Annotated in this window: 55 protein-coding genes (2 of these 55 only partly in view); 20 read left to right on the plus strand and 35 right to left on the minus strand. The window is 40.8% G+C overall.

Annotation, left to right across the window (positions count from 1 at the left end; genetic code table 11):
• The 6 genes from EHQ64_RS15725 to EHQ64_RS15750 all read right to left on the minus strand — a co-directional run.
• On the minus strand, nucleotides 1–181 hold the beginning of the coding sequence (locus EHQ64_RS15725; RefSeq protein ID WP_135650754.1) for a VWA containing CoxE family protein. Its footprint begins 1,007 nt before the window's first position; 181 of the gene's 1,188 nt are visible here — the first part of the coding sequence; it begins with the start codon at nucleotides 179–181; the stop codon falls past the left edge of the window.
• Between the two features lie 6 nt (nucleotides 182–187).
• The gene (locus EHQ64_RS15730; RefSeq protein ID WP_135650755.1) at nucleotides 188–991 is read right to left on the minus strand and encodes an AAA family ATPase; all 804 of its coding nucleotides are present in this window, start codon (nucleotides 989–991) and stop codon (nucleotides 188–190) included.
• Nucleotides 992–1,063: 72 nt separating this feature from the next.
• Nucleotides 1,064–2,401 (minus strand): TldD/PmbA family protein, encoded by a 1,338-nt coding sequence (locus tag EHQ64_RS15735; protein WP_135650756.1) that lies wholly within the window; start codon nucleotides 2,399–2,401, stop codon nucleotides 1,064–1,066.
• The gene (locus EHQ64_RS15740; RefSeq protein WP_135650757.1) at nucleotides 2,401–3,783 is read right to left on the minus strand and encodes a TldD/PmbA family protein; all 1,383 of its coding nucleotides are present in this window, start codon (nucleotides 3,781–3,783) and stop codon (nucleotides 2,401–2,403) included. Before EHQ64_RS15740 ends, EHQ64_RS15735 begins: the two co-directional genes overlap by 1 nt.
• Before the next feature lie 55 nt (nucleotides 3,784–3,838).
• Nucleotides 3,839–4,258: an HIT family protein gene (locus EHQ64_RS15745; protein ID WP_135650758.1), complete on the minus strand. Its 420-nt coding sequence runs from the start codon at nucleotides 4,256–4,258 to the stop codon at nucleotides 3,839–3,841.
• Nucleotide 4,259: 1 nt separating this feature from the next.
• Nucleotides 4,260–4,733, minus strand: a complete 474-nt coding sequence (locus EHQ64_RS15750; RefSeq protein ID WP_135650759.1) for a hypothetical protein — start codon at nucleotides 4,731–4,733, stop codon at nucleotides 4,260–4,262.
• Between the two features lie 66 nt (nucleotides 4,734–4,799).
• On the opposite strand from EHQ64_RS15750, the gene EHQ64_RS15755 reads away from it, so the two are divergent.
• The 5 genes from EHQ64_RS15755 to EHQ64_RS15775 all read left to right on the plus strand — a co-directional run bounded on the left by EHQ64_RS15755 (nucleotide 4,800) and on the right by EHQ64_RS15775 (nucleotide 10,699).
• Nucleotides 4,800–5,639, plus strand: a complete 840-nt coding sequence (locus tag EHQ64_RS15755; protein WP_135650760.1) for a hypothetical protein — start codon at nucleotides 4,800–4,802, stop codon at nucleotides 5,637–5,639.
• Nucleotides 5,640–5,911: 272 nt separating this feature from the next.
• Complete coding sequence (gene recA / locus EHQ64_RS15760; protein ID WP_135650761.1) at nucleotides 5,912–6,994, plus strand: recombinase RecA; 1,083 nt, start codon at nucleotides 5,912–5,914, stop codon at nucleotides 6,992–6,994.
• Nucleotides 6,995–7,118: 124 nt separating this feature from the next.
• Nucleotides 7,119–8,132: an N-acetyl-gamma-glutamyl-phosphate reductase gene (gene argC / locus EHQ64_RS15765; RefSeq protein WP_135650762.1), complete on the plus strand. Its 1,014-nt coding sequence runs from the start codon at nucleotides 7,119–7,121 to the stop codon at nucleotides 8,130–8,132.
• 5 nt (nucleotides 8,133–8,137) lie between these two features.
• Complete coding sequence (locus EHQ64_RS15770; protein WP_135650763.1) at nucleotides 8,138–10,066, plus strand: AMP-binding protein; 1,929 nt, start codon at nucleotides 8,138–8,140, stop codon at nucleotides 10,064–10,066.
• A gap of 3 nt (nucleotides 10,067–10,069) precedes the next feature.
• The gene (locus tag EHQ64_RS15775) at nucleotides 10,070–10,699 is read left to right on the plus strand and encodes a phosphorylase (RefSeq protein ID WP_135650764.1); all 630 of its coding nucleotides are present in this window, start codon (nucleotides 10,070–10,072) and stop codon (nucleotides 10,697–10,699) included.
• Here EHQ64_RS15775 and EHQ64_RS15780 read toward each other — a convergent pair whose 3' ends face one another.
• Nucleotides 10,700–12,454: a patatin-like phospholipase family protein gene (locus tag EHQ64_RS15780; protein ID WP_135650765.1), complete on the minus strand. Its 1,755-nt coding sequence runs from the start codon at nucleotides 12,452–12,454 to the stop codon at nucleotides 10,700–10,702. It lies immediately after the preceding gene.
• Between the two features lie 129 nt (nucleotides 12,455–12,583).
• Here EHQ64_RS15780 and EHQ64_RS15785 point away from each other — a divergent pair, with 129 nt between their 5' ends.
• Nucleotides 12,584–13,186, plus strand: a complete 603-nt coding sequence (locus EHQ64_RS15785) for a DUF4254 domain-containing protein (RefSeq protein ID WP_135650766.1) — start codon at nucleotides 12,584–12,586, stop codon at nucleotides 13,184–13,186.
• Nucleotides 13,183–14,241, plus strand: coding sequence for a glycosyltransferase family 9 protein (locus tag EHQ64_RS15790; RefSeq protein ID WP_135650767.1), 1,059 nt, complete (start codon nucleotides 13,183–13,185; stop codon nucleotides 14,239–14,241). Before EHQ64_RS15785 ends, EHQ64_RS15790 begins: the two co-directional genes overlap by 4 nt.
• Here EHQ64_RS15790 and EHQ64_RS15795 read toward each other — a convergent pair whose 3' ends face one another.
• Entirely contained in the window at nucleotides 14,242–15,537 is a 1,296-nt protein-coding gene (locus tag EHQ64_RS15795; protein ID WP_135650768.1) for a glycosyltransferase, read from the minus strand.
• 134 nt (nucleotides 15,538–15,671) lie between these two features.
• Between EHQ64_RS15795 and EHQ64_RS15800 the strand changes: the two genes are divergently transcribed.
• Entirely contained in the window at nucleotides 15,672–17,003 is a 1,332-nt protein-coding gene (locus EHQ64_RS15800; RefSeq protein ID WP_167882421.1) for an O-antigen ligase family protein, read from the plus strand.
• Here EHQ64_RS15800 and EHQ64_RS15805 read toward each other — a convergent pair.
• The 9 genes from EHQ64_RS15805 to EHQ64_RS15845 form a co-directional block, all read right to left on the minus strand.
• A complete protein-coding gene (locus EHQ64_RS15805) occupies nucleotides 16,983–18,743 on the minus strand; it encodes a phospholipase D-like domain-containing protein (protein WP_135650769.1) in 1,761 nt (586 codons plus the stop codon). The genes EHQ64_RS15800 and EHQ64_RS15805 overlap by 21 nt on opposite strands.
• Entirely contained in the window at nucleotides 18,740–20,131 is a 1,392-nt protein-coding gene (locus EHQ64_RS15810) for an LA_2168 family protein (protein WP_135650770.1), read from the minus strand. The genes EHQ64_RS15805 and EHQ64_RS15810 overlap by 4 nt, the downstream gene beginning before the upstream one ends.
• Nucleotides 20,132–20,141: 10 nt before the next feature.
• The gene (locus tag EHQ64_RS15815; protein WP_135650771.1) at nucleotides 20,142–22,241 is read right to left on the minus strand and encodes an LIC11755 family lipoprotein; all 2,100 of its coding nucleotides are present in this window, start codon (nucleotides 22,239–22,241) and stop codon (nucleotides 20,142–20,144) included.
• Between the two features lie 51 nt (nucleotides 22,242–22,292).
• Entirely contained in the window at nucleotides 22,293–24,152 is a 1,860-nt protein-coding gene (gene uvrC / locus EHQ64_RS15820) for an excinuclease ABC subunit UvrC (protein WP_135650772.1), read from the minus strand.
• Nucleotides 24,153–24,188: 36 nt separating this feature from the next.
• Nucleotides 24,189–24,611 carry a peptide chain release factor family protein gene (locus tag EHQ64_RS15825; protein WP_135650773.1) on the minus strand — a complete coding sequence of 141 codons (423 nt, stop codon included), beginning with the start codon at nucleotides 24,609–24,611 and terminating at the stop codon, nucleotides 24,189–24,191.
• Nucleotides 24,612–25,043, minus strand: a complete 432-nt coding sequence (locus EHQ64_RS15830) for an acyl-CoA thioesterase (protein WP_135650774.1) — start codon at nucleotides 25,041–25,043, stop codon at nucleotides 24,612–24,614.
• 10 nt (nucleotides 25,044–25,053) lie between these two features.
• Nucleotides 25,054–25,749, minus strand: coding sequence for an endonuclease III domain-containing protein (locus EHQ64_RS15835; RefSeq protein WP_135650775.1), 696 nt, complete (start codon nucleotides 25,747–25,749; stop codon nucleotides 25,054–25,056).
• Complete coding sequence (gene rpmB, locus EHQ64_RS15840) at nucleotides 25,700–25,981, minus strand: 50S ribosomal protein L28 (protein WP_135650776.1); 282 nt, start codon at nucleotides 25,979–25,981, stop codon at nucleotides 25,700–25,702. Before rpmB ends, EHQ64_RS15835 begins: the two co-directional genes overlap by 50 nt.
• 76 nt (nucleotides 25,982–26,057) lie before the next feature.
• Nucleotides 26,058–26,831 (minus strand): LOG family protein, encoded by a 774-nt coding sequence (locus tag EHQ64_RS15845; RefSeq protein ID WP_135650777.1) that lies wholly within the window; start codon nucleotides 26,829–26,831, stop codon nucleotides 26,058–26,060.
• A 140-nt stretch (nucleotides 26,832–26,971) separates the two neighbouring features.
• Here EHQ64_RS15845 and EHQ64_RS15850 point away from each other — a divergent pair, with 140 nt between their 5' ends.
• Nucleotides 26,972–28,081 (plus strand): hypothetical protein, encoded by a 1,110-nt coding sequence (locus EHQ64_RS15850; protein WP_135650778.1) that lies wholly within the window; start codon nucleotides 26,972–26,974, stop codon nucleotides 28,079–28,081.
• On the opposite strand, the gene EHQ64_RS15855 is transcribed toward EHQ64_RS15850, so the two are convergent.
• Nucleotides 27,979–29,115, minus strand: a complete 1,137-nt coding sequence (locus EHQ64_RS15855; RefSeq protein ID WP_135650779.1) for a pyridoxal phosphate-dependent aminotransferase — start codon at nucleotides 29,113–29,115, stop codon at nucleotides 27,979–27,981. The genes EHQ64_RS15850 and EHQ64_RS15855 overlap by 103 nt on opposite strands.
• 285 nt (nucleotides 29,116–29,400) lie before the next feature.
• Entirely contained in the window at nucleotides 29,401–29,766 is a 366-nt protein-coding gene (locus EHQ64_RS15860) for a hypothetical protein (protein WP_135650780.1), read from the minus strand.
• Between the two features lie 83 nt (nucleotides 29,767–29,849).
• On the opposite strand from EHQ64_RS15860, the gene EHQ64_RS15865 reads away from it, so the two are divergent.
• The 4 genes from EHQ64_RS15865 (at nucleotide 29,850) to EHQ64_RS15880 (ending at nucleotide 34,451) form a co-directional block, all read left to right on the plus strand.
• The gene (locus EHQ64_RS15865; RefSeq protein ID WP_135650781.1) at nucleotides 29,850–31,616 is read left to right on the plus strand and encodes a phospho-sugar mutase; all 1,767 of its coding nucleotides are present in this window, start codon (nucleotides 29,850–29,852) and stop codon (nucleotides 31,614–31,616) included.
• A complete protein-coding gene (locus tag EHQ64_RS15870) occupies nucleotides 31,613–32,836 on the plus strand; it encodes an aspartate aminotransferase family protein (RefSeq protein ID WP_135650782.1) in 1,224 nt (407 codons plus the stop codon). The genes EHQ64_RS15865 and EHQ64_RS15870 overlap by 4 nt, the downstream gene beginning before the upstream one ends.
• Nucleotides 32,837–32,855: 19 nt before the next feature.
• Nucleotides 32,856–33,932: a 3-isopropylmalate dehydrogenase gene (leuB, locus tag EHQ64_RS15875; protein ID WP_135650783.1), complete on the plus strand. Its 1,077-nt coding sequence runs from the start codon at nucleotides 32,856–32,858 to the stop codon at nucleotides 33,930–33,932.
• Between the two features lie 111 nt (nucleotides 33,933–34,043).
• Nucleotides 34,044–34,451, plus strand: coding sequence for a response regulator (locus EHQ64_RS15880; protein ID WP_135650784.1), 408 nt, complete (start codon nucleotides 34,044–34,046; stop codon nucleotides 34,449–34,451).
• Between the two features lie 18 nt (nucleotides 34,452–34,469).
• Here EHQ64_RS15880 and pgeF read toward each other — a convergent pair whose 3' ends face one another.
• Entirely contained in the window at nucleotides 34,470–35,168 is a 699-nt protein-coding gene (gene pgeF, locus EHQ64_RS15885) for a peptidoglycan editing factor PgeF (protein WP_135650785.1), read from the minus strand.
• A 96-nt stretch (nucleotides 35,169–35,264) separates the two neighbouring features.
• Between pgeF and EHQ64_RS15890 the strand changes: the two genes are divergently transcribed.
• A complete protein-coding gene (locus tag EHQ64_RS15890) occupies nucleotides 35,265–35,927 on the plus strand; it encodes a phosphoribosylanthranilate isomerase (RefSeq protein WP_135650786.1) in 663 nt (220 codons plus the stop codon).
• Nucleotides 35,896–38,454 carry a DNA mismatch repair protein MutS gene (mutS, locus tag EHQ64_RS15895; protein WP_135650787.1) on the plus strand — a complete coding sequence of 853 codons (2,559 nt, stop codon included), beginning with the start codon at nucleotides 35,896–35,898 and terminating at the stop codon, nucleotides 38,452–38,454. Before EHQ64_RS15890 ends, mutS begins: the two co-directional genes overlap by 32 nt.
• A gap of 2 nt (nucleotides 38,455–38,456) precedes the next feature.
• Here the strand turns inward: mutS and serB are convergent, their stop codons facing one another.
• From serB to EHQ64_RS15935, 9 genes are all read right to left on the minus strand, one after another.
• The gene (serB, locus tag EHQ64_RS15900; protein ID WP_246048804.1) at nucleotides 38,457–39,236 is read right to left on the minus strand and encodes a phosphoserine phosphatase SerB; all 780 of its coding nucleotides are present in this window, start codon (nucleotides 39,234–39,236) and stop codon (nucleotides 38,457–38,459) included.
• A 92-nt stretch (nucleotides 39,237–39,328) separates the two neighbouring features.
• Nucleotides 39,329–40,072 carry a GDSL-type esterase/lipase family protein gene (locus EHQ64_RS15905; RefSeq protein ID WP_135650789.1) on the minus strand — a complete coding sequence of 248 codons (744 nt, stop codon included), beginning with the start codon at nucleotides 40,070–40,072 and terminating at the stop codon, nucleotides 39,329–39,331.
• A 22-nt stretch (nucleotides 40,073–40,094) separates the two neighbouring features.
• Nucleotides 40,095–40,268 carry a hypothetical protein gene (locus EHQ64_RS20265; protein WP_008591702.1) on the minus strand — a complete coding sequence of 58 codons (174 nt, stop codon included), beginning with the start codon at nucleotides 40,266–40,268 and terminating at the stop codon, nucleotides 40,095–40,097.
• Nucleotides 40,269–40,414: 146 nt separating this feature from the next.
• The gene (gene bioB, locus EHQ64_RS15910) at nucleotides 40,415–41,509 is read right to left on the minus strand and encodes a biotin synthase BioB (protein ID WP_135650790.1); all 1,095 of its coding nucleotides are present in this window, start codon (nucleotides 41,507–41,509) and stop codon (nucleotides 40,415–40,417) included.
• 70 nt (nucleotides 41,510–41,579) lie between these two features.
• The gene (bioA, locus tag EHQ64_RS15915) at nucleotides 41,580–42,884 is read right to left on the minus strand and encodes an adenosylmethionine--8-amino-7-oxononanoate transaminase (protein ID WP_135650791.1); all 1,305 of its coding nucleotides are present in this window, start codon (nucleotides 42,882–42,884) and stop codon (nucleotides 41,580–41,582) included.
• Nucleotides 42,881–43,546: a dethiobiotin synthase gene (gene bioD, locus EHQ64_RS15920; protein WP_135650792.1), complete on the minus strand. Its 666-nt coding sequence runs from the start codon at nucleotides 43,544–43,546 to the stop codon at nucleotides 42,881–42,883. Before bioD ends, bioA begins: the two co-directional genes overlap by 4 nt.
• Nucleotide 43,547: 1 nt before the next feature.
• A complete protein-coding gene (locus EHQ64_RS15925) occupies nucleotides 43,548–44,687 on the minus strand; it encodes an aminotransferase class I/II-fold pyridoxal phosphate-dependent enzyme (RefSeq protein WP_135650793.1) in 1,140 nt (379 codons plus the stop codon).
• A 17-nt stretch (nucleotides 44,688–44,704) separates the two neighbouring features.
• A complete protein-coding gene (locus EHQ64_RS15930; RefSeq protein WP_135650794.1) occupies nucleotides 44,705–45,685 on the minus strand; it encodes a malate dehydrogenase in 981 nt (326 codons plus the stop codon).
• 29 nt (nucleotides 45,686–45,714) lie between these two features.
• Nucleotides 45,715–46,782: a DsbA family protein gene (locus EHQ64_RS15935; RefSeq protein WP_135650795.1), complete on the minus strand. Its 1,068-nt coding sequence runs from the start codon at nucleotides 46,780–46,782 to the stop codon at nucleotides 45,715–45,717.
• 315 nt (nucleotides 46,783–47,097) lie between these two features.
• On the opposite strand from EHQ64_RS15935, the gene EHQ64_RS15940 reads away from it, so the two are divergent.
• Nucleotides 47,098–47,415 (plus strand): hypothetical protein, encoded by a 318-nt coding sequence (locus EHQ64_RS15940; RefSeq protein ID WP_135650796.1) that lies wholly within the window; start codon nucleotides 47,098–47,100, stop codon nucleotides 47,413–47,415.
• Nucleotides 47,416–47,418: 3 nt separating this feature from the next.
• On the plus strand, nucleotides 47,419–48,063 hold the full coding sequence (locus EHQ64_RS15945) for a hypothetical protein (RefSeq protein ID WP_135650797.1): 645 nt from the start codon (nucleotides 47,419–47,421) through the stop codon (nucleotides 48,061–48,063).
• On the opposite strand, the gene thrB is transcribed toward EHQ64_RS15945, so the two are convergent.
• Nucleotides 48,060–49,043, minus strand: coding sequence for a homoserine kinase (gene thrB / locus EHQ64_RS15950; protein ID WP_135650858.1), 984 nt, complete (start codon nucleotides 49,041–49,043; stop codon nucleotides 48,060–48,062). The two genes, EHQ64_RS15945 and thrB, sit on opposite strands and share 4 nt — an antisense overlap.
• A 132-nt stretch (nucleotides 49,044–49,175) precedes the next feature.
• Between thrB and EHQ64_RS15955 the strand changes: the two genes are divergently transcribed.
• Nucleotides 49,176–50,639, plus strand: a complete 1,464-nt coding sequence (locus EHQ64_RS15955; protein WP_135650798.1) for a sodium:solute symporter family transporter — start codon at nucleotides 49,176–49,178, stop codon at nucleotides 50,637–50,639.
• Here EHQ64_RS15955 and EHQ64_RS15960 read toward each other — a convergent pair.
• The 5 genes from EHQ64_RS15960 to EHQ64_RS15980 all read right to left on the minus strand — a co-directional run bounded on the left by EHQ64_RS15960 (nucleotide 50,617) and on the right by EHQ64_RS15980 (nucleotide 56,281).
• Nucleotides 50,617–51,420, minus strand: coding sequence for an alpha/beta fold hydrolase (locus EHQ64_RS15960; protein ID WP_135650799.1), 804 nt, complete (start codon nucleotides 51,418–51,420; stop codon nucleotides 50,617–50,619). The genes EHQ64_RS15955 and EHQ64_RS15960 overlap by 23 nt on opposite strands.
• Nucleotides 51,405–52,394 carry an SH3 domain-containing protein gene (locus EHQ64_RS15965; protein WP_135650800.1) on the minus strand — a complete coding sequence of 330 codons (990 nt, stop codon included), beginning with the start codon at nucleotides 52,392–52,394 and terminating at the stop codon, nucleotides 51,405–51,407. Before EHQ64_RS15965 ends, EHQ64_RS15960 begins: the two co-directional genes overlap by 16 nt.
• A gap of 4 nt (nucleotides 52,395–52,398) precedes the next feature.
• On the minus strand, nucleotides 52,399–53,616 hold the full coding sequence (locus tag EHQ64_RS15970; RefSeq protein WP_135650801.1) for a pyridoxal phosphate-dependent aminotransferase: 1,218 nt from the start codon (nucleotides 53,614–53,616) through the stop codon (nucleotides 52,399–52,401).
• Between the two features lie 19 nt (nucleotides 53,617–53,635).
• Entirely contained in the window at nucleotides 53,636–55,330 is a 1,695-nt protein-coding gene (locus EHQ64_RS15975; RefSeq protein ID WP_135650802.1) for a DNA repair helicase XPB, read from the minus strand.
• Nucleotides 55,331–55,408: 78 nt separating this feature from the next.
• Entirely contained in the window at nucleotides 55,409–56,281 is an 873-nt protein-coding gene (locus tag EHQ64_RS15980; RefSeq protein ID WP_135650803.1) for an aldose epimerase family protein, read from the minus strand.
• Between the two features lie 170 nt (nucleotides 56,282–56,451).
• Between EHQ64_RS15980 and sppA the strand changes: the two genes are divergently transcribed.
• Together sppA and EHQ64_RS15990 are read left to right on the plus strand one after the other, a co-directional pair.
• Nucleotides 56,452–57,447 carry a signal peptide peptidase SppA gene (gene sppA / locus EHQ64_RS15985; RefSeq protein ID WP_135650804.1) on the plus strand — a complete coding sequence of 332 codons (996 nt, stop codon included), beginning with the start codon at nucleotides 56,452–56,454 and terminating at the stop codon, nucleotides 57,445–57,447.
• Between the two features lie 23 nt (nucleotides 57,448–57,470).
• Nucleotides 57,471–57,671 carry the 5' portion of an MBOAT family O-acyltransferase gene (locus EHQ64_RS15990; RefSeq protein WP_135650805.1) on the plus strand. 1,215 nt of this gene lie beyond the right edge of the window, so only the first 201 of its 1,416 coding nucleotides appear in the window; its start codon is at nucleotides 57,471–57,473; the stop codon falls past the right edge of the window.

Here is a 57,671-nt window from a genome sequence, read left to right on the forward strand (position 1 = left end):
ATGCGTCGTAGTATTTTACATCTTTTACAAGACAAAGCCTTGAAACTCTATAGAATTCGTTGACCGAAAGAAATGTTCTATCCTTGGTCAAAGAATCCGAGGCTTTCAAAAAATCCAATAGTTCCACAGTGGAGATCGGTAAACCTGCGGATTTCAGTCTGTAGAAGAACGGGAAAAACAATGGAATCTATCTGAATAATTTCAGATCCTCTTCATTCTTAACTAGAGCACCAATATATGGGATCCTTTCATCCTCAGGTAATTTCGCACCCATATGGATTAGAATTTGGATCCAATCCAGTAGTTCACTTGTACCCGGCTTTTTTTTCATATCATCCATAGTACGGATCACATAAAAAGATTCTAAGGCTCTTTTGAGAAGAGAAGATTCTATATTCGGAAAATGAGAAGAAACAATATCCGCCATAAAAGAAGGTTCTGGAAAATCAATATAATGGAAGATACATCTGCGAAGAAAGGCAGCTGGAAGTTCTTTTTCGTTATTAGATGTGATGAGTGTTAGTGGTCTATTAACTGCCTTGATCTTTTTACCGGTTTCTTGGATAATAAACTCCATCCGATCCAATTCTAAAAGTAGATCATTCGGGAATTCTATATCCGCTTTATCTATCTCATCTATTAGAACAACGGAATGTTCGGAAGAAGAGAAAGCCTCTCCCAGAGCCCCCAAACGAATATAATTCTCTATGTTCCTGACTTTTTCTTTGTCTTCTGTAAATCTAGAATCGTTTAGCCTGGATACTGCATCGTAAAAGTACAAACCTTCTTTCGCAAGCGAGGTGGATTTAACATGCCAGGAGTAAAGTTTCTTCTTTGTCTTAAAAGAAAGATAATCCGCTAAAAGTGATTTTCCGGTCCCTGGTTCCCCTTTTAATAATAAGGGTCTTGCAGTGATCTCCGCAACTTGGACCGCCTCTTCCAATTCCTTGGAAAGAAGATAAGTTTCCGGTTTGTTTCTCTCTTCCGACATGTAAACTCCTAATGCCTAGGTTTGCGGATCCAAATTCTCTTGAAAGAAAATTTCCGGAAAACGTAGAAAGGATCAACCAGCGATATGGATCTCGGAAACTAAAATATCCGGAACCTTGATGGATGAATAACTATCGGAATATTCATTTGAGATCCCTTGGATCTTATGAAGAAAATCAAAGTAGTTCGTATTCATAGTGATCCGATCCACAGCATGTTCCGGCTTCCCGTTCTTATAATAAATGCCTTGGATCCCAATAGAAATTTCACCGGAAACAGCACTACATCCGGCTCCGCCTTCTAGTTTGGTGACAAAAATACAATGTGAATCTTTCTCGAGTAGTTCCTGTCTAGTTTGATTTCCCAAAGGAACGATCATATTCGAAAAAGAAGTCCCGGCTCTACCTGAATAAGAACGGACTCCGTGACCTGTCGGAGAAACATTATCCTTCTTAGCGGATTCCAAATTATATAAATAAGATCTTAGAACGCCGTTTTCCAAAACTTTGGTATGAGCAGATGTAGGAATTCCTTCCGCGTCCACGAGCCTGGAACCTGGATAATCCGGGATATGAGCTTCACAAGAAATACTTAATATTGGAGAAGCCACTTGAGTGTTAATTTTCCCGACTAAACGAGAAGATCCTTTTTGGACCGCATCTGCGAAATAAGGAGAAGAGAACATCCCGAAAATTTGAGGACTGATACGATTTCCTAAAACGATCGTATACACCCCGCTCGGCAAGGGTTTTGCTCCTAAAAGTTCAGTTCCACGATGAGCCGCTTCTAATGCTATATATTTAGGATCGAATTGAGAAATGTCCCGACCGGAACGATAATAACTTCCCATCTTCTTAGCATCTGCTTCTGAAACAACGAGTCCGGTCCCGCAGTATGCCACGTTGGAATCTTTTTTAACGAATACACCTTTAGAGTTTGCGATCAAACTTTGGCTACTACTCTTTCCAACTCCAACATGTGGAACATTCTCCACTCTTTTATCAGAATCCCAAGAAGCCTGGTCTAAAGAAAGACCTAACTCTCTCATCCAAGCAAAATCCAATTTTTCTAATTCAGGATTATAATGTTTTAAGTCCACTTCTGCCAAGGACTTCGGACTTGGTAGTTCCATATCCAACGGATCCGTGATCTCGGTTTGATCCATTGCATCTCTAACCATTTGGGAAAGAGCTTCTTTGCTGAATCTTTCGCTATAAGAATAACCTGGACGAGAATTGTTCAGGACTCGGATCCCAACACCTCTAGAGCGTGAAGTTTCTGTAGAAGTAATCCTTCCTTTAAAAACTTCTATACCTATATCTTCAGAATCGGTTGCGATGAGATCGAACGAATCGATCCCATATCTTTTTCCCTCTTCAAGAACGAACCCGGCTGCTTGCTCTAAATTCATTATCTTCCCCCCACTAGGATCTCATCCACTTTCAGAGATGGTTGTCCTACTGTAACCGGGATAGATCCGGAAGAAGCACCGCAGGTTCCTGCAGCAAGTTCCAGATCCTTTCCTACCATGGAAATTTTTGGAAGGATCTCATGTCCTTTTCCGATGAGAGTTGCACCTCTAACAGGTTCAGCGATCTTTCCGTTTCGGATCACATACCCTTCTTCAACCGCGAAATTGAATTCGCCAGTTGCAGGATTTACGGAACCGCCACCCATTCTCTTCGCATACAATCCGAAATCCACAGAAGATAACATATCTTCTACAGAATCCTTACCTGCTGCAATGTAAGTGTTTCTCATTCTGGATACTGGTGCGTATTGATAAGACTCTCTTCTTCCGCTCGCAGTTCTTGGAGATCCGGTTTCCATCGACCCGATCCTGTCTGCTAAGTACGCCTTTAAGATTCCATTCTCGATCAATAATGTCTTTTGGGTCGGCATTCCTTCATCATCTATATTTAAGGAACCGTATTGCTCCTCGATAGTACCGTCGTCGTAAGCAGTCAAACAGGATTGAGCAATTGACTCTCCTAGTTTCCCAACAAAAGGAGAAGATTTTTTACGAATGGCTTCAGTCTCTAAAGGGTGACCGCAGGCTTCGTGGAAGATCACTCCACCAAAACCATTTCCCATGATCACAGGCATTTTTTTACCTTCTATATAGCCTGCATCCAACATGAATAACGCGCGCTCTCCCGCTTTTCTGGCCAGATCCTCTACGGAAAGACTTTCGAAAAATTCAAAACCTTTTAATGCTCCGGGTGATTCACTTGCTACGAATCTTTCTCCCTGATTTTCCGCCGTTACAGAAAGGAAAAATCTACTTCTGACACGTAAGTCTTCCACATACAAACCTTCCGAGTTTGCGATGAGAACATTCGTGACTATATCGGAAGCACTTACTCCTACTTGAATGATCTTAGAAGAAACTTTTCTGGCAACATGATCCGCTGTTTGTAGGAGCTCCAACCTTCTAAACGGAGGAACTTTCCTAGGGTCATGTATATTTTTGGAAAAAGAATATTTGGAAGAACTACTAGGAAGAGTAAATACGCCTGAATTTGCGGCAGCTTCTCCCCTTGAATCCGCTAAAAGATTGATGAGTGAAAGTAAATGTTCCTGATCATCATTACTTGTATACGCGTATAATACATCGGTTCCATAGATCAATCTGATCCCAATCCCGTAGTCCGTAGCTGCAAGGGACTGTTCGATCTTTTGATCTCTAAGCGAGATGGAAGAATTCCTGGATTCTTCTTCGTAAATCTCTACGAAGTCTGCCTTTCTTCTTTTACCGGCGTCTATCAGAGTTTCTATATTGGATTGATTCATAACCTTTTACTTTAGACAGAAATTTTTTGAAGAACAACGTATCCGAAAGAACGAATCATTCGAATTTCGGAAAAGGGATCCCGACCGGAGCCGTGGCAAGTCCTTCGAGTGCCAAACGAATATACTCAGGTCCTTTGATCTCTTCATATCTGGGCACCAAATGAAAATGCATATGAGCTACTTTCTCCGCAACCAGCACAGTATAGATCTTGGGAGGAGAATACTTCTTCTGGATCCAATCCGTCGCGAATTGAAGTGCATTTCCCAAATCTCTGAACTCTTTAGGGTCCCAGTCAGAATACTTTTCTCTATGGGAAATAGGTTCAATGTATAAATATCCCGGAATTTTTTTATCTTCCGGAGCATGACGTATGATGAATGAGGAGTTTTGATGAATGAGGCCAGGGATCTTTTTGCCTCTATGTACGGAACAGATCGGGCAATCTTCGGAAACGACTAAGGTCTTCTCCGCCAAATCAGACCCCACTTCCTTGAGAAAGATAGGATTTATACTTTTCGTATACTCGAAAGATATAATCCCGATCGGAGCAGAAACGGATAATACATCTATAAAAATGATATCTTTCCAAATCCTTTCTTTCTCCGTTCTCGTCGGATTTATGCTCTCTGAGTAAGGACTTTAACATTCCCAAAAATAAGGACCTTTCCTTACGATTATAGCCTTCTTGGGAATAACGCACCCCTTCCAGAATATTCACAAACTTGTCCGCAGAGGCAAGAAAGGAATCGGGAGAAGCTAAGAACTCAGACTTCTCCTCATCTGAGAATGTGGATAAATAATCATGGAATAAGGTAAGTTGGATCGCCTCCACGAGAGACTGTGTCTTTGCCTTTGTCTCGGTATAAAAAGGAGTTTGGATGCTATATTCCACAAAATCCTGCCAGGAAGATTTGGTGGTTTGGATCTTATGAAGTTCTAGGAGGCTCATATTTTTAAAGCTTTTCAGTTCGGGGTTTTCGATTATGGTTTGAGTAATACAGGATAAAAGCCGTTCATGTCAAAGGTTTTCCGCATATTCCTCTCGCTTTTCTTTCTTAGCTTTCCATTCCATTTGTACGCCTCCGAAAAATCTACGGACGAGTTTTGGAATTCATTCTTAGAATGGTCCGGACATCCGATTCTTGCTGAAGAAAGTACAATCCGTAGCCTAACCACGGAATACATCCAATCTCTTAGAAAAGAATCCGAACAAAGTATAGAATTCCTTCTAAAAAACGATCTAAACCCGAAGAACCAACAAAAGACTAAATTTGATAAACTAAAAAAAGATCTACAAAGTTTAGAACTTTTTGCAGGAGTCCAGATCCAATTCCCTGGAAAAAACTGGGAAACCGTATTTTTCGAAGGTGAAACCTTCCCAGATTCCTATTACGAATTCGAATCAAACTCGGTAAAGATCAGATACTTGTTTGCCAACCTTCCTTATCGGCCTCTTCCAGCCTGGGGAGAATTGAAACTCCAGGGAAACTTCTTACTTTATTCGGGATCCGGAGCACTTCTTCTTTATAAAACAAACCCGGGGTTTCCGCTCAAAGACCTGGACATCAGAGAGATCCGTACATTTTACGAAGAGAATAAGAAACACGGGGGAAATGTAAAAAACTTCTCCGAGAAAGGAACGGAACTATTCTATTTTCCGAATCATAACCTAACTCCATTCTATATATTACTTCTCTCTAAAATAGGATTGATATTCATCTCGTTCATTATATTAATCTTATATACAGGAAAATTTTGGAGCTTCCTTTCCGAACAGACTAGAAGGAGCCGTAAGGCTGAAGCTTCATTTTTAGAGGATAAGGAGAAGGTAGAGAACGAGTTTTTGACCGATTAGGCCTCGTTTTTCTCCCCCAAATCCACTTCAAGCATATTTACTATACAAATATTTGCATTTTTTTCATCCTCACTTCCATTTTTTGGGTGACATAAGAAGGATTTAGAAAGAAACTTTTCCCAGGGAATCGAAAGGTTTTTTAGATCCGACCTTAAATTTGTCCGGGACTAAATGTATCCTTCGTATTAGAAAAGATTGGATTCCCTAAAAAGTACGCGCAGTTTTATCAGAGGGGGAACCGGTTCTTGGCAAGAGAAGGAGCTAAAGAGTCCATGAAGAAGCAAAAAGAAGAAGCGTTGGACGATTCCAAACGCCAGGCTATTGATCAGGCAATGACCCAAATCGAAAAACAATTCGGTAAGGGATCCATTATGCGTTTAGGAGCGGCATCTGCAAGTGTAGTTGCACCTGTAATCCCAACCGGGTCCTTAGATCTGGATATCGCCCTTGGGATCGGTGGCTATCCTTTAGGAAGGATCGTGGAGATCTATGGTCCAGAGTCCTCTGGTAAAACGACACTCACCCTTTCCGCAATTGCCGAGTGCCAAAAGAAAGGCGGGGTTGCTGCATTCATCGATGCAGAGCATGCCTTAGATCCGGCTTACGCTAAAAAATTAGGCGTAAATCTAGAAGAGTTACTCGTATCCCAACCGGACAATGGAGAAGAAGCATTAGAAATTTGTGAATCTCTAGTCCGAAGCAATGCGATCGATATTGTGGTTGTGGATTCGGTTGCGGCCTTGGTCCCAAAAGCGGAGATCGAAGGAGATATGGGAGATTCTCATATGGGTTTGCAAGCGAGACTTATGTCCCAAGCGCTTCGAAAGCTGACTGGAACTATTTCTAAATCCAAAACCGTTGTAGTATTCATCAACCAGATCCGTATGAAGATCGGTGTGATGTTCGGTTCACCGGAAACGACTACCGGTGGAAACGCATTAAAGTTTTATAGTACTGTTCGTTTGGACATCCGTAAGATCGAAACTCTCAAAGAGAAGGAAGAAGCCACCGGAAACAGGGTTCGTGTAAAAGTTGTAAAAAACAAAATGGCACCACCTTTCCGTCAGGCGGAATTCGACATAATCTTTAACACAGGAATTAGTCGAGAAAGTTCTCTCGTTGACTTGGCGGTAAAACACGACATTATTAGCAAATCCGGGGCCTGGTATTCCTATAATACCGAGAAGATAGGCCAAGGAAAAGAAGCTGCTAAAGAATACTTAAAAGCAAATCCGGAAACCGCCTTCCAAATAGAAAATATGGTAAGGGATTTAAATGGATTACCTCCTTTAGCATCGGATGGAAAACCAATTCCTGCTCCGCCGTCCGAAGAAGCTCAAAAAGCAGCAGGTTAATTTTACTACTGGCTTTCTTTTTAGAAACCATTGACCGCCGGATGAGAACTCATCCGGCGTTTTTTTATTCCAAGCCTAATCCCGATTTTTAGGATTGTTTCAAGCACTAGTAAAAGGAAACCACATGTCAGAGATCAGCATCATCGGAGCAGGCGGATTTACAGGAAAAGAACTACTTAGCCTACTCTCCCGCCATCCAAAATACAAAGCGGTGCATGTAACTAGCGATAAACTAGCAGGCAAATCTCTATCCGAAGTTTTTCCGGATCTAGTTTCTCCAAAAGATTTAGTCTTCAAAAAACATGAGGATGAGGTGCCTAAGGGTTCACTCGTAGTTTTAGCTGTTCCAAACGACGCGTCCTTAGAACTCACTCCTAAATTTTTAGATAAAGGCCATAAGGTCATAGATCTTTCCGGAGTGTATCGTCTTCATAATCAGGAAAAATTCGAGACCAATTATAAACTCAAACATACGAGCTTCTCCCTAACAGATAAAGCGGTGTTTGGGATCCCCGAAATTTTCAGAGATAAATTGAAAGGTGCAGACTTTGTTTCTAACCCAGGTTGTTTTTCCACTTCCGTAATTCTTTCCCTATACTTTTTAGGGAACTTAAGAAAACAGATCAAACCTAGGATCGTTGCAGACTGTAAATCCGGGATCAGCGGTGCAGGCGGAAGGACAGAAGATAGCGGTTATTCTTTCAATAGTGTATACGAAAATTTTAGAGCGTACAAAATTCTAAGTCATCAGCATGAACCTGAGATCCAAGAATATTGTTTCGCAGGATCAGGGCTTCCAGAACCTGAAATTCTTTTTGTTCCTCACCTTCTTCCAGTATATAGAGGAATTTTATCTACGATCTACTTAGAGGCAGAATCTGAAAATCTTCCTCTTCTCGAGACATTGATTGAAAACACTAAGTCGGAACCCTTTATCCGGATCCGCAAATCTCCAGAAGAGATCGATCTGGCGAAAGTGAGCGGAACCAACTATCTGGACATCTCTCTCAAACAAAGAGGCAAAAATATTACAATGGTAGCTGCCTTGGATAATTTAATGAAAGGAGCTGCAAGCCAGGCTCTTCAAAATATCAACTTGATGTTGGGTGAACCAGAATCTCTTGGATTACTCCATTAATTCTTATGGAAAAAAGAAGCATCTATCATTTAGTCCGGGACTCTTGCATCCATTATAAGGATAGGCCTTTCCAATGGATCTGGGATGAAAAACTAAAAACATTTACAGGTGTTTCTTATTCAGATTGGTTTACGAACGTTGAAAACCTCTCCGGATTTTTTAGGACCAAAAATTTACAAAAAGGAGATAAGGTAGGTTTATTCTGCGATAATCGTACAGAATGGGCCTTATGCTCCTTTTCTGTCATGTGTTCCGGAGGAGCTGATGTTCCAAGGGGTTGTGATGCAAGTGAAGAAGAGATCTTCTATATTTTAGATCATACGGAAGCAAAGATCGTATTTATTGAAAAAGAGCAGGTACTCATAAAACTTACCAAAGTTTTAGATAGACTTAAATCCTTAGAGACAATTGTTCTTATTGAATCCGAGGAAAATTTTCCATCCTTAGAAAAGTTAAAAACCTCCAAACCAAAATTAGAATTTTTAGATTTGGAAACTGCAATCTCTCAAGGAAAACATTGGATCGATAAGAAAGGAAAAAACCAGCTCCATTCTATCGGAGATTCTTTAACCGAAAACGATTTAGCTACGATCATTTATACTTCCGGCACAACAGGCGTTCCGAAAGGTGTAGTATTAAAACATAGATCCTTCACTTGGACAATCGATCAGTTGCAACAATTCGTTCCCGCGAACTATTCGGACCGAGTCGTAGTATTTCTTCCTCCTTGGCATATCGCCGAAAGGATTTTAGAAACGGCACTTCTTTCTTGGGGAGCCTCACTCGCCTGCTCCAATGTTTCCGGGCTTACAAGGGATTTTGAGATCATCAAACCAACCGTTTTAGTTTCGGTTCCTAGAGTTTGGGAAGCCTTGTATAGAAGGATCTGGGATAAGGTATCCAAAGGTTCACCTGCAAAATATACGATCTTTAAAACGGCAGTTCAGATCGCAGAAACTTATAATTCATTACAAGATACGATTAGCGGAAATTACTCAGAAACTGGGGAAGAAAATAAGGAGGAGAAGCTGACTGATTTCTTAGTGGCTGGGCTTCTTCTTCCGGTCTTCTACACTCTTAATCTTTTAGCCCAGAAAATTTTAGAGCCTGTCCGTTCTCTTTTTGGCGGAAAACTAAGATACGCATTTTGTGGGGCTGGAGCAATGCCTCCTAAGATCCAATTCTTCTTTCGATCCATGGGGATTCCGATTATAGAAACGTATGGAATGACTGAGACCACTGGAATGGGAGCCTTGGGAAGTTTTCCAATCCCAAAAACAGGATCGATCGGCCCCGTGTTTCCTGGAGCTCATATTAAATTAGTAAATGAGCAAGGAGCGGTTGTAACCAAATCTGGAGAAAAAGGGATCGCTTGGCATAAGGGTCCTCATGTTACTGCTGGTTATTATAAGAACGAAGAATTAACCCGTTCCAATTTTTCGGACCATTGGTTTAATTCCGGGGACTTGTTCGTTTGGACAAAATCGGGAGAATTAAAATTTGCGGGAAGAGCAAAAGACACAATCGTCCTTTCTTCCGGAGAAAATGTAGAACCTGAACCTATCGAAGGTAAAATTTTAGAAACAGGCTGGGTGCTAACAGCCGTTGTACTTGGCCAGGACCAGAAGTTTTTGGCGGTATTACTTGTGCCTGACTTTTCCAAACTCAGGGAACATTTCTCTTCCCAAGGAATTTCTCTCCCAAACGATAATTCTGCTCTCGTCCAAGACCAAAATGTGATCCGGTTCTATAAAGATTTAATCAAAAGCACCGTTTCCGAAAAGAATGGATTCAAAAATTTCGAAAAAATTGCAGATTTCCGCCTACTCGACAAAGAATTCGAAAAAGGAAAAGAACTCACGGAAACTATGAAAGTGAAAAGAAATAAGGTTGCAGAACTCTATGCGGATCTGATAAAAACGATCTTCTTCTAGTCCATGAGCAACCTAAATATCCAGGATATTCTTTTCTGCGCTGCCTTTTCAGGAGAAATCGACAAACTTAAATCCGATCCCAGGATCAAAGTTTTTGAGGCGGGGATCGGGGAATTAGAAGCTGCAATCAATCTTCAAAAATATCTTTCCGACCCAAATACCTGGAAGCCAAAAGCGATTTTTGGGCTTGGTTCTGCGGGCGTTTATAGTTGGATCCCAAGAAAGGACTGGGAAGGTAAATTCGGGATCTCTAAAGTATTCGCAAATTACCAGATCGCATTCCTGGATAAAAAGATCCGCCTCCCGGAAACAATGACCTTCAGATATGAATTTCCGGAACTGAATTTTCCTTTCGAAGGAAATGATTTTGTGGAATCGGCTACCAATGGGACTGGATCAGTTACCTTAGAAGATTTAAGTCCACGCGCCTTAGAAAGGATCAAAGGGGAAGCATTAGGTTTTGAAAATATGGAGGCTTTCGGCCTTGCGAAGGTTGCTCATCTATTTCAAATTCCCTTCGGAACCATCTTTGCACTTACAAATAAGGTAGGTCCAAAGGGAAGTGAAGAATGGAAACAATCCTGGAGAAAACATTCAGATAGACTCCAGGAAAAGATCATAAGTTATCTTTGATCATTTTTCTGCGGGGAAAAATAATTTTCGGATATCTCCTATCGCGGCTTCCGCTTCTAATTCACCCTTCTTTATAATTTCTTTATATTTACCGAAATCCGTAAAAGCGAATTCCTCTATATGTAGGTTGATAAATAGATCCATTTTCTCTTTTCTGAGTTTTGTGATCTCTCTACCTTCTAAGGTAATCGCCCTCGCCATAATTTTTAGGATTGGAGGATAGGTAATATCTTCCCAAAGGTTTTTGAAAAAGGATTTTCCTGTTACCTTTCTATCCTCAAGTAAACGAACGATCCCTTCGTCTCGTAAAGGAGATACGTTTACGGATAAGATCACATCCGCTCCTTTTCTACGGATCAAATTTTCAGGCACATTATTAATTACACCACCATCTATCAGTAGATGATCTCCTTTGAATACGGGTGGGAACATTCCCGGCAAACTCATTGCGGCTGCGAGAGCTTCCCAGATAGGCCCTTGGTCCATTACATATTCTTGCCCACTATGTAAGTCTACTGCGGATGTAGCAAAAGGAATTTTCAGATCTTCTATCAACTGTGTCCCAAACGCATCTTTTAACATCCGCAACATTCTTTTTCCTTTGAAGAATGAGATGAGAGGGATCGTAGGATCGAAAGGTTTTTCTATTCCTCCGAAAAACTTGGCGATCATTTTAAAAATGGAATCCGCAGTTTCTCCTCTTGCATATAATGCGCCGATCACTGCTCCAAAGGAAGAACCGCTCACAAAATCAAATCGGATCCCTTCTCTTTCTAAAACTTTTAAAAGGCCTACATGTGCAAGTGCTCTTGCTCCTCCCCCACCTAAGGCAAGTCCTCTCGTGCGAGATACTAGGTATCTTGCGAAAGTTTCTCCCTTGTAGAATATCTTCTGATTTGCGGATTCTTCATGTTTTCTTAATCCGTTCTCTGAAATGATAATGCGAGAAGTCCTACCTGAAAAATTTCGGATCCTAGGTTCCCAATATCCCAAGATCTCTGATTTCCTTTTTAAATTTCTCTCCGGTTTCTCTTCCCAAAAAACGATCTGATCACACTGCTGCACGAGTTTATCTAGTTCTGGTTGTATTTCCGGATTTTTAAAATATAGATGAAGTATGGAGGATTTTTTTCTAAGTTGTGCGATTGTCCGGATCATTTCGGATACTGACTTACCTTTGAAAGTATCCATCCTTAAAAGGGAGACATGGCCTTCGTGGGACTTCCTACCGTTATCTACGATGGATTCCAAATGGACTTTAAAGTCCTCGACTTCCTCGATCGGGATATGGCATACGAGCCTTCTAGGAGAATGATTCTGGTTGGAAGTATCTTCCATCACTTCCCTCATCCTCATTCCCATGAGCCTCATCAAATTCTGAGAGAGAACTTTCTCTTTGGCTGCAAGTTTTAGAAAATAATCTCCATCTAAAACATAAAGTAGTGTATCTAAGATCGCAGTTGCAGAACCCGTATGAGCCGATCGAGTAAGAACGCTATTTTCCGCGAATACGTCCCCTTCTCCCAAATAGCGGACTGTTTTTCCGGCTTCTCCCAAAGAGATCATCACCTCTCCGTGTCGAATAAGGTATAACTCCTTGGAAATTTCACCCTTATAATAAATGACTGTATGATTATGAACGTTTCTTTCTTCGATATGTCCGAAAAGTAGGACTAATGTTTTTCTCGGGAGCCCTTTGAACAAGGGGATTGACGCTAAAAATTGCAACGCTTCCGGAGGAACTATTTTTTTCATGCGGGCAAAATCCTAACCTGGGAAATATATTTTGTAAAGCGGATATAGATCGTAATCTAGTATTAGCCGACGGATCAACAACCAGGAAATCCTCTTGATTTTTGGTCTATTGCCTAAATTCTAGCTCCGATGAAGTTAGAATCGGCTAAAGTGGTAGAGATTTTTAAAAATTCCGTCTCGGACTGGCATAAACAGGAAGCCAGCTCTCCCAGTCCCTTTCCAGAATCCTCCTTAGAGTCTCTTTTTTATCAAAAAAACCAAATAGATACCATTCAATGGCATGTGGAAGATGAGATCCGCCGCCCTGACCTACCGGATAGAGAACTAGTACAATTTAAAAGAAAGATAGATGCCTTAAATCAAGAAAGGACCGACCTAGTCGAGCAGATTGACGATCATATTTCTGCGATGTACAAAGACGTGGTTAAGAAGCCAAGTGCGAGAATGAATTCTGAAACTCCCGCTTGGCTTATAGATAGGATGAGTATCCTGGAACTGAAGATCTATCATATGCAGGAACAAACTGAAAGAAAGGACGTAAGTGCGGAACATATCCAAACTTGTAAGAACAAACTTACGGTCTTACTCGAGCAAAGATCCGACCTTTCCAGATGCCTGGACGAACTTTTGGACGATCTTTCCAAAGGTGATAAATTCTATAAAGTGTACAGACAAATGAAGATGTACAACGATAAAAATCTAAATCCGTCCCTTTATACAAAGCAAGCATGAATCTTTTGGTACTACGATTCTCTGCAATGGGAGATGTCGCTTTGATGGCGCCTGCTCTCATTGCGGTCGCTGCAAAATACACAAATATACAGTTAACCGTGGTGACTCGTGGGAATTACGCCCCATTTTTCTATAATATTCCGAACGTTCATGTGATCGGGATCAATTTAAAAAAATATAAGGGACTATCCGGCCTATACCGCTTATTCAAAGAATTGAACAAATTAGGTCCTTACGAAAAGATCGTAGACCTTCATTCCAGTGTACGTTCTCGATTTATCAGTTTCTTTTTTTGGATCCGTGGTGTTTCCGTTTTTAGAATCATCAAAGGTCGCAGAGAAAAAATGCGCCAAATCCGACAAAAGCGTAAGATCCTAAAAAAACTTCCTCATACTGTAGATAGATATCTAAAGGTTTTCGAAAAAGCAGGATATCCAGCGACAGTAAGAAAAGGTCCTTGGATCAATGTGGATCCCGAGTCTAAAATTTATGCTAAGGATTTCCTTTTAGCAAGAAAAATAGACAAGAAGGAAGGCCTTTGGGTCGGTTATGCTCCTTTTGCAGGTCATAAATTGAAAGAATGGCCTTTGGAAAAAAGCCTCTCACTTTTAAGATTATTAAAGGATGAATTCCCGAATATTAGAATTTTCTTATTCGGTTCTTCCCAAGAAGCTTCCATGATGGAAGAGTGGAGAAACGGGGACCAATCCATTACGATCGTGTCCGGTGGTAAACTAGGAATACGAGGAGAACTTGGGATCATGGAAAGAATGGATGTGATCATTGGAATGGATTCTTCCAATATTCATATCGCCGCTCTTTTAAAACGCCCTGTGATCGCACTTTTCGGAACAACCCATCCCCTATCCGGTTTTGCACCTTTCGGTCAGGAAGACACTGGAGTTTTACAAATAGAAGATCTGACATGCAGACCTTGCAGTATTTACGGGAACACTACTTGTTATAGAAAAGACTTTGCCTGTATGGAAAGAATTACTCCTGAAGACGTGATCAAACGGATCAACATCATCAAGAATATTAACACATTGTTTTGATCAGCCTAAAATCCCGAAAGGGTCCAGGGAGAAAATAGTATTCAGTATGGATCTTTTTTTCTTCTTATTCTTTTGATCCGCAACGGATTTATAAACTTCTTCCATTCTATCTACGCAAGATTTCATTTCATGATTTTGAGAGATCTTTAAGGATTCCTTAGAGAAAGAAGCATACATTTCCGGGTTTTCCAGGATTTTGATGGTCTTCTCCGCGATATCCTTTACATCGAAAGATTTCGCAATAAAACCATTTACACCGTCATGTATCAATTCAGGGATCGCAAACGAATCTACTCCCACGGCTGGAAGTCCGCAAGCAACGGATTCTAAGATCACAAGTCCTTGTGTTTCCATTGTAGAAGCGGTTAAGAATAGATCATAATTTGGATAATGATTCGGCAATTCCGCTCGATCTATAAAGCCAGTGAAAGTTACCGATTGCTCTATCCCTAATTTTTGAGCTTGGACTTTCAAGGATTGAAGGGCCGGCCCATCCCCTATAATCGTCAAGGTCGCAGAAGGGATTTTATCTATGATCAGCTTAAACGAATTGATCACCACATCGCAATTTTTCTCGTAGGAGATCCTACCCACATGAAGAAGTTTAGGACTTCCAGAAAGTGTTTTAGGACTACCTTTGAATTGAGATAGATCTAATCCGTTAGAGATAACAGCAACCGGCTTTTTTAAACCGAACTCTTCCAATTGTTTTTTGATCAGATGAGAAGGAGAAATGATCAGATCACAGCGATCATATAAATTATTCGTGATTTTTAAGATGATCTTCTTACGGATATTGAACTTATCGAATTTTTCGAATTTGACGAGATCCTTAACTTTGATCTTCTTATTCAATTTTCCGATCCTCATGAAAAGTTTATCCAATTTGAGAAGTCGGTAAAAAGAAAGATACATGTCCTGCTCGGACATCAGAGTATGATAGGTCCCTATACTCGGGATCCCGTATTTTTCAGTGGCATTAATTCCGTATACTCCCATAAGACCTGGAGTATGGATATGCACTAGATCAGGCTGGAATTCCTTGATTGCCCTTTTGATCTTGGAAGGAGAAGGCAAAACCACTTTAATATCCGGATAACTCGGCAAGTATCCGCTTCTGAATCTTTCTAGACGGATCTTATCACCCATCCGATCGAAATCGCCTTCTCCATATCGAGGGCAACAAATCAAAAACTCATGTCCTCTTTCTGCGAGAGCTTCCGCAAAATTTCTCATCGAAATAGCGACTCCGTCTATTTTGGGTAGAAAGGTGTCCGAAAAATAAAGAATCTTCATTTAGGTTCCTAGCGCGAAACCAATCTCTATCATAAGAAGGATTTTACCACTCCATTCCAGGAATTTGGTCGAAAAATAATCGAATTTACAAACTGGATATAAGTTAGATTCTTTCCTGAAAACTATCCTTTTCAATGAACGAGTTTTTTAAAAAAGCCCATCTATTCTGTTTACTCGCTACGATCCCTTTGATCGGAGTTTCCGTAAGTCTCAGCCAAGGTTTCTTGGTACTTTCATTTTTTTTCGGTCTTGCAAAACTTTTCGGACAGAAAGAAGGAAAAGAATTAGCTAAGGGTGGTCTTCTCTTTCGACTTTCTCTTTCTCTCTTTGTATGGTATGGGATCGTCTTTTTAGTCCATTTGTTCTTAGAAGAGGACGCTAAGATATATTCGAAATCAGCTTGGAACGGAGAATTAAAGGACCTCTTCCTATTTTTCGGATTTCTATCTGTAGGAATTACTACAAAGGAAGATCTTCCCAAGATTTACAGATCCTTATTTTGGCTTTTTTTACTTTTAGTTTTTACCGGCATCATTGGAGGCTTTAGCCCAGTCCGTTTATCCAGATTGATCAGTGATCTTTACAAGGTATCTACTACATACAGATTCACTCATCCTCTAGGTTCCATTTCCTCCATTCCGCTTTATATTTCCATCGGGCTCATGAACACTCACCTCACCTTCGGGGGCCTTCTTCAGTTCTTTTCTGCGTTTGCAGTTTTCGGATTTCTAAAGACCCTAATGGATGGTGATCGTAAAAAGATCTTAATCTCAGGCGCTCTTTTGTTCTTATATTGTTTGGTTTTTTTACTCAACCAGGCTAGATCCAGCATGATTGGAGCTGGAGTGAGTATATCTTTAGCCGGTATCCATTTATTCTTTATTCGCAAAGAATTCTCCAAATCGTTCCTGATCAAAGGAGCTTCTCTCTTTTTCGGATTATTGTTATTGATCGGACTTGTCTTAGCATTTAGCCCTGCCGGGGAAAAAGTGATTGGACCTCTATTCGGAAAGGAAAAACATACGGATTCCGGAAGGACTTTTATCTGGGATTCCAGTTTTCCTTTAGTACAAAGTAATCCAATCTTCGGAGCAGGTCCCGGGAATTATAATCGTGAAATACAAAAAGTCAGACTCTCTCACTCCGAGGAATATCCAGAGCTATCCTATTTCTACGAAGTGACCCAAAGAGGGCATGCTCATAATGATTATTTTCATCTGGCATCAGTCTTTGGGATCCCTGCAGTTTTGATCTATTTGAGTATTGCCGGAGTATTATTAACATTTCTATTTCGTTCCAAGCAAGACTTTAAGATCATTCTATATTTCTATGGGCTTTTAGGCTTTTTTGTATCAGGACTATTCCAATGTTATTTTCAAGACGATGAGGTAGTGATCTTATTTTGGATCCTACTCGGACTTTTTGTTAAGGGAGAAACATCCGAATTAAAAAGAGATAGCGCATAAGTTTTTTCTTCTTCGATTTGGGAGTCCTTCTTCCGAGAAAAATTCTCTCTTAGATCTTTCATATTTCCTCTGGAGATCAGAATCTTCTATTGAATTCAATACGGAAAATAATATTTCCTCTGGCCAATGTAAGTTGGAATTTATAGATCTATAGCAGAAGTAAATCCCAAAGTCCTCATATTCTAATAAAATAACTCCAGAATTGGAGTTTAAACTTTGAGATAAAAAATAAACATTCTCATCCAAAGAAATACCCATTTTTTTAGGAAGTTCTCCTCTCTCCAAAACCCAGGCTTGCTTTGGCTCTCCTTCCGAAAGACCTGAATCAAATTCAGAATTATTCGGAAACAGAAAAGCCCCATCTCCAGCTATAAAGTATTCAGGGCGAAGGAAAAAAGCATTCTTACGGATCGCAGTTTTAAACTCAGCCATCAAATTAGATTTCGGGATTTTGAATGTTTCTCTACCGCTTCTTGAAAAAGATCTGATACCCAGCTCCTCTGCCCCTTCTTCAGGAAATTCCGACTTACCGCCGAAAAATCGAGAACTAATGGATTCGTAGTTCATAATGGATTTACAAACTTCAGATTGTTCCCATCTGTAAAACTGGATCCAGCGAAACCAATCAAAACCGATTTCTAAGAAAGATCCAGTATTAGAAGTGCCGGATCTACAAATCGATTTATTTAAGGGATCATATATGTATCCTTCATTAAACGGTGCTTGATCAAAACTCGTAACAGAGTTTGAGTAATTTCGGATCCTTTCCCATTCTTCCTTAAATGCATTAGCCACCCTCGGATCCTTTGTCCTTATGAAAATTTCCCGATTGGAATCTCTTGCACTTAAAGAATAATTATAAGAACCGGTCAAAACTTCCAGATCATCCAATATCATACTTTTATGATGCAGTAAGCCTCCCTTTCCAATGACAGGATCGTCCAAAATATCTTCGTTCCCGTCCTCTAAGATCTCGGGAACATTAAATTGAGAAAGAAATTCTCCTTCAGGGTCGATCGGACGATTATAAACCCCGCTTAGAACTTCAGGATTCGATCTTAGAAGAGCTAAACTTAAGACGGGATCGTAATGATCAAATATCAGATATCTAATGGAATGTTTGGCCGAAAGAACAGAATCAAACATTCGATTCTGTATAAAGTTTCCTTCTAAAGGCGAATTCCAAAATTCCAACCCAGCGATTCTTAATTTTGGATAAGGGTATTCTTCTCTTAAAAAGCTAAGGAATTCACCCCATTGTTTTCGATCTAATCTAAACTCCAAATATCCGTTTAGATCCCTTTCTAAACCGTAATGAGTGAAGTTCCCCGTTCCTAAAAAAACAAGATTTTCATCGGAAACCAAAACCTTAGTATGCTGTAAACCGCTCCCCTTCCAATATTTTAGAAATGGAAGAAGTGCAATCGGGTATTGCTTCCCCCATTCTCCCATAAGTTCCAAACGAACACCTCTTCGATTTGAATTCAATAATTCCGCCTCGATTTCAGGATCATCGAATGAATAGATATGCATGTAGATAGAATGTTTTGTTTCTTTGATGATCCTAAGTATTTCATCCCGGACATTTCGTTTTTTCGAATCTGGGGTAAATCTTCCCGGGTAAGAAAAAAATACCTTAGGATAAAGATCTTCTTCCCAAAATAGATCTAGATCATTTTCGGTTTTTTCGCAATCGATCAAGACGAGAACAGTTGCAAGTAAGCTGAATATTTTCTTCATTTCCAAGCAGCTCCTATCTTAAGAAGAAGATACCATTGCTTTAGTCCTGTCTCGAAATCTGATTCAAATCCTCCAAGGTCTAGTTCTAACTTTGTGTTTTCTTCTGGTAAGGGTTTCCAAATGATCTGTAGTCCTGCTTCTCTGATCCATTGATTTCCTAAAATGGACTTAGACGCGCTCCAAGATCCTGAGGAAGAAATGTCCTCCTTCAAGAATGAGATATATGTGAAGTGGAGTGAGGAGAATATTCCGAAAATATCAAATTCATATCGAACTCCTAAGAATGCTGCAGGTCGTTTTCCAGGAAATTTTGTATCTTCTCTTTCTAAACCTCTTTCAGTGATCCAAGAAGAAGGGTAAAATCCCCAGACCTGTTGTAAGAGAGGATTTGATATAGGGGAAGATCCCATTCCCACAAATCCTAGTTCTAAAATTTCTCCATTTGAAGATCGTTTTTCACGATCAGGTAAGAACCCGAAAAATGAAAGTTTCCCGTTCTTATTATAAAATCCTAGATCTAAACGAACTGCTTCTCCGCTGATTGGCAGAGATCTTTCAGGACGGTTCGGATGATATGCAGTCTTATCCAAACCTCTTGATAAAAATAAGTCACTGGACAAATAGAAATATTTCCAAACGAAACCGATCCCAAACTTCCATTCTACTAAGTAGTCACGATCCCCTTCTATCGTTTCTGATCTAGATTCTTTTGTATCAGATCCGAATCTTCCCCAATCTCCTAAAGACAGATATCTCACTCTGAATTGATATAAGACCCGATCGTCTCTGTTTCCTGACACAGTAAATCCGGCACGATATCTGGACTCGGAATAAAAGGAAGAATTTGTCTCTTGAACCAGTTCATCTCTTGCAATCTTAGGAAGAAAATTTCCTCTTCCTTGCAACTTCAACCATTGGTTTTCAAAAAGTGGAAACCCCCTATATAGATCTAGAAGATCAAAACGAACACGGATCCGATTTGTCTCTGTCTCTACAAAAATCCCTTCTACTCCATCCTTCCATCCTACCCATGCGGGAAACGTTTTAGGATCCGATTTTCTTCCAAGACCCCAGAGAAAGTTTTTGTATAGGATCCCGAAGTAAGCGTTCTCTCCTGGCAAAAACAGAAGCCCAGACATATTCACAGTCACAACTGTCCAGTCTAGATTGATCTGGAATTTTTCAGAATGATTCTCATACAGAAACCGGATCATAGCCGGTTGACTGATCCCAGAAATTTTAGAAGGTCCTTTCTCTTCCGAGATCCTTCCTTGGGTTCGAAATAAGATCCATTGAAAATAAACTTCCAAATTAGAAGTTTTTGGATTTGGATCCGCAAACAATTCCACTGAAATAAAAAACAACGCGATTAAGATGAGTATCTTCATCACTCACCTCTTATTCCGTAAAGCCAGGATGAGCTTCAGTTAAAGTACAGGAAGGATCACGAAATGGTTTTCCTAAGTATTGGCTCGTTTCCCAACTTCTTACTCCAGAATTTATCTTTGAATATGCAGATTTTCTGATCTTATTGCGAGTATCGTTAACTCCAGGACCTGAAGAAGAGTATTGAAATTCATCCCAAAGTTCTCCGGAATTTGGATCATAGATCCTTAAAGTAGTGATCCCAGTTATGGGAAGACTAAAGTTTGTATCCTTCCAGAATTCAGTCTCCGGAAAACAAACCGAATTTCCCGAAGAAAGAAGTGTAAGACCTTCCTTTTCTATTGGGACCAGAATGGAAACAACCGCACCGTTTGACTGAATGATTTCTAAGAAGGCAGAAGAAGGAGGATCTGAACCTTCGGATACAAATTCTAAAAATCTGTCTTTAGAGATCGCTTCCGTTCCTTTATAGGAACCCATCCAGGAAACTTCAGAGAAACGAACGGACTGAGAACTTCCATTTATTTCACAAGACTTGCGAGAAATAGAAGTCCTAGGATTTTCCAGATCGATTTGTTTTTTAGTAGGTTCTTTGGAGTAAGGATGAATAGAAACATTTCCATTCTCGAAACAAAAGCTTACATTCTGACCATTCGTCTTTTCAGAAATGACCCTTGTCGGGATCCCTCTGGCAGTTCGAAATACTCCATCCCAAAGTTTCTTTTCTTTACCGAAACCTGAAATTTTTACCGGGTCAATCGGATGAACAGAACCAAAATTTTTTAAGAAAAAAGAACTCTCCCCCAATAGTATAGGAAGATTACCTATACTCAAAAGATCATTCGGGCGAATCTTTTTGGAAGGGAACGGATATGATTCGTTTCCCCATAAAACTCTTAAGCCGGAGAGATTACAAATTTTAGTACCTATATATAGGATCTCTAAATATTTCCAATCTTTCTGAAAATTCTCCTGAAAACGTAAACCGCTTGCATTCAGTTCTTCTAATACGAAATTTTCCGGATCACAAATGTCCTCTGCATCTAAGCCAACCTTATTCTGGATCCCAGGGTCCATACATAGACTGACTGGAATGTTGCAAGAAGAGAACCCATCCGACTTCCAAGAAATATATCTTTCCCCAAATAAATATCCACCTCCTGGAAGAGTTAGATCAAAATGATCTGCTTCTTTTTGAAGTAATATACTTCCTACTTTTTTTAGATCTCCCCATTTGATCCCAGGGATATAGATCTTTTCTAACTTGGAAGATTCTTCTCCATATACCCTTGTTTCTTTAGGCGAGATAAATCCTGTGGTCCCAGGAAGTTTTACCGAATTTCCGAGTATATTAAATTCTAATCCGGACTCACAAATCGGAAAAGGATGGGGATTATAGATCTCTATCCATCTTCCGATCGGAGAATTTGTTTCTCCAAAAACTTCAGAGATCTCCGGAATAACGGGCATACATTTCTCGAGACCTGCTTTATTCTTCTTTAAAATTTCATTTTTGATCTTCTCCTCTAAGCCATCCGAGAAAAAAGAAAACCCAAGATAGAACTCATGATTTGGAGAAGGGATTACTAAAAAAAAGGAAGTATCAGAAAGCGCAAATAGGCTGAATGTTTTTATGTGATTTTTTAGATTATACTCTTTCCTTGTCCATATTAAGTCTTCCTTTCCGGAAGTTTGAAAACTCTCTTCTCCAGCTAAAACAAATCTTATATTCTTAGTCTTTTGTTTGATAGAAGGAAGAGAGAAAACTCCTAATTTGTATTTAGAACCATCGGATAGATTGGAATCAAATTCGGATGCGAGCTCCGCATTTTTCCATGCAGAAAGGGTCCTTTCGATTTGAGCAAGACCTTCCTCTTCTACGCAGATCTCGATCTTATAATTCAGGTCCTCTCCTGAAATTAAGCAGGGATCATCATCCTTCGCCAAAAGAACGGAGATTAGTTCAGTTCTTTTGGCGAAGTCAGGCTCATATTGAAAACGGACTGATTTTTTCTTCTCCCATAAGAATAGATCTGTCGGAGCATCTTGCTTACAATTGTAATGAAGAATAGAATATAGAAATAGGCAGATTGCCGGAATGCTTAGTTTCATGGTTTCCTCCGGAACTGCCTGTCCGGGGAAAACCGAAATGGTTACGTTTTTTTATTCTTTCGGGTTAGAATTTTCCGGAATTGTTGCTCCGGAGTGAAAGTATTGATAGATTTTTTCTGCTAATGCTTCTCCAATCCCGGGAACTTTCATAAGTTCTACAACGTTCGCATCTTCTATCTTTTTCTGACCTGAGAAAGATCGGAGTAGAAGTTTACTTCTTTTCAAACCTATATCCGGGACTTCTCGAATGAGTCCAGTCAAGGCTTCTCGGTTTCTACGAGAACGATGATGTTCTACACCGAATCTATGTGCCTCGTCCCGCAAATGCCGTAAAAGTTTCATTGCAGGCGAGTTCATATCGAAACTATAAGGAGAAGATTCTCCCGGAAAATAGATCTCTTCTCTCTTCTTCGCAAGCCCTACCATAGGAAGATTTGCAGCACCTGCTTCTACTGCTGCCTCGCAAGCTTTTCCGAGCTGTGTAGGACCTCCATCGATCACGATTAGATCGGGTAGAACTCCGTCTTCGTTTATGATCCTTTGTAATCTTCTGGAAATTACCTCGTGCATCATTCCTGGATCGTTTATCCCTTCATAGCCACGAATATTATATTTTCTGTATCCTTGTTTAAAAGGTTTTCCTTCCACAAACATCACGCCGCTTGCGACAGGAAATGATCCTTGGAAATGAGAAATATCATAACATTCTATGATATGAGGAGGTTCCTTCAGTTGGAACATCTCCTGGATCTCTTTTAAAGCGGTTGTTTGGTCCTTATAATGAGTAGCAAGAAGTCTTTCCGTAAGACTAAGCTCCGCATTTTTCTCAGCGATCTTTAAGAGGGATTTTTTCTCTCCAGCTTTAGGAAATCTTAATTTAGGTCGGAACCCTGTCTTTTCTTGTAGGAAGTCCAACACAGTGTCCCCTTCTTCTTTTAATCCGAAAGACACCACGATGCTCGCTGGAATTAGAGCAGCATTCATATAATAGTCCCGGAAGAAGGAAGATAAAATTTCCTCCTCGGTAGAATTCTGGACCCCTTGGAGCGGAAATGACTTCTTATTATCTAAACGCCCGCCCCTAACTTCCATAAGAACCACCTGGCCCTCGTCTTCTTTACGTGCAAAAGCGATTACGTCTTCGTCTCCTCCGTCCATACTTACGACAGTTTGTTTTTGTCTAAAGATCTGAAGACGACCAAGCATATCCCTATACCTGGCCGCGATCTCGAATTCCAGTTTTCCAGAATATTCGTCCATACGTCGGGTAAGTTCGTTTGCTAAAATTTCTTTTTTCCCTTCTAAGAATTGGATGATCTGATTTACGATGACTGCGTATTCTTCCGTTGGAACAGTTCCTTGGCAAGGACCAAGACATCTTCCCATTTGAAAATTTAAACAAGGACGTTTGGGTTTAGGAAGTGGAAGTTTTTGTCTGACCTTTCGGATCGGAAAGATCCTTAGGATCACATCCAGAATTTCCCTCGTAGTCCTTACATCCGTATATGGTCCAAAGTATCTATCTCCATTGTCCTTGATCTTTCGAGTAATAAAGATCATAGGATACGGTTCCGAAAGAGAAACGCAGATATACGGATATTTTTTATCGTCCTTTAAACGGACATTATATCTAGGATTATGTTTTTTGATCAGGGTAGCTTCGAGGATCAAAGCTTCCTTTTCAGTGGAAGTCGCGATCCAATCCAGATCGAAGATCTCTCTTTGAAGATATCTTGTTTTTAGATCCGTTTGTTTTTCTTTTAGATAATTACGGATCCTTTTGTCTAGATTTTTTGCCTTACCTACATAGATCACTTCTCCTTCCGAATTCTTCCAAAGATAACATCCTGGAGAACCGGTCAGGTTTTTGAGTTTTTCTACGATCAGTGTATGATTGACTACTTCCGGCATAATGATCTAAATAATTCGACTTTCTAAAACGGACTTTTAGTATCCTTCTTCCCAATCTCCGGTGGGAGAGGATTTTCTTTTTAGACCTGCAGAAACCTTGGAAGCGGCTTTTCTTTTAGCTTTCCTCGCCTTATCCGCTTTCGCTTTTCTGATCTTAGCAAGTTTAGGGTCTTCTATCTTAGAAGTTTCTAAAATTTCAGCCTCTAATTTTTCGCAGAGTAAAACCCTGGCCTTGTATCGATTTAAGCCCTGGGTGCGGTGAATGGAACATTTAATTTCAAGCCCTGTCTTTTTATATAGAAGTCGGACGGCAGTCGAAACCTTATTTACGTTTTGACCTCCCTTTCCCCCGCTTCTAACAAAACTTTCTTCTATATCGGATTCTTTAATACCTAGCTTTTCCATTCTGGAAAGAAGTTGATTTTCCTTTTCGGGAGATACGGGAAATTTTGCGGCCATTTATCTGGTGAGAAATTCTTCCGGATCGAATTGACTGAAATAAGGGAATGGTTTTCCGGAATCATCCAAACATACATAGGTCACTCTACAATCTATGATCTCTCTTATTTCTTTTTTCGCCTGGTTTTTGGCAATGGCGGCACATCTGATCGTGATCGAACTTTTTCCCACTTTTTCTATTTTAGAAAAAATTTGAATGATCTCACCTAGTAGCCCCGGGCTTTTAAAAAGAACATTATCCATTGTTACCGTAACAAGATTCGAATATCCGATCTTTTCGATGACAAACATAGCACAACCTTCGTCGATCCATGCGAGCATCTGTCCTCCGAAAAGAAATCCGTGTTGGTTCAAATCTCTGGACATGACTATATGTTGGGTGCTTAATTCCATCCCTTGGATCTTTTCGTCTAAAAAAACTTCTACACTCATGATTTCCTCTTTAGTCGTTCGCTGCAGTGGAAGAAGGACATTCTTTTCTTAAGATGCAGGTTTCGCAAAATGTGCGATGGGCCTTACAATACTTTCTTCCCAAGAATATAAAATACAAGGACATATCCATCCAATACTCAGGTTGTATATTTTGCATTAGGTCCTTTTCCACTTTCACAGGATCGGATTGTTTAGTGAGTCCTAATTTTTTGGAGATACGTTTTACATGAGTATCTACTACGAATCCTTCCGAAATATGATGGATCTCGTTTAGGACCACATTTGCCGTTTTTCTTCCGATACCCGGAAGTTTAATCAGTTCCTTAATACTTTTTGGCAATTTGCCATCATACTCGTTCAAGAGAAGATTCGCAAAACCGGAAACTGACTTTGCCTTATTCTTATAAAAACCTGTAGAATAAATGAGTTTCTCTATCTTCTTTAAAGGTGCAGAAGCTAAAGATTCTAGTGTAGGAAATTCAGCAAAAAGAAGAGGAGTTACCTGGTTCACCCTTTCGTCCGTACATTGTGCGGAAAGGATTACTGAGATCGCAAATTCGTAGTCTTTGGAATATTGGAGAGGAGAAACTACGTCCCCGAATTCCTTCCGTAACAGGAAGTAAATTCGAGAAACATATTCGTGGTTCGCGGAAAACTTAGGCTTTAACTGCCTTTTTTTCGATTCCGACGTATTTTTTTGGGGCAAGTGCTTTTAGTGATTCGCCATTGTCTTTGATCGCAGCTTTGATCCCTTTTTTCTTTAAGGTTCTTAAAGCACGAGTAGAAATACGAACGGTTACCCAACGATTCTCATCTTCTAAGAAGATACGTTTCTTGATTAGGTTGATTTTCCAGGTTCTACGGGTTTTAAGGTGAGAGTGGGAAACATTGTTTCCGGATATCGTTCCTTTCCCTGTCACAACACATTTTCTGGCCATACTGCGACCATAATTTTCTTCTAGGTCGTTATGTCAAGGAATCGAAAAAGATTCGGGAAAAATCCTAATATTCTCCTCAATCCGCATCTATCGGGACCTTTTTCTTTAGGGTATCTAGGACATCCTCAGGGCTATCACAATACGTGATTAGGTCCAGATCCTGGGGATCAATAAGCCCATACTCTTTCATATTCTCCAAATTAAAGATATCATTCCAGAATTTGGTCCCATACAAAATGACCGGGATCTTCAGATTATTGCGGCCTGTTTGGATCAAAGTTAGGGTTTCGAATAATTCATCCACAGTTCCAAAGCCTCCCGGAAATGCGACCACCCCTTTGGATAATCTTAAAAACCAAAGTTTGCGCATAAAGAAATAATGAAATTCCACACTCACTTCCGGATCCACATAAGGGTTCACGAATTGTTCAAAGGGAAGACGAATATTCAAACCAAGGCTAGGTCCCCCTGCTTCTCTCGCACCACGATTCGCCGCCTCCATAATACCCGGCCCGCCTCCGGTGCAGACAGCCATTCTACTGGTCTCTTTGGAAATTTCTTTTCCCCAATTTGTAACCAGTCTTGCAGTTTCTCTGGCAGCTTCATAGTATGCGGACATTTCTTTCTGCTTTTGGAAAAACTTGAGTTCTTTCTCGGAAAGTTTTTTAGATCCTTTCTCCCTACATTCTTCAGGGCTTAAGATCCGAGCAGATCCGAATATACAGATCGTATCCTTAATTTTTCCATCCCTGAAAATCGACTGGGGATAGTCGATCTCAGCGAGTACTCTCAAATGAAATGCATCTATAGATCTTAAAAATTCATCATGTTCTAACGAGGTTCTTCCCATATCTCTTTCCTTTTTTTAGGGGAAGTTAGGCTTGCCTTTCCCAACTCTATCTATTAATCTGTTATACATATAGGACTCTTAGGCCCGTACTAAGACATTTTCCGAAAACCCGGGTTTGGCTTAAAGCCCTCTCTCCAAGAATGATCGGATTCAGAAGTTTAAAAGAAAAAATTTTCTCTCAGTTTTCCTCCTCTCGTTTCCATCTTTTTACAAAATGGGAAGCGGGAAAGATCCGACTCCAAAAAAGGATCGATCCTTACAGAACGAACGAAATTCAAAATGTACAACTTCGGAATTTAGACGGGGAAGATTCCCAAACTTCAGACGATTGGTCCGAAAATCTTCCTCCATTCTCATTTACCGAAACCGAATCGGAAGAAGTTTTTCCGAACGCAAAACGAAAACAAACTAGGATCCGAAAGCATAAGGTCTCGATCTGGTCCCTTCTATTTTTTCTTCCTTGGAAAAACAGGATCCAAGGATCGGAGCCTTCTTTTCGTTCCTTTTTTCCTGGAGAAGATCTGTTTCTCCCGGAACGAAATAAAAAGTCCCGTAAAAGTGAAAGCCCTCCTCTTCGAAACAAACCGTATTTCTGGGAAGTTTGGTTTCCTCAGACAAGTACTCTCACTCTTTCTCCTCTTGTAATTTGGGAGACCTCGGTTCCTTTCGATCTGTTCCAGGATTGTTTACCTGAATCTATTCTTCCTGTAGGAGAGCCGGGAAAATGGAAGGTACGAATACACTCTATGAGGGTTCTATCTCATCAGGTTGGAATATTATACGAGGACAATTACCCGAGTCCGAATCGAGTCTATCGAACGGAAGTTTGGGTTTATGGACATACTAAAGAAGAAGAAATAGATCCAGAAAGACCGAAACTTTTCCCACTCGGTGTTTGGATCTCTCCCGGATTCTTAAAAGAAGAAGATCCAAGGCTCAGACAGGGTCTTCCTTTTAGAAGTGGGGAAACATATTGGAAGATTGAAGGGGAAACATTGAGGATCGGGCTCAGAGATAAAGAATGGGTTTGGAAACCTGCAAAAGAAACGGTTCCTTTCGCAACTATATTAGAAAGTCCTCATATATTCTTAGGAAAAGCCTATCATAATTTAGAATCCGAATCTTATTCAAGAGATAGACAGATTGCTTACTTATTTAAAAGAGCGATCAGTTCGGATCCTGAATTGCTCCAACGTTCCAGGCCTAAACGAAATCTTTCCTCGGTTTCTCCAAAGCCCAATCGGATATAACCTTCCGTCTCGAAATCTGCAGAAGGTAATACAAAAATTCCCGCTTTTTCATACAGAAGATCGGAGAATTTGCGAGAGTCCAAACCGGCCTGCAATTTTGCAAAACCAACCACACCTCCTCTGGGTGGCTGAAAAGATTCGATCCCAAAAAGACTAGTAGCCTTTTCCGAAAAACTATCTATATTCTTTCTTAGAGAATTACGGATCTTAGCTTGTAGTTCTTTTCTGTTTTGTAAAAGTTTCAAAGTTAAAAATTCAGAGATCGGAGAAACTGTATGAGTGAGATAATCCTTCATGGATCTTGCTTTCTGGATCCAATCTTTAGGCCCGATCAACCAACCGATCCTAAGTCCCATCACTCCGAAACATTTTGTAATAGAACCTGTAGAGATTGACTTTTCAGAAATTCCGATCCCGCTCCAACCTAGATCTTCCTCATCCGAAAGAAATCTATAATGTTCATCGAATAAGATCCAATTCGAAAAATTTTTAGCGAGACGTTGGAGTTCTAACTGATCTTCTTTTTCAGCGATGATACCTGTAGGATTATGGGGATGATTGAAAATGATAAGTTCAGGAGAATTTTGAAATAGAAATTCTAGATTCTTTTTTCCGAATCCAAGTTGTTTGGATTCCAATCTGGATAGAAGATCTACTTTCTGAAGATTCGCTCCGAGAGATTTAGGAACTTCATACAAAGCCTGGAATGCTGGCCAAAAAAGAGAGACAAGATCTCCTTTTTGTAGAAGAAGATGAAATGCGATAAAGAGAGCCTCTCCAGTTCCTGTAGTCACAAGAACCTGATCCGGAGAAATATTTTTATAAAGTTTCGAGATCTCTTCTCTCAGATCTTTGCGGCCCGAGTTAGGAGAATCCGCTAAGGATAATTCTCCTAATTCTCTCAGATCTAAACGTAAATATTCGGAAAGCTCTTTTAGAGTTAGATTTCGGATCCCACTTTCTCCTAAATTGCAAGGAGCCTCAGTTCGAAATTTCTCCAAACGATCTTCTATGAAAAATTCTCTTAAATCCACAAAATACCTTTTTTCGATCTTGCTATAGCATTGCCTAAAGTCGCGAATTTTTTCACGCAGAGTCGCAAAGACGCGGAGAGATTTTTTTAACTCCGTGTGCTCTGTGCGAAAAATTGAATGGAATGGAACTTCGAGGATAGAAAGAGATTATTAAAGAAAAGATATAGGTTCCGAATTTGCGACAGGGATCGCAGCGGAAATCCGGCGGCGCGCTATGAAATGGCGAGCCGCTGATTGTAGCGTAGAGCCCGGCCCGAGCAAAGCGAGCGGGTCGCCAAAGCCTCTTCAGGACAGAAGCAAGGCGAAAGCCCCGAAAAAGGAAAGTAAAAAGAGTCCCAAAAGGATCCAACCGAGCCACGCAAGAAAGAACCTGAGATCTTTCAGAGCGAATAGGATCTGCTCCGGGTCCTTCTCTTCTAAGGCCAGAGATTTTCTAAAAGAAAGAGAGGCTCCGTATCCCAAAATCCCCAAGATAAAAAATAAAACCGCAGAAACCGCTTGGACCAGTATCTTGCCTGGAGTATCTTTTAGAAAGGCTCCGAATGTTAAAATTCCGGAAAGTAAAAACAGAAGAAAGGAAATGTTCCTTAAAACGGCTCGAAGAGAGTCTAGTTCCCTATGTTGTTCGCGGGAAATTTCATTAGATTCCATACTTATAGAATCGGCGAAAAAACGTCTTGAACCAGGAAGAACTAGATTTTTTATTCCAAGTATAGGGTGAACTAGAGATACAAATGAGCGCAGAATCCTACATAGAGTCCTGGACCAAGACCCCATTTTCTCCCCAGGTGCAAAAAGAAGCCAAAACCATTCTAGATCGTTATAAAAAGGGAGAAACAAACGGTCTAGAAATCGAATCCTATACGGTTCCTTTGGAATTCGGGACCGGAGGTATGAGAGGAAGGATCGGGAACGGGATCGGAAGAATGAACGAATTCACCGTCGGAAAGGCCGCACTCGGTTTTTCCAGATATCTGGTGAAGAAAGCAAAAAAACCGATCTTAGTCATCGCATACGATTCCAGAAGAAGATCCAGAGAATTCGCGGAAGTGACAGCAGGAGTCGCTGCGTCTTTCGGGATCAAAGTGATCCTATTTTCAGAAGTAGCCCCTACACCACTTCTTTCTTATGCAGTTCGTTATTATAAGGCAACCGGAGGGGTGGTTCTGACTGCTTCTCATAACCCGCCTGAGTACAATGGATTCAAAGCATATCTTTCCAAGGGAGAACAACTTGCTCCACCGGATGATAAGAAGATCATCTCTCTGATTGAAAAGGTCCAGGATTGGAATGAGATCCCATTTCTTTCTCCAAAAGATCCTAAGTATAAAAAGTTAGTACAGAAAGCGGGAGCGGATTGTTTTTCTACTTATTTAAAGGCACTCAAAAAGTCCGGGATCGTATCTTCTAAGGTAACCGCAAAAGAAAGATCTCAAACGAAATTAGTTTATTCTCCTTTGCATGGAACCGGAGGAGTTTATATGAAAAAACTTCTCCAAGATTTCGGGTATAAGAACGTAACCTTAGTTCCGGAACAAAAAGATCCGGATGGAGAATTCCCTACGGTAAAATTCCCGAACCCTGAAGAGCCGGAAGCATTAGAGCTTAGCCGTAAACTTTCCGAAAAGATCGGAGCGGATGCATTCATCGCAACTGACCCTGACGCGGACAGACTCGGGATCGGAGTGAAAAACAAACAAGGATCTTATACTCTTTTAAACGGAAACCAAATCGGTTCAATCCTTGCTGCTTATCTCGCGGAAAAAGTAGGAGCAAAACCGAAAAAAGGTAAAAAGCCCGTCCTAGTCAAAACTGTTGTGACCACGGATCTTCAGGCAGAAATTGCGAAGAAGAATAAGATCGCTCTTAAGAATGTTCTGACAGGTTTCAAGTTCATCGCAGAAGTGATGGGAAAACTGGATAAAAGTAAAACCCAGTATTTCTTATTCGGAGGAGAAGAATCCTACGGATATCTTCCTGTGGATTTTGTAAGAGATAAGGATAGTTTATCCTCTGCTCTACTTCTGATGGAAGTTTTGTCCGAAAAAAAAGATCTTCTTTCTTATATGGATGAGATCTATTTAAAATACGGTCTCTATCAGGAAAGTTTAAAATCTCTGACTTTGGAAGGGCTTGCAGGAAAGAAGAAGATCCAGGATTCTCTTGGGTCCCTACGCGCAACTGACCTGATCGGAAAAACCATCGGAAAAAGAAAAGTTACAGGCTTTTTGGACTTTAAGACCAAAACAGCAAAAGGAAGCGCTTCCAAATCCGCATTTTCCGGCCTACCTTCTTCCGATGTGATCCAATTAGAATTGGAAGGCCAGGCAAAACTTACGATCCGACCTTCAGGCACTGAACCTAAAATCAAAATTTACTCTTCCTTCAAAAGTACAACCGCTCCTAAAACAAAGAGCGACATCCAGAAAATTACTGGGACTCTATTAGAAGAGATTAAAGAAACCGAATCCTTATTTTTACAATTGGCAGGTTTATCATGAACGAAACAGCATCCGATTTTTTACAGACCAAAGAACTTTCAGACAAATACCTGCTAGATCTATTCAATCGTTACCCTGTAGCATTTCGTTACGGAGTGAATGAGTTATTATTCGATCAGAACAATAAACAGTATATCGACTTCTTAGCCGGGGTTGCAGTAACCAATCTAGGCCATAGCGATCCGGATATTATAGAAGCGATCCGGAACCAGATCGACAGGCTCATGCATACTTCTAACTGGTTTTATTCGGAAGAAGCAGCCAAACTCGCAGAACTTCTAGTCCTAAATACATTCCCAGGAAAAGTATTCTTATGTAATTCCGGAACGGAAGCGATAGAAGCAGCCTTTAAATTAGCAAGAGCTTATTCTGAGCAAAAACAGATCCATGATCCGATCATAATTTCTTTGCAAAAAAGTTTCCACGGAAGATCCGTTTCTGCGATCAGCTTAACCGGTCAGAAAAAACTACATACAGGATTTGGAAAACTTTTAGATGGGATTGAATTCGTAACTCCAAACGACGAAGAAGAACTCGTTGCTGCTTTCGAAAGATTCGCAGGCAGAGTGGTAGCATTCATCGCAGAACCGATCCTAGGAGAAAGTGGGATCATTCCTCTCTCTCATGGATATATGAATCTTGTGAGAGAATTGACTCTCGAAAACGAGGCTCTTCTCATCCTGGATGAGATCCAAACAGGCTTTGGAAGAACAGGTACAATGTTCGCATTTGAAACCTACGGATTTTCTCCGGATGTGATGACATTGGCGAAGGGACTCGGTTCCGGATTTCCGATCGGCGCATTGGTAGTCGCTGAAAAATACCAAAACGTTCTAGCAAAGGGAACTCATGGAACCACTTATGGTGGAAATCATCTGGCTGCAGCAATCGCTTACGAAACGATCCGGATCATCCAAACCAGAGACATTCTTGCAAACGTAAATTCTTGTTCTGAGATCGCGTTCAGTCGTTTGGATCAGATCAAACAGAATAATAAGATCGTAAAAGAGATCCGTGGAAAAGGACTTCATATCGGAGTAGAATTAACAGTTCCATCCAGACCAATTGCGGAACAATGTCTAGAAAAAGGACTGATCGTAAATGCAACTGGGGACACGGTCATCCGGGTCATGCCTCCTCTTACGATCTCCGCGCAGTATTTAAACGAAGGACTGGATATTTTAGAATCAGTTCTTTCAGAAGCAAACCAACAGAAATAAAAAAGGAATAACTATCTCAATGAAAAAAGTAGCCGTACTAGCAGGGGACGGAATCGGTCCCGAAGTAATGAAAGTAGCGCTTTCCGTTTTGAAAAAGGCGCTCGGCTCCAAATCTTCAGAATTCCAATTTACGGAAGCACTCGTAGGTGGGATCGCGATCGATAAAACAGGAGGACCTCTTCCTCCTGAAACACTAAAACTTTGCGAAGACTCAGACGCGATCCTATTCGGTTCCGTAGGAGGTCCTAAATGGGAATCACTTCCTCCTGAAAAACAACCGGAGAGAGGTGCTCTTCTTCCTTTAAGAAAACATTTCGATCTATTTGCAAATCTTAGACCAGCGATCATCTATCCGGAACTCAGAAATGCCTCTCCTATCAAAGGAGAAATTATCGGCGAAGGTGTAGACATTCTGATCCTAAGAGAACTAACCTCTGGTATCTATTTCGGCCAACCAAAAGGTAGAGAAGGAAGCGGAGCGGAGGAATTTGCTTACGATACGATGAGATATTCCCGCAGAGAAATAGAAAGAGCTGCAAGAGTCGCTTTCGAAGCCGCTAGAAAAAGAAATAATAAGGTCACGAGTATAGATAAGGCAAACGTATTAACCACATCCGTTTTTTGGAAAGAAGTGGTAATCGATCTTCACAAAAGAGAATTTTCTGACGTCCAATTATCTCATCTTTACGTAGACAATGCAGCAATGCAATTGATCGTAAATCCGAAACAATTCGACGTGATCCTATGTGAGAACATGTTCGGAGATATTTTGTCGGACGAAGCTTCTATCATTACCGGATCTATCGGAATGTTACCTTCCGCTTCTCTTTCAGAGTCCGGCTTTGGGTTGTACGAACCTTCCGGCGGTTCCGCACCTGATATCGCAGGAAAAGGGATCGCAAATCCGATCGCTCAGATCCTGAGTGCGGCTCTATTATTGCGTTACTCATTCTCTATGGAAGAAGAAGCCCAAAGAATCGAGTCTGCGGTTCGAAAAGTGATTTCCGCTGGAAAGCGTACCCGAGACATCGCCGAGAAAGGCGCCCAAATTTTAGGTACGGAAGAAATCGGAATAGAAATTGAGAAGGTTTTATAAAAGCCTGGAATTTAGAATTCCAAAGTCAGTAAGTTTCACATTTCTACGTATATAATATTAGAGTTTGAAACTTACTGGAAATTTCTTGAATAAACGGGGACGGTGACTGGAATGAAAGGCGGAGTAACTCCATCGGGAAGACCTTATCAGGTAATCATTGCGGAAAATTCTAAATTCCAAGCCAAACAATTGGCTCAGATCCTGGAATCCGAAGGTTACGAGGTAGTCGGATTTGCCGAATCAGGAAAAGAACTCCTGAACCTATACAAGGATAACCGTAAAGTAGATCTGATCACTTTAGACCTTCATCTCCCTGTAATTGATGGATTTGCGGCTTTCTACGAAATGAAAGATTTGGGTGTTCTACCTAGAGTGATCGTGATCACAGAAGAAAATACACCTGCAGTCATCAAAGCATTAACCGAAGACGGGATCATGGACTATCTAGTGAAACCGATCAAAAGGGAAAAAGTTTTGGAAAAAGCGAACGCAACTGTTCGTAAAGCGATCAAGGTTTGATCTAAATTTCCGATCCGATCATTCTAACCAGATACAATTTAAATTCCTACCTGTGTCCCCTCTCCTATGACTAAAATATTTGGAATTGGGGGCCATAGTACAAGCTCCCGCAGTTTCCAAAAAAGGTTGGATCCCCAGATTTCGAATACGGTGGGTCAGAAAAGTTTTCTGCTCCAATAAAAATTTACCCGGCTCTTCCAAGGGTTTTAGGGAATTCGGGACTTCTTTTCTAAATAAAGAAGCAACATCCTCCCCGACTTCGTAATGTTTGCCGGTTGCATAAGGTCCTAAATAAAAATGGACGAGCTCAGGGTCCACACCGTATTTCTTTTGAACATGTGCTAGAGTTTTTTCCGTAATCCCCGCAATTGTTCCCTTCCATCCTGAATGGATCACACCAACGAGTGCGGGCCTTCCGGTCCAAAAGAAAATAGGCATACAGTCCGCAGTTTTCACGACTAAGATCTTTTTGGGTTCAGTGGTGAATAAAGAGTCTCCCGTCGGAATTTCTGAACCGGGAGAACCTTGGGCCTCGATGATAGTCGTTCCATGCTCCTGATTCATAAAAAAAACTTCCGCTCCGGGAACCTGAGCCGCTTGGGAAACCCTTTCCCGTATGTAATTTGGATCGTTTGGATCTCCGGAAACCTCTTTGTTCCCTAAAACTAGAAGTTTCAGACTTCTTTTATCTTCTAGAAAAAAACGATGGTCGATCATACTTGACTTGGGGAAGTCCTGGTCTTGTATAGAAAAGAGAGGAAATATTTCGAGTCGTAAAAGCCCTCGAGAAGGATTTTCCGGAAATAAAACTGCATGTCCAAAACCCCGAAAGTAAAAATCTGCGGCATACGCAAAGTAGACGATCTAAAGATCTGTGTGGAAGAAGGAGCCGATTTCGTGGGGCTCAATTTTGTTTCCACAAGCCCAAGACTTGTCTCACCTAAAGAAGCTGAAATTCTCATTACTTATTTATATACTTCCGTTCCGGAATTTTTACGTCCGAAAATCGTATTCCTTTTTTATAAATCTTCAACCCATTATATTGAGCCCATCCTAAAAAATTTGCATCACGACTATGTCCAATACGTTAGCGATGACTCTTTGGCTCCTGGAGAATCTTCTCCGCTTTATCAAACTAGAGACTCTAGGATCTTATCTTATAGAGTAAGAGGGAATGTAAACGATGAATCCCTACATTTCCTGGATTCCGAATTATTAATATTAGATAGTTACAATTCTGCGGCAGGCGGTGGAACAGGAGAAAGTTTTCCTTGGGAACAAGTCTCAGAAGTAAAAAGGCCTTACCTACTCGCAGGAGGTTTACATCCGGAGAATGTGGCCAAGGCTCTTTCTCAGACAGGAGCTTATGGAGTGGATGTAGCAAGTGGAGTGGAGTCTTCTCCCGGAATAAAGGACCAGGAACTCATTCGGAATTTTATTAGAAATGCAAAAAGATTCTCTTACAACGGAAATTAATTCTCCCGACCTAACGGAAGCCTTGGACACTCCGATGATGCGCCAGTATCTGGAGATCAAGGCTAAGTTCCCAGATTCCATTCTATTCTTTAGAATGGGAGATTTCTATGAGATGTTTTTAGAAGATGCAAAAATTGCGTCCGCAATCTTAGACATCGCTCTTACTAAAAGACAAAACTCAGTCCCGATGTGCGGGATCCCATTCCATAGTAAGGACGGTTATATTTCTAAACTTCTTTCCGCAGGCAAAAAGATAGCGGTATGTGAACAATCCAGGCCGGAAGACGGGAACACCAAGCTGATGACCAGGGATGTGGTACGTATCATCACTCCTGGAACTGTGATCGAGGAACATTTACTCTCCGGATTCCAAAACAATTATCTTTGTGTACTAGTACCTAAGGCAGCCTTAATCTTTGTAGGAATGGCGGATGTATCCACAGGAGAGGTTTTACATTTTGCAGTTCCGATCACAAGACTCCATGTATTAGAATCCGAATTTGTAAAATTTAAACCGAGCGAGATCTGCGTATTTTCCTCTGATTTGGAAAGGATACGTGGCTGGCAGAATTTTTCGGAAAGGGAACTCACTGTTCTTAATCAGGACAAGATAGGTTCGGATAGTTCAGGAGACCCATTCCAACTAGTCACAAAAAGTTTAGAATATTATATCAGAGAAAATTATAGGGATGGAACTCTCACTCTAAGAGAGCCAAGGATCTTACAAACAGGTTCTTATCTGGAGATGGACAGAGAAACCATTCTGAATCTAGAACTCATAGAGAACGAAAAAGACGACAGAGGACATACCCTCTTCTCCGTATTAAACTTTTGTAGTACTGCAAAAGGGAAAAGGGTTCTAAAACAAAGGATCCTGTTTCCAGAAACAGATCCGGCAATCTTAAGATCCAGATGGGAAAAACAAGATATCATCAAAAAGATCCCTCTTGTACATTTAACTCAGGCTCTAAAAGATTTAGGAGATCTGGAACGGATCCTTGCAAGATTTAGAGGAAATAAGGCTTATCCTAGAGATTTTAAAACCATCCTAGTTTCGATAGAAACATTGGATGCACTCATACAACTTCTCTCTCCTTTAGGATACCCAATCTCTAAACCGGACAAGCTGGATTCCTTAAAAAAATATATAGAAGATAGGATCCATACGGAAGAATTACCCGTTATATTAGGAAATGGTAAATTCCTAAAGGACGGATTCGATAAAAATTTAGATCGTGCGAGAGAAGCAGGTTCCAAGGGCACGGATTGGATCTTAGAATTAGAAACGGAAGAGAAGAAAAAAACAGGCCTATCTACTCTCAAGATCAAATACAATAAGATCGTAGGATACTTTATCGAGATCTCTAGAGTCCAGGCAGAACAGGCTCCTAAAGAATATCTCAAAAAACAAACACTTGTCACTTCCGAAAGATTTACCACAGCTAGATTGGAAGAAATAGAAAGAACGATTTTAGAAGCGGATGAGATCATCCAAAAGGTAGAAAGATCTGAATTCGAAAAAATGATCCAAGTGGTCATAGAATATTCTTCCGACCTACTTATCGTTTCCGAAGAGTTTGGAGATCTGGACTTCCAACTTTCTCTTCTAAAAGCGGAAGAAAGATTCGGTTGGATCCGACCAGAACTGAGTGAAGATTCTTCCTTGGAGATGAAGTCTTCCAGACACCCTGTGGTAGAAGCAAGCCTTCCAGTAGGTGCGAAATTTACTCCGAATGATGTGGGTTTGGATGGAAAAGAGAATTCAATCGCAATTCTTACAGGTCCGAATATGGCGGGTAAATCCACATTCATGCGTCAGATCGCGATCAATCAGATCCTATTCCAGATCGGAGGAAGTGTTGCCGCAGAAGCTGCAAAACTCCCGATCTTAGATAAACTATTCACTCGGATCGGAGCGGGAGATAATTTGAATGCGGGAGAATCCACATTCTACGTGGAGATGAAAGAGACCGCGAATATCCTCAAAAACTGCACTTCCCAGTCATTGTTGCTATTTGATGAGGTAGGTAGAGGAACTTCTACATATGACGGAATGAGTATCGCATGGGCGATCTTAGAATCCTTATCCGAAATGTTCCCAAGGCCAAAAACTGTCTTTGCCACTCATTATCACGAGCTTACAGAACTTTCTAGGCTTCCTGGAGTTTGGAACCTTCATATGGAAACTGTAGAGAAAGATGATAAGGTAATTTTCCTAAGAAAAGTTAAACCAGGAAAAGCCAAAAAATCCTTCGGTATCTATGTAGCCCAACTTGCCGGAGTTCCGGATCCAGTCGTCAAGAGAGCCTCGGAGATCTTAGTAGATATGGAATCCAGGAAAAAAGAGATCCGGATCCAAACAAGAGAGCCTTCCCTATTCCAAGACTTGAGCTCATCGAATGGAGATAATCAGTTCTGGCAGGACTTCAAAAAGGAAATTACGGATCTTCCGATCGATTCTATGACTCCGATGGAAGCATTAAGACTTTTGGATGATTGGAAAAAAAGGATCAGCCAAAGAGGCTAATTTTAGTTCTCTGAAAACAAATACAGAAGAACATCCATAGAAGCAAAATCTATCCAGTTGGAAATATTGGATTTTAATCCTTCTTTTGCATGAAATCCGATCCCGATCCCAGCGGCTTCCAACATCAATTGGTCGTTTGCCCCGTCCCCTACTGCGACTATATTCGATTTGGGAATACCGAATCTGGAGCGTAAGTCTAATAATGAATCTCTTTTGATAAATTTATCCACAACTGTCCCGGAAACTGTACCCAAAAGTTTTTCATCTGCACGATCCAGATAATTCGCCCGGACCTCGTCTATAGAATATTCCTGTTTAAATCTTTCTAATATATCCGTAAACCCGCCGCTGAATATCGCTGTCTTAGCGTTCTTTTGTTTCAGACCCGCAAATAATTGTGGAACTCCGTGGTTTGGATGAAGTTTAAAATACAATTCATCGAATACTGCAACAGGAAGATCCTTTAGATAAGAGCATCTTTTTTGAAGAGCCTCTTGAAAGTTTAAATTTCCTTCCATCGCTTCTTTTGTGACATGAGCGACTTCTTCATAAACTCCAGCATATCTTGCAAGTTCGTCTATGACTTCCTCTTGGATCAAAGTAGAATCCATATCGAAACAGAATAACGGTTCTTTTTCTAAAAAGGACTCTATTTGAATAAGATCGATCTTTCTTTCGTTTTGTAATTCTTTTCTGAGATATACGAGTTCGGTTCTAGGTAGGATATCCGTTTTCCAAACATCGCATACATACTCTTTAGAAATTTCGTTCTTTCTTTCTATAAAAACAGGTTTCTTGAATCGGTCGGAGAGAAGAGTGGATAAAGTTAAAGGATCGGAATCCTTCTTGGGAGAAAAAAATAGGATCACTCGGGTTATCTTAAGTAGGATTTAATTTTTCTGGCCCAAATGATATAGGCTTCTTTGTTCACATGGATCGGGTCCTGCTTTCCTTCGAAAACAAAAGCCAATTCTTCTTTGATAAACGGGATCTCTTTTCTTCTAAATTCAGGCCAGATATCCAGAAATAACATATTCTGGTTCTCCTGAGCGATCCTTGCCCACCAAGCGTTTACTACAGGAGATACTGAGTTAATGTTTTTGCTCAAAACTGGCGGGATCCCTAAAATCAAAATTCTGGTATTCGGTAAAGAAGTGCGGATCTTTTGAATGATCTGTCTATGTTGGTTTTCCAGATAATCCAGGCATTTGCCGTCTCGGATATCATTTCCCCCGATCTCTAAAACGATTGTAGAAGGTTTCAGATTTAAGACAGTAGAATCCAAGCGACCAAGTAACATCTCGGCCATATCTCCCGGGATTCCCCGATTGACTGCACCCGGAAATTCGGAAGTCAGGATCTCCGGAGGAAAAGAAGAGACTAAACTATTCCCTACGAATACAATATTCGCTTTTTTTAATTTATCATTCTCTTTAGAATAATTAGTAACTGCTTCTTTGTATTTTTCACTGTAGAAGTCCCAGAATTCTGAGTCTCTAAGACCCATTTTGTCTACACAGTGAAAGTCAGGATGGTAATAATCAAATACGGTTTTTGGTTGGAAGATAGAACAAGAGATTAGGGAAAGAAGAAAAACACAAATCCCTAAAACTTTCATTCTACCAGTTTCTCCCAAGTTCTCAGTTTTCGGATTCTTTCATGTGAAAGCGTTTATGCCAATCAGCGATCTGAGCCTGTAAATACTCCTCAGTATCGCAAATTCGAAACTCTATGGGGTTGTTGGAAACAGTATCGATCAATTTGGCTTCAATATAGCCGTTTTTTAGTTTATTGATCTCTATTTTATATTTCATCCGACAATCTCCGTTATATCCAGGATTTTCTCCCCTACTAGAGTTTCAATCCATTCCGGAATTAATCTTGGAAAACACCGAGCCTGGGAATCTTCCCATATTGACGCTGAAAATGCTATACGATTTTGATTCGCAATTCAAAAAAACTATTTCACGATTTTCCGATATTTGTAAAGTTCCGGGAAATTTTCCGGTGCGTAAGGATGTCCTTCACCTAGAGCAGATTCCCAGTCGATCTCTTCTCCTAATCCGGAAGAAAATTCAGGATAAAATCCCGCGTCCAAAATTGTTCGGATCGTATCTGCTGCGTCTGAACCTTTTACGTTCAGGTAGCCGCTAGCAAACAAGGAATTGGCGGCGTATAAAGCCATTCCTTGCAGTCCTCTTAAATGCCCTTCACGCCCTGCTGCAATACGGACTTCTGAGTCAGGATTCACCAATCTAAATGCAATTAGAGTTCTTAAACAAAATTCAGGACTGAGGGCCTTTGGATTTTTGATCGCATGCCCAGCTACAGGTATGAAGAAGTTTACTGGAATAGAAATTACCTTCAGATTTTTGATCTCATAGATAACATCGGTTAGATCCCAAAGGGATTCTCCCATTCCTACGATAACACCTGAACACATTCCAACTCCGGCTTTCATAAGATGGGTGATTGTCTCTACCCTTTGTTCGTAAGTATGAGTGTCACAAATTTCAGGGTAATGGGATTTGGAAGTATTTAGATTATGATTATATCTGTCTAGGCCCGCCGCCTTCAAACGTTCCGCTTTTTCTTGGTCCAATAACCCGGCGGAGAGACAAACCTTTAGACCGAGGTCTTTGCTGATCTTTTCGATCGTAAGAGCGAGCTTTTCTGTGGCGAATAAATTTGGACCGGTCCCAGCAGTGACCATACAGAATCTGTATGCCCCATTTTCCTTTGCCTGTACAGCGTCCTGAAAAATCTCCTCTGGAGATTTCATGGAATATTCCTGAACTCCGGAGCCCGCATTTTTTCTTTGGGCACAGTAGCCACAATCTTCCGGGCAATGCCCATTCTTAATATTATCTAAAACATGGATCCGAACAGTCTTACCGAAGTATTTTTCCCGAACCTTATAAGCCTTGTCCAAAGCTTCTGTTAAAGGTATATCTCCGTTTAGGATCGCGTAAGTTTCCTCCCGATCGATGATACTTGGAACCTCTGAAAAGATTTTTTCTTCGGTTACGGACGGAGTTTCTAGACTAAGTTTCATTCTGCTGATAGATTCCAAGGCCTAGTTTTCCTTGGCAATCTATAATTTTTAAGGAATAAACACCTGTTCTCTAACTCTCAATCTTGTATGCAGAGAGACCTTCACGAACAGCATTAAATACCTTATCCAAAGAAGACTTAGAAATATTATAAGGAGGTGTGATATAAATCACATTTCCGAGAGGTCTTAAGATCACTCCTCTCTCCTGGCAGATCCTTCTGAATTCTCTTGCAAAAGGATTCACATATCCTGGGCTTAATTTTCCTGTGAAAACTTCTCCCACTCCAACGGAACCCAATACCCTGGTGTTTCTGATCTTCGTTGGGAACTCTGCTCTGATTTTTGCCCAACCTTCTTCCAACCAAGACTCCAAACGTTTCACATCCGAGAGTCTATTTTCTTCTTTGAATACTCTCAAAGATGCAAGAGCAGCTGCACAACCGGGAGGATATCCTGTCATTGTGTGACCATGATAGAATGCTTTTATAGGTTCAGGAGATAAAAATTCCTTATAGATCTCTTCTCGAACCAAAGTCACTGCCAAAGGTAAGATCCCCGCGGTTAGTCCTTTAGCAAGAGCAACCATATCCGGTTCTATCCCTGCTTGCTGGTAAGCAAAGTTTGTACCGGTCCTTCCAAATCCAGTAAATACCTCATCCAAAAGAAGAAGCACATCATAACGTCTCGTGATCTCTCTGAGCCTAGTAAGAACGGAAGGTTTATGGAATAACATTCCACCTGCTCCGGCGATCATTGGCTCTAAAACTACACCAACAACTTCTTCAGAATGAGCAGATAAGTATGCTTCCAACTCATCCAAACAATCTTCCGCACAGGAATGAGGGGATTTAGAAACGGGACAATCATGGCAGGCTGGAGAAGGAAAATTTTTAGTCGAAAAAAGAAGGCTTTGGAAGACCCGGTTGAATACAGAATCTCCTCCTACACTCATTGCTCCGATCGTGTCCCCATGATAGGAATAGGAGAAGTTGATGAAAACCTTCTTTTTTTCCCTCCCTTGATTTCGGAAATATTGAAGAGCGATCTTTAACATGATCTCTAATGCGGTAGAACCGTTATCCGAAAATACTACCTTTCTAAAATTCCAATCAGTGAATTCTAGAAGTTCATGAGCAAGTTCCAATGCGGGAGGATGGGTAAAACCTGCAAGTAACACATGGTCCAAGGATTCCAATTGTTCCTTCACCGCAGAAACAAGTTTGGGATGATTATGACCGTGGATGCTCACCCACCAAGATGAGATCGCGTCTATATATTCTTTGCCGGTATCGTCGTATAAGAATTCGCCTTTAGCGGAAACGATCTTTAAAGGAGGATCGGAATCTAGTTGGACTGTATAAGGATGCCAGATCAAGGGAAAAGTATGTCCACAAGGATCCTATCCGGATCAAATTCTTTTGCAACTTTATCTAAGAATTCTTTTCTAGACAACTTTCTTTCCGGCATCAAAAACGTTCCAAGAAGCCCAACTTCTGCAGCCTCTATGATCGTTCTGATATTATCAGATCGAAGAGGATTTTCAGGTCCTACAAAATAAACTCCTAAAAGTTTAATGTCTCTCTTCTTTAGGGCCTCTATAGATAATAATGTATGATTGATCGTCCCAAGTTCCGTAGAAGCGACAAGAACCACAGGAAGTTTTGCCTGCTCCACTAAATCTGCTGTAAAATAATAGCGGGTCAGAGGAACATAGACCCCACCAGCTCCTTCCACTAAAATTTTAGCATCTTTAATACTGAATAAATGTCTAGAAAGTTCATCCGTATCAACCACTGTGTTTTCCAATTCGGAAGCAAGATGAGGAGACGCAGGGATCTGAAACGTATAATAATTCTTTAAAAAATAAGATTCGTTCAAACCTGTAAGATTCATGATCTTCACTCGATCCGAATCTGTTCCGGTCTGGATCGGCTTTAAATATTTAAGGCCGAACTCTTCTGCGTACTTCGCCATCAAAAGAGAGCAGAAGAAAGTTTTGCCTACATCCGTATTTGTTCCGGTGATAAATATGGACAAACTAATTCTCCCGGACCACTTGGATGAATTTTTCCAGCTCTTCTTTAGTAATCTTGGAATTTAAGGAAACACGGATCCGAGAAATATCCACCGTTGGAGGACGGATTGCCTTCGCTTGAAAACCATGACTATTCAATTTAGAAGAAAGTTCTAAAGCATTCGCTTCCGACTCCAACAGGATCGGAACGATCTGAGAAGAAGAATTGCCTGTGTCTTTTCCGAAAGACTGCAAGGAAGAACGGAAAAAATCTGAATTTTCCTGGAGCCTTCTTCTTTCCGCCTCCATTCCTTTCACCATATGAACGGAAGTAATTCCCGCATACGCGATCGCGGGCATAGGAGCAGTAGAAAAAACGAATGTTCTAGCAGAATGAAGTAAATATTTCCGAGCATCCTTGGAAGTAGAGATCAAAGCACCTTCTAGTCCTAACGCTTTGCCTAAAGTGGACATTCTGAAATCTATATTAGAAGGTTCTGAAATATTCTCTTCTAAAGAAATACCTGCCCCGTCTTTACCGAAAAGGCCGATTGCATGAGCCTCATCCAAATACAAAAGAGCTCCGTATTTTTCCTTCAGATATAATAATCCTGCAAGATCCGTTTTATCGCCGTCCATACTGAAAACGGTTTCAGTTACTATCATCTTGTTTTTGGAGCCTGAATATTTCTGGAGTAACTGTTCTAGATCATTTAGATCCGAATGTTTATAATAAACCTTCTTTCCTCCGGAAAGACGGACCCCATCCATTAAGGAAGCATGATTCTTTCTGTCACAGAATAAAATATAGGAGGGATCTGCGATACAGGAAATGGATCCTAGATTAGCGGCATATCCATTCGCAAAGAATAAAGAATCTTCCGCTTGCACCCAGTCAGAAAATAGAACTTCCAGCTCTTCGAAAACGGTTCTATGACCTCTAACAAGTCTGCTCGCACCGGAGCCTGCACCATAAAGATCGATCCCTTGTTTCAAGGATTCTATTAATTTTGGATGGGAAGAAAGCCCGAGATAATCGTTGGAACAAAAGTCCAGACCAGAAGGAGGATCCAAGGTCCGGATCCTATTCTGAGATTCTAACCTGGAAAAGAAGGCAGGAAGCTCCGAAAAAAAAGGAAGTTTCGTAGATGGAGTTTCCCGCACAAGATTTCCGAAAGGGATTATAACATCCCTTTTACTTCGTCTCTTTCAGATTTAAGTTCGTCATGAGTGATATTGAACTTTTCTTTTGCAAAGTCGTTCAATTCTAACCCTTTAATGATCTCAACCTTGTTCCCGTCAGACTTCACAGGATATCCGAAAATTAATCCCTTATCTGCTCCGTAAGAACCGTCGGAAGTAACAGCTACGCTGAACCAATCTCCCGCAGGTGTAGGAGTGATGATCTGGCGAACTGTATCCACGACTCCGTTAGCAGCAGAAGCAGCAGAAGAAGCTCCGCGAGCCTTGATGATCTCAGCTCCACGTTGCTGAACATTCTTAATGAAATCACCTTTTAACCAGTCATGGTCTTTGATCACGTCGGTTGCAATATTGCCGCCGATCTTAGCATTATAAAAATCAGGGTATTGGGTAGAAGAGTGGTTTCCCCAGATCGCAACGTTGGTTACGTCTTTTACTAAATTACCGGACTTGATCGCAAGTTGAGATTTAGCACGGTTCTCATCCAATTTGGTCATTGCAAACCAACGATCGGTTGGAACACCTTTTGCGTTATTCATAGCGATCAAACAGTTTGTATTACAAGGGTTTCCTACAACCAGAACTCTCACATCTGAAGAAGCATTCTTCTCGATTGCTTTTCCTTGATTTACGAAAATACCACCGTTAATCTTAAGAAGGTCACTTCTTTCCATTCCGGCTTTTCTAGGAACGGATCCAACAAGAAGAGCCCAGTTAATATCTTTAAAAGCGGTGTCTAGATCGGCAGAAACCGTAACCTTTTGCAAAAGAGGAAAGGCGCAGTCTTCCAATTCCATGATCACACCTTTTGCTGCAGGAAGAGCGGCCTCAAGTTCCAACATTTGGATCTCTACCGGAGTATCCGCTCCAAACATCTGCCCGGATGCGATTCTGAATAATAATGAATAACCGATCTGCCCTGCGGCACCCGTAACTGCTACCTTAACTGTTTTTGCCATTTGAAACTCCTAACTTTTAAAACGTGAGCTTAGTTATTTTTTAGCTCTTCGTCGATGATCTTTGTGAAATTTTGGATCGGCATATTGCCTTCCACTAGAATACCGTTGATGAAGAATGCAGGCGTTCCATTCACACCGTAACTTTGACCTGCTTGCATGTCCGACTCGATCTCACTTTTGATCTTTTCTTCCTGAGCGATACATTGGTTGAATGAGTTCATCTCTAAGCCGACCTGTCTTGCGAGATTGATCACATTCTGTTTTTCTAATTTTCTTCCATTTTGGAATAGAAGACTATTGTATTGCCAGTATTTTCCCTGAGGAATAGAACAATTTGCCGCGATATGAGCGAACATTGCGTTCCTATGGAAGTCCATAGGAAAATCCCTAAAGACCCATTTGATCTTATCCTTATATTGTTCACGTAGAGCAGTCGTAGTTTGCTGGCTCATCGCACAATATGGACATTCGAAATCTGAGAATTCTACGATCGTAACTTTTGCGTCAGCCGGCCCGATTGTAGGATTTTCACTCGGCTCTATCGCTACTCTCGTAGGAGGCGGAAGTTCCGGAGCCATAATTTCAGTATTATATTCTTCTCTTAATCTTTGGTAAAGACCTTGTCTTTCTCTATCAGCTTGGACCGCTTTTAAATATTTTACGATCTCGTTTTGGACTGCAGCGAATGGCTTACCCTTCAGACCTGGTTCTTCTTTGAATTGATTATAAGCAGCAATGATCTCTTCTTGAGCAGGCTCATAATTTTTTCCGAACTTGGTCAGCTCTTCAACAGGAACACCTTTCTTAGCAGCTTCTTTTTTCAAGATCACTGTAGAAGCAAGTTGGGAGAATAAACGATATACTTGCTGATTATTCTCCTGAAGATATTTGCGATACGCGGAAGGATTCTCTTTTTTTACATCATCCAAAGTATAGATGCTGAAAGTACCTAGACGCATATAATGTTCCGGAATAAAGAACTTAACGATCGGGTAGAGAGTTAGTAAAAAATAACCTAAGAAGACCCAAGGAACAGCTGCCTTGAATTTTGGACCGAAAACCCGATCCAGGAGGGAGGAAGAAGTTTCTTCAGACATAATACCTTTCCAGGGGAAAAACTTTCCCCTAGCTGCCAATTTAGAAAGCCGAGTATGGGAGGCAAACGAATAATTCGGAGGATTAAATAGAGGAAAATGGGCCAAAATACATGCCAAAAAAATCTAAGAAACACCCTCTTATATGAGAATTATTTCGAAAAAAAATTAAGCAAGCTAACGGATTTCCGATAGAAAATAATAGGGAATCCTTCCATCCAACCCGAGGGGGTTTTATCAGGAGAAGGTTTCAAAGGAACTACCGAAATCCCCCTCGGACGGTAGGAATGATAGACCTGAAAACGGAGGTTTAGGTTTATGAACGTAAACGGGATACATTCGGGACAGTATCCGGCGACTTGGTCTCCGGTACAGAGAGAAATAAAACCCGAATTAGAACCGATCGGAGATACCTTGGAAATCAAGGGAAACGAATTCGGTGGAATACAACTGAAAAATCAAAAAAAAGCCGATGAATTGGTAATGAAACCTAGTCCGGTATCAGCGGAAGAAAGAATGAGCCAAGTAATCAGTCCGGAACAAATGAAGGACCTTTTGTCAATGATCGTTAGTTCCAGATTCAGCTCTTCTCCCGAGGCAAAAACCGGCCGCGGAAAGATAGATTTAAAAGGTTAAAACTTGGGCTTAGTATTAGCTCTTGTATTTTCACCCAAGCTGGATCTAGCCTTAGGTGTCCTGACTCTAATTGCAGTTTCAGGTATGGGCTTCTTTTTCTATTGGGAAGTATTGCGTCCTTATGCAGCAAAAACTCGTCCAGGACAATTAGATCCTCCGGACGAAGGTGATACTTTTGAGATCGTAGTTCCGGAAAGTACTCGAACTTACAGATTCTCCGTGGGTCAGGTATATGGAGATATCCCTACCCTCTGTAAGTCTATCCAAGACGATCATATAGTATTTATTTTAAAGAAGGGAAAAGATTCGGAAGATTATGATATTCTAATCAACCGTTCCGGCCCTGCCATCATGAAACCTCCTCGCATGCAACATTTTGCGAAAATGGAATCTTCCGAGAAATTAGAAAGCCATGAGATCATCGGCCAAACCGCGTCTTTTAGGATCTCTGATAAGATCATTAAGGATCGTATGACCCAATACTTCGAGATAGGTCTTACTTCCAACTTCTTCGTGAATAAGTTAGGTAAGGAAAGAATGAGATTTACTTTTTCCGTTCAAAAGATCCATCCAGGACTTTCCACAAGTTCTAGAGATAAAAAAGGACTCTATTCTTTCGGAAAGGAAAGATCTTCGGAAGAAGATTAAGATATTTTCCTAGACGAGATCCTTGCTCCGTTCGTATCTGGAGAGAGCCTCAAAAATTTACAAGAAATTCCGGAATCTTTGGAGAACTTTTGAACAAGTTCTCCAAGCTTCTTTTCTAATCTTTTAGAATCCTTTCTTCTCGTATAAACCACAACCGCAGGCCCGCTACCGGAAAGTGAAACACCTATTGATAACTTCTCTATTTCTTTTACAAGAGGTAGAAGGGGAAATTCAGCATTCATCCTGTAAGGTGTATGGATCTTATCTTCTAATGCTCTTTGCAGAAGTCCAGGTTCTCCAGAATCTAAAAACTCCCACCAAGTTGCCATACGACTCATATTAAAAATAAGTTCGGACACAGGATATTTTTCAGGAAGAGCTTTGCGAGAATGATTGGTCGCAATTTCAAGATCCGGGATCAGAAAAAAACAATGAATGTTCTTTGGAAACTTTCTCTTAAAATAATAGAGCTTCTCTTCTGCAAAGTAGGAGAAAACAAATCCACCCAGATATGCGGGAGTTGTATTATCCGGATGACCTTCCAGCAAAGCAAGTTGGTATAAAAACTCTGCCTCACTCGGAAGTTTTGTATTTGGAAAAAACACACCTTGCGCAAACCTCGCGGCTGCAAATCCTGCGACCACTGCACTTGCGCTAGATCCCAATCCACCTTTTAAAGGAAGCCCGAGTTCCATAGTAACAGAATAAGGGATCGGAGATGGCGGAAGATTTGTATTCACTTGGTTAGAAACAAATACTGAAAAATACGTTTTATAGGATTGTAAGACTAGATCCTCTTCATCGGTAAAAACAGGAGCTGCAGGACCTTTGATCTTTCTTTCGAATTTAGAAGACTTTCCGAACTCGAAAGTAAATTCATTATAGATTTGGAACGCCAATCCCAATAGATCAAAACCGGAACCTAGGTTAGCAGAGGTTCCCGGTACCTTGATTTGGAATTTGTATTTTTGAGCGTTCATTGGAAAAGCCAAGGCCGAATTTTCTGCCATTTTTTGGTCTTAGCCCCGATCGTCATTTGCTTTTCGAAATTCTCCAGAAAGGAAAAGAAATCTGATTTGCGAGTTCCATCTTTCCGAAAAGATTGCTCGCGTATGCATTTTGCTTGGTCAGACGCTCTTGTGATATTTTTCTATTTCGGGATTGTTCTCTATTCCGGTTATAAAGCGGACCATAAAAGTTCCGAATCCAAGGAATTCTTTCTCGCGAACAGATCTCTTTCTTGGATTCCACTCTCTCTTTCCATCGTAGCGACGGAAACCTCTGCATTAACCTTCCTTTCTGTTCCAGGAATTGCTTACTCAGGCAATTTCACATTCTTACAAGTTGTATTCGGGTATATCCTAGGTAGGACAGTTGTCGCCTTAGTTCTCATCCCCCTTACCTATCATCATAATTTTCTCTCTGTTTATGAATGGGTTGGAACTCGTTTTGGTAGAAGATCCCAAAAAACAATGTCTGGTCTTTTTTCAGTAACTCGGATCTTAGGAGATGGGGTTCGTTTATATGCGTCTACATTACCGGTCGCAATGTTATTGGAAATAGGACTGCAAAAGATCCTACCTTACTCTCCGAGCCAGTATTCGATCGGAGTTTCGACATTACTCATCGTAAGTATCATAACAGTATTGTATACGATGCAGGGCGGCTTTAGATCCGTTGTTTGGGTGGATACTCTGCAATATTTTATCTATATATTCGGAGGAGGATTCGCACTCTTCTTACTCTTCCAAACAAGCAGCGATCCAGGTGCGATCCTGTCTTCTGCATGGTCCCAGAGCAAACTGAAGTTTTTAGAATGGGAGAATTCTTCTGCGACTTACTTTTTACCCTGGGCTGTTCTTGGTGGAGCTCTCTTAAGTTTAGGGACTCACGGTGCGGACCAAATGTTCATCCAAAGATCTTTGGCGGCAAGGAACATAAAAGATGCACAAAAAGCAATGATCGGATCCGGGATTGCAGTGTTCCTACAAATGATCCTATTCTTAGCGATCGGAACATTCTTATTCTATCGTTTTAATGGACAAACGATAGCACAAGACAAGGTATTTTCCAAATTTTTAATAGAAGAAGTGCCTGCACCTTTCTTAGGATTACTTCTTTCTGCAGTGCTTGCTTCTACAATGTCCACTTTGTCTAGCTCTATTAATTCATTATCTCTGACGGCAAAGGCGGATTTCGGCTGGTCTTTAGGAGGACAAAAAAGTTCTTCCTTCTTCTTTGGGATCTTATTATTCTTAAGTTCCTTCTTCTTCTTTTCTTTGCCTGAAAATTATACGAAAGGGCTTTTAGAATTAGGACTGAAAATTTCCTCTTTTACGGTGGGGTCCATGGTCGCGGTCTTTTTGACGGAAGTGATCCCATTCTTGAGAAAGAAAATTACTGTTTCCGATCTAGGACTTTCTCTTTCTTTAGCCGGTTCGATCTTGATAACTGGAATTACAGGGACTCTCAAAAACTATAATTTCACAGTTCTAGTTCCGCTCGGAATGTCCTTATTCTGGACTCTTTCTATTTTAGCAGCGCAATTGTTTCCTAAGAAACAATCGAATCCATAAAGGAAGTTAGAATTGCCTGGAATTCTTTCGCCTTAGTAAAATGGATATAATGATCTCCACCTGGGATCGTTTCGAATTTTGCATTCGGAAAATATTTGGAAGCGATCTCAATGTCTGTTGGATGGAAATATTCCGAATCTCCTCCGATCACGAATAATGTTTTTCCAGGATAGGTCTTGTTAGGATCATTAAACTCTGATTGAAATACACGTTTAGATCTTTCAATCGCTTCTACATTCAGCTTCCAACGATATTTCCCATCTTCCATTCTATCCAAATTCATCAGAAGAAAATTACGTATGAATGGATTCGGAACGAACTGAGACGCAACAGAATCGATTTCCTGCCTATTCTTAAAACTAGAAAGATCCGTATGAAAAACTGCAAGCTCCCCTTCATACTTGAACTCATAATCTCTGGGAGAAATATCTTGGATGATAAGATCGGAAACCAGATCCGGATATTTTAAAGCGAATGTCATCGCAACAAGTCCACCCATGGAATGGCCTAGTAAGATCACTTTTTCGAGACCATGATCGTCCAAAAATTCTTTTACATCTTCTGCCATCAGGCTTAAAGAATGATCGGGAGAATGAGGAGAGTCTCCGTGATTTCTTAGATCCAAAGTATAAACTTTAGAATAAGAGCTTAAAAAATCGGAAACAGTGACCCAGTTTTTGGAGGAACCGAATAAACCGTGTAAAATTATGATGGGAGTTGTAAGACTTGAACCTTCTTTTGCCGGATGCTCTTTAAAAAAAAGTTTCACTTCTTTAAACATTCCTCTTCGATTACTCTCAGTTTAGAGTAGAATTTTTTGCCGTACCTTGCAGGCAATTCTTGGACCTTACTTCTAAAACTTTTGAGCTGAGGTTCTTTTTGAAGTTTTGTATCACAAACCAAGGTCTCTCTGTCTTTAGAAAAGGAAAGAAGTCGTTTTTCTAGATGAGTGGAGAAGATAGGAGCATAATTTCCATTCGGCTGTAAAAGAAGATATTTCAATCTTCGATTTTCTTCATCTTGTAAAACACAGATCGGATCCTTTCCACAACGAACTTCCGGTGTATATTTTACGGCCAAGTATGCAGAAAAATCACCGGGTTTAGAATCCGGATACGCTTCTGCAATCTTCCAAAAACTTTCCGGCCTTACCTTAAGTTTAGAACCTTCTGGGCTATTTGTCAAATTTTCGGACCATATTCCAGTTTTAGAATATACCCCTACTTCGCTCGGATTGTTTTTCAGTACGTCTTCTAATTTTTGACGGGATTTAGATCTGTATTCAGGAGACTGTAGGACTTCCAAATACCTTTGTAGGACCACAAGTCTTCTCACTTTCAAGAATAGATACTCATTCCCTTGAAAAATAGGCCCTTCTTCTATTTTGGTTAAGTAAGTAAAAACGGATTCCAATTCATTCGGCCCGGAATCCTGATACAAAAGTTTTTCAATTGCTTTCGTAATAACGGGGTAACTTCCTTTACTTCCCATTTTAAAAAGAGAACGGGAATCCACCCAGCCTGTAAGCCCGTCGCGATCCGTTAGAAGTTGGAACTTTGAATCTGCTTCTTTTTGATTTTCAGAAGAGAGGATCTCTCCGAAAGGCAGTCTCTTTAGCACTTCCGATTTTTTTTCCGGAAATAGATAGAGTTCTACTCCCGGATCCAAAACGATGAACTGCTTTTTCTCCTGAGAGAAAACCGGCTGGATACAGAACCCTAATAGTAAGAAGGTTACCAGCCGGCGTAAAATCATCGGATTATAGGGAGAAATCCCTTACCATGTCGGAAATTCTAGAGACACCTTTTTTGATGTCTTCTTCGCCCATTGCATAGGACAATCGAAGAGCATAATCGTCTCCAAATGCAATCCCCGGAACCGCAGCAACTTTGTACTTATCCAAAAGATGAGCGCAGAATAATTTGCTCTTGCTTGTCTCTGAACTTGCAGCTTGGAGCTTTTTAAAACCGTCAGTCTCGTAAGCTCCAGTCAGGTATGGGAACACATAAAACGCACCTTGTGGAACATTTACTTCCACACCCGGGATCGCATTTAAAAGTCCTACGATCAAATCTCTTCTTTTCTGGAATGCTTGGGCCATTACCTTCACACATTCCTGGTCCCCAGTCAAAGCAGCTTCAGCAGCGGCCTGAGAGATAGAAGAAGGATTGGAAGTAGACTGACTTTGGATCGTATCCATATTTCGGATGATCTCTAATGGACCAGCGCCATAACCGATCCTCCATCCAGTCATAGAATATGCCTTAGAAACTCCGTTTGTTACGAAAGTAAGTTCCTTTAACTCAGGAGAGAGCATCGCAATATTCGAAAATTGGAATCCGTCAAACACGATACTTTCGTAAATATCATCGCTTAAGACCATGATCTTATGTTTTAAGATCACTTCAGCAAGCGCTTCCAATTCCTTTCTGGTATAGGCTGAACCTGTAGGATTAGAAGGTGAATTGATCACAACAACCTTAGTTTTAGGAGTAATCGCTTTTTCTAATTGATCAGGAGAAATACGGAACTGCTGCTCTTTTGTTGTAGGAACAATGACCGCTTTTCCTTCTGCTAAACGAACGATATCCGCATAGCTTACCCAGTAAGGAGCCGGGATAATCACTTCGTCCCCAGGATTTAAGGTTGCAAGGAAGAAGTTATAGATTACCTGCTTTCCACCTGTTCCTACAATGATCTGGTTTCTGGAATATTCCAGTCCGTTATCTCGTTTGAATTTGGTTATGATTGCGTCGCGAAGTTCTACCGTTCCGGAGACTGCAGTGTATCTGGTTTGTCCCTTATCGATCGCTTTTTTAGCCGCTTCTTTAATATGAGTCGGTGTTTCGAAATCAGGCTCACCTGCTCCGAAACTTACAATGTCTTCGCCTTTCTTTTTTAATTCTGCCGCCTTAGCGCTGATTGCTAGGGTGGGTGAAGGCTCGATCACATCCAGCCTTCTCGCGTTCCATTCCATTTGGTCCTCTCTTTTTGTTTTAAGCTCCGACTTTTTCTTCCAGAGATTCTCTGAATTGGTCTAGAGTATATATTTCGTATTCGTATCCTTGCTCTGTAAGGAAAAGTTGTCTGTTCTGACCGAATCTTTCTTCGTTCGTATCTCTCGAGATCAAAGAATAGAAAACCGCAGTGTTGTCCTCTCCTTTCGGCCTCAGAATTCGACCCAAACGCTGAGCCTCTTCCTGACGAGAACCGAAGGTTCCGGAAACCTGGATTGCGATATTCGCATCCGGTAAGTCAATGGAGAAGTTTGCAACCTTACTTACTACCAAAGATTTGATCCGACCCGATCTGAAGGCATCGTACAATTCCTGTCTTTCTCCCAAAGGAGTTTTTCCTGTAATTAAAGGAATTTTGAAAGTTTTAGAGATTTCTTCCAACTGATTGATATATTGCCCAATCACGAGTAGATGAGACTCTGAGTGCTTCTTCATGATCATTCCGATCGCTTTTAGCTTTTCAGGGTTTTCAGAAGCCAGACGGAACTTTTCACGATCGTCAGCGATAGAATATCTCATTCGGAGATCGTCTTCCATGGAAACTCGGATCTCTTTACATTTCGCTTCCGCGATCCAGGATTTACTTTCCAGTTCCTTCCAAGGAACATCGTATTTTTTAGGTCCGATCAAACTAAATACGTCTTCTTCTAACCCGTCTTCTCGGACTAGAGTTGCCGTAAGTCCAAGTCTTCTTTTTGCCTGCAATTCGGAGGTCATTCTGAATACAGGTGCAGGAAGTAAGTGAACCTCGTCATACACGATGAGTCCCCAGTTATTCGCACTGAATAGATGGAAGTGGGTGAAGTCTCCTCCCTTCTTCTTTCTGTGGGTGAGAATATTATAAGTAGCGATTGTGATCGGTTTGATCTCTTTTACTTCGCCTGAGTATTCGCCAATATCCGATTCAGGGATATCTGTTTTGTCTAAAATTTCGTTTTTCCACTGACGAATAGAGAGTGTGTTTGTGACTAGGATCAGGGTTTCTGCTCCTACGATCTGCATCACACCGATCCCTACGATCGTTTTCCCAGCACCGCAAGGAAGAACGACCACTCCGGAACCACCTTCGTTTCCTCCACCTGCGTGGAACACTTCCACAGAGGCGCGTTGGTAATCCCTCATTCCGAATTTTCTTCCGGACTTGGTTGTAGGTCTTAAATTGAATCCGTATTTGTTTCCTTCATCATAACCGGCTAAGTCCTCTACTGGGAAACCGATCTTGATGAGAGCTTGTTTAATATGACCACGGAATTCTTTTTTGATATAGATCTTCTCGTTTTCCGTTTTCTCTATATAAGGTTGAACGGCTCTATGATTAGAAATCTCTTGTAAAAATCCTTTTTCGTTAGAGATGATACAAAGATCGCCGTTCTCTTCTTTTACTAGTTTAACTTTTCCGTAGCGTCCGATCTGTTCTTTGATCTCATTTACTACGTTTTTTGGAACAGAGTATCTGGAATATTTTTCTAAACATTCTACGATCTCGTCCGCGCTCATCTTAATGGATGCTGCGTTCCAAAGAGAAAGTGGAGAAATTCTGTACGTATGCAAATACTCCGGACTTTTTTCCAATTCCGCGAATTTGGATACGACTAGCTGGCAGGCTTCGAATTCAGGATTATCCACCTCTAAAAGCATTGTCTTATCACTTTGAACGATTAACGGTTTACTCATTTGGATGCGGAACTCCCCTAAAACTTAGACTGAAAATGACCCCTTCCTTGTCAAGAAGAAAGCGATTATAAGGCCGAATCATGCAGATCTCACCAAAATTCTGAATTCTCCGAACGTTTCAGAATGTCCTTTTAGCTCTTTCAGATCCTGTCCGGACAATAATGCATTACCTGGAGCACTACAAGGTTCGACAGCGATCGCAGAATGATCTGGTTTCGTATAAATTTGATAATAATTTAATGGAATTTGTCCTTCTTCAGGAGGAGGACTTAAAATGGTAACGGAGTATTTATTTTTTAGATTCTCGAGTACTACTCTAGGTTCCTTTCCATAAAATAAATGATCTAGTTTCGGAATACTTTCTCCGTCTAGAACGGATTGGATCGAGTTGGAAATAAACGGTTGGATCGGAACTAGGTTCTCGTTCAATTCCAGATTTTTATCCAGGTAAAGACTTAATTTCCAATCTTCTTCCTTCTTTCCTAGATCCAAATAAGGATGATATCCATATGCAAAACGGATCGAATCGGATCTTAGATTATTAAATTTAGTCTTCACTGTCAGAAGAGTCCCGGATAAAGTTTCTTCGATTGAATATTCTTCTCTGATCGCAATTCCTGAAAGTGCAGAATCTCTCCAGGAATCCGGAAAGATCACTCTAAACTCTGCTCCTTTTCCGTCCTGTCTCAGTTTCAGAAGTTTTCTTTCTAATGAGTGCACAAGACCATGAACGGGAAATTCATTCGAGTCTCTGATAGGTTCGCTTGCTTCCCATTTTTTTCCACCAATAAGGAACTCCGGAGAAGCATGACGATTCACCCATGGGAACATGAGAAAATTACCGGATTCGAATATACTTATTTTTTTATCATAAGGAAAGATAATCGGGAACGTTTCTCTAGTCGTTGGATGCGTCCAGTCCCAGGAAATCCATTGGGTCCCGTCGGTCAAAAAACGAGAGTTCTCCGTCCGAAATTCATACATTGCGGGAAAGAGGTTGGGAAAACTAGCCTGAGAGGGAAAGTAAAAAACGGATCTAGGACTTTTTTTTGAAGGAATACCTGCATGGAAAGGAATTGAAGCGATACCCGGCCTTCCCAATATGGACCGGAGGCTTGTAGATGAAATTCCTTCCCTATAAATCCGTTCTTTTTACAATATCATTCTTATTCTTTAGCAATTGTTTATTCCTTTCCTTTCCAAATCAGACTTCTCCAATTCCAAAGGAAAAATTAGTCACAGGATCTTCTACAGAAGGTCTAGATAAAATATTACTGATTCCGATCGAGGGAGAAATTTCGGATAAAAAATCTTCCGGAAGTTTTTTAAGCGGAGATAAGGACAGTATCGTAAGTAGGATCAAAACATATCTTTCCATGGCGGAAAAAGATCCTGCAATCAAAGCTGTGATCTTAAAGATCGATTCTCCGGGCGGCTCAGTAACTGCAAGTGATCTGATCCATCATGAAATTTTGGAATTCAAAAAAAGGAAGAATGTTCCGGTTCTCTCTCTGTTCATGGATACCGCTGCCTCCGGTGCATATTATTTGAGTATGGCGACCGATCATATCCAAGCTCATCCAACAACGATCACCGGTTCCATCGGAGTTCTTAGATTCGGGATCAATGCAAAGGAAGCTCTGGATAAATTAGGGATCAAGAGTAGCACAATCCGTTCCGGTCCAAACAAGGCGACTGGAAACCCTGTGGAAGAATTCACTCCTGAACAAAAGAAAGTTTTCCAAGATATCATTATGGAAAACTACGAGAGATTCTTGAGTATCATCAAAAAAGGAAGACCTAAGATAAAAGAATCCGAACTCAGAAAACTCGCGGACGGTAGAATTTATTCTGCAAACCAAGCGTTGGAAAACGGGCTCATAGATTCCATCGGTTATTTTGAGGACGCGGTCGTTCAGGTCACAAAACTTCCAGGTTATAAACCAAGTTCAGGCCAAGCTCCTAAGATCGTTTTCTATTCTTATAAAGGACCGACTCCGGAAAATTTCTACCAAATAGACAGTGATACTTCTACTGGGCCAACTCTACTCGAGTCCTTATTGCCGTTTAGAATTTCTCCGGATCATAAGATCCATTATCTATTTTCACCGGAATAAGGTTATTTCAAAAGAATTCAAAAATGCTTTTTAATTCCCTTCCCTTTATAGGCTTATTCTCTTTTACGTTTTTATTGTATTGGCTTCTTCCTCAAAAAGGAAGAAAACCATTACTTTTAATCTCCTCTTTACTATTCTACGGATATTCAGGCGCCGCTTTCTCTATCCATTTCTTGCTAGTGATCGGGGTGAATTTTTATTTTTCCCTCAAACTTTGGGAAAAG

This window comes from Leptospira sarikeiensis (genome assembly GCF_004769615.1).
Taxonomy (GTDB): Bacteria; Spirochaetota; Leptospiria; order Leptospirales; family Leptospiraceae; genus Leptospira_B; species Leptospira_B sarikeiensis.

Bases quoted from the DNA above. Each gene is read 5' to 3' on its own strand.
- EHQ64_RS15730 (WP_135650755.1), bottom strand. From the start codon at position 991: ATGTCGGAAGAGAGAAACAAACCGGAAACTTATCTTCTTTCCAAGGAA.
- EHQ64_RS15735 (WP_135650756.1), bottom strand. From the start codon at position 2,401: ATGAATTTAGAGCAAGCAGCCGGGTTCGTTCTTGAAGAGGGAAAAAGA.
- EHQ64_RS15740 (WP_135650757.1), bottom strand. From the start codon at position 3,783: ATGAATCAATCCAATATAGAAACTCTGATAGACGCCGGTAAAAGAAGA.
- EHQ64_RS15750 (WP_135650759.1), bottom strand. From the start codon at position 4,733: ATGAGCCTCCTAGAACTTCATAAGATCCAAACCACCAAATCTTCCTGG.
- EHQ64_RS15755 (WP_135650760.1), top strand. From the start codon at position 4,800: ATGTCAAAGGTTTTCCGCATATTCCTCTCGCTTTTCTTTCTTAGCTTT.
- recA (WP_135650761.1), top strand. From the start codon at position 5,912: ATGAAGAAGCAAAAAGAAGAAGCGTTGGACGATTCCAAACGCCAGGCT.
- argC (WP_135650762.1), top strand. From the start codon at position 7,119: ATGTCAGAGATCAGCATCATCGGAGCAGGCGGATTTACAGGAAAAGAA.
- EHQ64_RS15770 (WP_135650763.1), top strand. From the start codon at position 8,138: ATGGAAAAAAGAAGCATCTATCATTTAGTCCGGGACTCTTGCATCCAT.
- EHQ64_RS15775 (WP_135650764.1), top strand. From the start codon at position 10,070: ATGAGCAACCTAAATATCCAGGATATTCTTTTCTGCGCTGCCTTTTCA.
- EHQ64_RS15780 (WP_135650765.1), bottom strand. From the start codon at position 12,454: ATGAAAAAAATAGTTCCTCCGGAAGCGTTGCAATTTTTAGCGTCAATC.
- EHQ64_RS15785 (WP_135650766.1), top strand. From the start codon at position 12,584: ATGAAGTTAGAATCGGCTAAAGTGGTAGAGATTTTTAAAAATTCCGTC.
- EHQ64_RS15790 (WP_135650767.1), top strand. From the start codon at position 13,183: ATGAATCTTTTGGTACTACGATTCTCTGCAATGGGAGATGTCGCTTTG.
- EHQ64_RS15795 (WP_135650768.1), bottom strand. From the start codon at position 15,537: ATGAAGATTCTTTATTTTTCGGACACCTTTCTACCCAAAATAGACGGA.
- EHQ64_RS15800 (WP_167882421.1), top strand. From the start codon at position 15,672: ATGAACGAGTTTTTTAAAAAAGCCCATCTATTCTGTTTACTCGCTACG.
- EHQ64_RS15805 (WP_135650769.1), bottom strand. From the start codon at position 18,743: ATGAAGAAAATATTCAGCTTACTTGCAACTGTTCTCGTCTTGATCGAT.
- EHQ64_RS15810 (WP_135650770.1), bottom strand. From the start codon at position 20,131: ATGAAGATACTCATCTTAATCGCGTTGTTTTTTATTTCAGTGGAATTG.
- EHQ64_RS15815 (WP_135650771.1), bottom strand. From the start codon at position 22,241: ATGAAACTAAGCATTCCGGCAATCTGCCTATTTCTATATTCTATTCTT.
- uvrC (WP_135650772.1), bottom strand. From the start codon at position 24,152: ATGCCGGAAGTAGTCAATCATACACTGATCGTAGAAAAACTCAAAAAC.
- EHQ64_RS15825 (WP_135650773.1), bottom strand. From the start codon at position 24,611: ATGGCCGCAAAATTTCCCGTATCTCCCGAAAAGGAAAATCAACTTCTT.
- EHQ64_RS15830 (WP_135650774.1), bottom strand. From the start codon at position 25,043: ATGAGTGTAGAAGTTTTTTTAGACGAAAAGATCCAAGGGATGGAATTA.
- rpmB (WP_135650776.1), bottom strand. From the start codon at position 25,981: ATGGCCAGAAAATGTGTTGTGACAGGGAAAGGAACGATATCCGGAAAC.
- EHQ64_RS15845 (WP_135650777.1), bottom strand. From the start codon at position 26,831: ATGGGAAGAACCTCGTTAGAACATGATGAATTTTTAAGATCTATAGAT.
- EHQ64_RS15850 (WP_135650778.1), top strand. From the start codon at position 26,972: ATGATCGGATTCAGAAGTTTAAAAGAAAAAATTTTCTCTCAGTTTTCC.
- EHQ64_RS15860 (WP_135650780.1), bottom strand. From the start codon at position 29,766: ATGGAATCTAATGAAATTTCCCGCGAACAACATAGGGAACTAGACTCT.
- EHQ64_RS15865 (WP_135650781.1), top strand. From the start codon at position 29,850: ATGAGCGCAGAATCCTACATAGAGTCCTGGACCAAGACCCCATTTTCT.
- EHQ64_RS15870 (WP_135650782.1), top strand. From the start codon at position 31,613: ATGAACGAAACAGCATCCGATTTTTTACAGACCAAAGAACTTTCAGAC.
- leuB (WP_135650783.1), top strand. From the start codon at position 32,856: ATGAAAAAAGTAGCCGTACTAGCAGGGGACGGAATCGGTCCCGAAGTA.
- EHQ64_RS15880 (WP_135650784.1), top strand. From the start codon at position 34,044: ATGAAAGGCGGAGTAACTCCATCGGGAAGACCTTATCAGGTAATCATT.
- pgeF (WP_135650785.1), bottom strand. From the start codon at position 35,168: ATGATCGACCATCGTTTTTTTCTAGAAGATAAAAGAAGTCTGAAACTT.
- EHQ64_RS15890 (WP_135650786.1), top strand. From the start codon at position 35,265: ATGTCCAAAACCCCGAAAGTAAAAATCTGCGGCATACGCAAAGTAGAC.
- mutS (WP_135650787.1), top strand. From the start codon at position 35,896: ATGCAAAAAGATTCTCTTACAACGGAAATTAATTCTCCCGACCTAACG.
- EHQ64_RS15905 (WP_135650789.1), bottom strand. From the start codon at position 40,072: ATGAAAGTTTTAGGGATTTGTGTTTTTCTTCTTTCCCTAATCTCTTGT.
- EHQ64_RS20265 (WP_008591702.1), bottom strand. From the start codon at position 40,268: ATGAAATATAAAATAGAGATCAATAAACTAAAAAACGGCTATATTGAA.
- bioB (WP_135650790.1), bottom strand. From the start codon at position 41,509: ATGAAACTTAGTCTAGAAACTCCGTCCGTAACCGAAGAAAAAATCTTT.
- EHQ64_RS15930 (WP_135650794.1), bottom strand. From the start codon at position 45,685: ATGGCAAAAACAGTTAAGGTAGCAGTTACGGGTGCCGCAGGGCAGATC.
- EHQ64_RS15935 (WP_135650795.1), bottom strand. From the start codon at position 46,782: ATGTCTGAAGAAACTTCTTCCTCCCTCCTGGATCGGGTTTTCGGTCCA.
- EHQ64_RS15940 (WP_135650796.1), top strand. From the start codon at position 47,098: ATGAACGTAAACGGGATACATTCGGGACAGTATCCGGCGACTTGGTCT.
- thrB (WP_135650858.1), bottom strand. From the start codon at position 49,043: ATGAACGCTCAAAAATACAAATTCCAAATCAAGGTACCGGGAACCTCT.
- EHQ64_RS15955 (WP_135650798.1), top strand. From the start codon at position 49,176: ATGCATTTTGCTTGGTCAGACGCTCTTGTGATATTTTTCTATTTCGGG.
- EHQ64_RS15960 (WP_135650799.1), bottom strand. From the start codon at position 51,420: ATGTTTAAAGAAGTGAAACTTTTTTTTAAAGAGCATCCGGCAAAAGAA.
- EHQ64_RS15965 (WP_135650800.1), bottom strand. From the start codon at position 52,394: ATGATTTTACGCCGGCTGGTAACCTTCTTACTATTAGGGTTCTGTATC.
- EHQ64_RS15970 (WP_135650801.1), bottom strand. From the start codon at position 53,616: ATGGAATGGAACGCGAGAAGGCTGGATGTGATCGAGCCTTCACCCACC.
- EHQ64_RS15975 (WP_135650802.1), bottom strand. From the start codon at position 55,330: ATGAGTAAACCGTTAATCGTTCAAAGTGATAAGACAATGCTTTTAGAG.
- sppA (WP_135650804.1), top strand. From the start codon at position 56,452: ATGAAATTCCTTCCCTATAAATCCGTTCTTTTTACAATATCATTCTTA.